Source organism: Streptomyces sp. CNZ287, assembly GCF_007827615.1.
This window is the reverse complement of the sequence record NZ_VISV01000031.1, coordinates 1-51,794: the sequence shown is the minus strand read 5'-3', so window position 1 is coordinate 51,794 and position 51,794 is coordinate 1. Positions and strand designations below refer to the sequence as shown.

General features: G+C 71.8%; 51 protein-coding genes and 1 tRNA gene. 49 read left to right on the top strand and 3 right to left on the bottom strand.

The features are described from left to right. The first annotated feature begins 812 nt into the window (after positions 1-812). From FB457_RS34015 to FB457_RS33905, 24 genes are all read left to right on the top strand, one after another. Complete coding sequence (locus tag FB457_RS34015; protein WP_145784508.1) at positions 813-1,184, top strand: hypothetical protein; 372 nt, start codon at positions 813-815, stop codon at positions 1,182-1,184. A 159-nt stretch (positions 1,185-1,343) separates the two neighbouring features. Continuing rightward, positions 1,344-1,751, top strand: a complete 408-nt coding sequence (locus tag FB457_RS34010) for a hypothetical protein (RefSeq protein WP_145784506.1) — start codon at positions 1,344-1,346, stop codon at positions 1,749-1,751. Positions 1,752-1,824: 73 nt separating this feature from the next. Further along, on the top strand, positions 1,825-2,352 hold the full coding sequence (locus FB457_RS34005) for a hypothetical protein (protein ID WP_145784504.1): 528 nt from the start codon (positions 1,825-1,827) through the stop codon (positions 2,350-2,352). Between the two features lie 121 nt (positions 2,353-2,473). After that, a complete protein-coding gene (locus tag FB457_RS34000) occupies positions 2,474-3,634 on the top strand; it encodes a DUF932 domain-containing protein (RefSeq protein WP_145784502.1) in 1,161 nt (386 codons plus the stop codon). Between the two features lie 280 nt (positions 3,635-3,914). After that, on the top strand, positions 3,915-4,361 hold the full coding sequence (locus tag FB457_RS33995) for a hypothetical protein (protein WP_145784500.1): 447 nt from the start codon (positions 3,915-3,917) through the stop codon (positions 4,359-4,361). 186 nt (positions 4,362-4,547) lie between these two features. Continuing rightward, the gene (locus FB457_RS33990; RefSeq protein ID WP_145784498.1) at positions 4,548-4,973 is read left to right on the top strand and encodes a hypothetical protein; all 426 of its coding nucleotides are present in this window, start codon (positions 4,548-4,550) and stop codon (positions 4,971-4,973) included. A gap of 192 nt (positions 4,974-5,165) precedes the next feature. After that, positions 5,166-7,475, top strand: coding sequence for a hypothetical protein (locus FB457_RS33985; RefSeq protein ID WP_145784497.1), 2,310 nt, complete (start codon positions 5,166-5,168; stop codon positions 7,473-7,475). A gap of 233 nt (positions 7,476-7,708) precedes the next feature. Next, positions 7,709-7,990: a hypothetical protein gene (locus FB457_RS33980; RefSeq protein WP_145784495.1), complete on the top strand. Its 282-nt coding sequence runs from the start codon at positions 7,709-7,711 to the stop codon at positions 7,988-7,990. Positions 7,991-8,419: 429 nt separating this feature from the next. Next, positions 8,420-8,494, top strand: a tRNA-Ile gene (locus FB457_RS33975). Positions 8,495-8,585: 91 nt separating this feature from the next. Then, a complete protein-coding gene (locus tag FB457_RS33970) occupies positions 8,586-10,205 on the top strand; it encodes a ParB/RepB/Spo0J family partition protein (protein ID WP_145784493.1) in 1,620 nt (539 codons plus the stop codon). Positions 10,206-10,428: 223 nt separating this feature from the next. Beyond that, positions 10,429-10,857, top strand: coding sequence for a hypothetical protein (locus tag FB457_RS33965; protein ID WP_145784492.1), 429 nt, complete (start codon positions 10,429-10,431; stop codon positions 10,855-10,857). Between the two features lie 52 nt (positions 10,858-10,909). Then, on the top strand, positions 10,910-11,596 hold the full coding sequence (locus tag FB457_RS33960; protein WP_145784491.1) for a hypothetical protein: 687 nt from the start codon (positions 10,910-10,912) through the stop codon (positions 11,594-11,596). Beyond that, on the top strand, positions 11,593-11,919 hold the full coding sequence (locus FB457_RS33955; protein WP_145784489.1) for a hypothetical protein: 327 nt from the start codon (positions 11,593-11,595) through the stop codon (positions 11,917-11,919). The genes FB457_RS33960 and FB457_RS33955 overlap by 4 nt, the downstream gene beginning before the upstream one ends. Positions 11,920-11,949: 30 nt before the next feature. Next, on the top strand, positions 11,950-12,714 hold the full coding sequence (locus FB457_RS33950) for a hypothetical protein (RefSeq protein ID WP_145784488.1): 765 nt from the start codon (positions 11,950-11,952) through the stop codon (positions 12,712-12,714). Positions 12,715-12,949: 235 nt separating this feature from the next. Further along, positions 12,950-13,300, top strand: coding sequence for a hypothetical protein (locus tag FB457_RS33945; RefSeq protein ID WP_145784487.1), 351 nt, complete (start codon positions 12,950-12,952; stop codon positions 13,298-13,300). Positions 13,301-13,532: 232 nt separating this feature from the next. Next, on the top strand, positions 13,533-14,510 hold the full coding sequence (locus FB457_RS33940; protein ID WP_145784486.1) for an N-6 DNA methylase: 978 nt from the start codon (positions 13,533-13,535) through the stop codon (positions 14,508-14,510). Between the two features lie 173 nt (positions 14,511-14,683). Next, positions 14,684-15,961: a hypothetical protein gene (locus tag FB457_RS33935; protein WP_186462096.1), complete on the top strand. Its 1,278-nt coding sequence runs from the start codon at positions 14,684-14,686 to the stop codon at positions 15,959-15,961. Next, the gene (locus FB457_RS33930; RefSeq protein ID WP_145784484.1) at positions 15,958-16,869 is read left to right on the top strand and encodes a Mom family adenine methylcarbamoylation protein; all 912 of its coding nucleotides are present in this window, start codon (positions 15,958-15,960) and stop codon (positions 16,867-16,869) included. Before FB457_RS33935 ends, FB457_RS33930 begins: the two co-directional genes overlap by 4 nt. A 145-nt stretch (positions 16,870-17,014) precedes the next feature. After that, a complete protein-coding gene (locus FB457_RS33925) occupies positions 17,015-17,917 on the top strand; it encodes a GP88 family protein (RefSeq protein ID WP_145784482.1) in 903 nt (300 codons plus the stop codon). Next, the gene (locus FB457_RS33920; protein ID WP_145784480.1) at positions 17,914-18,990 is read left to right on the top strand and encodes an adenine nucleotide alpha hydrolase family protein; all 1,077 of its coding nucleotides are present in this window, start codon (positions 17,914-17,916) and stop codon (positions 18,988-18,990) included. Before FB457_RS33925 ends, FB457_RS33920 begins: the two co-directional genes overlap by 4 nt. A gap of 79 nt (positions 18,991-19,069) precedes the next feature. Then, positions 19,070-19,408, top strand: coding sequence for a hypothetical protein (locus FB457_RS33915; RefSeq protein ID WP_486589247.1), 339 nt, complete (start codon positions 19,070-19,072; stop codon positions 19,406-19,408). A 223-nt stretch (positions 19,409-19,631) separates the two neighbouring features. Then, complete coding sequence (locus tag FB457_RS33910; protein WP_486589246.1) at positions 19,632-20,321, top strand: hypothetical protein; 690 nt, start codon at positions 19,632-19,634, stop codon at positions 20,319-20,321. Between the two features lie 186 nt (positions 20,322-20,507). Beyond that, a complete protein-coding gene (locus FB457_RS35575) occupies positions 20,508-20,675 on the top strand; it encodes a hypothetical protein (RefSeq protein WP_186462095.1) in 168 nt (55 codons plus the stop codon). Beyond that, complete coding sequence (locus FB457_RS33905; protein ID WP_186462094.1) at positions 20,672-21,181, top strand: single-stranded DNA-binding protein; 510 nt, start codon at positions 20,672-20,674, stop codon at positions 21,179-21,181. Before FB457_RS35575 ends, FB457_RS33905 begins: the two co-directional genes overlap by 4 nt. A 92-nt stretch (positions 21,182-21,273) precedes the next feature. On the opposite strand, the gene FB457_RS33900 is transcribed toward FB457_RS33905, so the two are convergent. Further along, positions 21,274-21,525 carry a hypothetical protein gene (locus tag FB457_RS33900; RefSeq protein ID WP_145784474.1) on the bottom strand — a complete coding sequence of 84 codons (252 nt, stop codon included), beginning with the start codon at positions 21,523-21,525 and terminating at the stop codon, positions 21,274-21,276. Positions 21,526-22,078: 553 nt separating this feature from the next. Between FB457_RS33900 and FB457_RS33895 the strand changes: the two genes are divergently transcribed. From FB457_RS33895 to FB457_RS33775, 25 genes are all read left to right on the top strand, one after another. After that, positions 22,079-23,071, top strand: coding sequence for a conjugal transfer protein (locus FB457_RS33895; RefSeq protein ID WP_145784472.1), 993 nt, complete (start codon positions 22,079-22,081; stop codon positions 23,069-23,071). Next, positions 23,068-23,364 (top strand): hypothetical protein, encoded by a 297-nt coding sequence (locus tag FB457_RS33890; RefSeq protein ID WP_145784470.1) that lies wholly within the window; start codon positions 23,068-23,070, stop codon positions 23,362-23,364. Before FB457_RS33895 ends, FB457_RS33890 begins: the two co-directional genes overlap by 4 nt. Then, entirely contained in the window at positions 23,361-23,879 is a 519-nt protein-coding gene (locus tag FB457_RS33885; protein WP_145784468.1) for a hypothetical protein, read from the top strand. Before FB457_RS33890 ends, FB457_RS33885 begins: the two co-directional genes overlap by 4 nt. Continuing rightward, positions 23,879-26,587 (top strand): ATP-binding protein, encoded by a 2,709-nt coding sequence (locus tag FB457_RS33880; RefSeq protein ID WP_145784466.1) that lies wholly within the window; start codon positions 23,879-23,881, stop codon positions 26,585-26,587. Before FB457_RS33885 ends, FB457_RS33880 begins: the two co-directional genes overlap by 1 nt. A gap of 5 nt (positions 26,588-26,592) precedes the next feature. Continuing rightward, complete coding sequence (locus FB457_RS33875; protein ID WP_145784464.1) at positions 26,593-28,980, top strand: hypothetical protein; 2,388 nt, start codon at positions 26,593-26,595, stop codon at positions 28,978-28,980. Beyond that, on the top strand, positions 28,977-30,053 hold the full coding sequence (locus tag FB457_RS33870) for a C40 family peptidase (RefSeq protein ID WP_486589245.1): 1,077 nt from the start codon (positions 28,977-28,979) through the stop codon (positions 30,051-30,053). Before FB457_RS33875 ends, FB457_RS33870 begins: the two co-directional genes overlap by 4 nt. Positions 30,054-30,316: 263 nt before the next feature. Further along, positions 30,317-30,694, top strand: coding sequence for a hypothetical protein (locus FB457_RS33865; protein ID WP_486589244.1), 378 nt, complete (start codon positions 30,317-30,319; stop codon positions 30,692-30,694). Then, positions 30,676-33,303, top strand: coding sequence for a P-loop NTPase family protein (locus tag FB457_RS33860; protein ID WP_145784462.1), 2,628 nt, complete (start codon positions 30,676-30,678; stop codon positions 33,301-33,303). The genes FB457_RS33865 and FB457_RS33860 overlap by 19 nt, the downstream gene beginning before the upstream one ends. Then, a complete protein-coding gene (locus FB457_RS33855) occupies positions 33,300-34,220 on the top strand; it encodes a replication-relaxation family protein (protein ID WP_145784460.1) in 921 nt (306 codons plus the stop codon). Before FB457_RS33860 ends, FB457_RS33855 begins: the two co-directional genes overlap by 4 nt. Then, entirely contained in the window at positions 34,217-34,525 is a 309-nt protein-coding gene (locus FB457_RS33850) for a hypothetical protein (RefSeq protein ID WP_145784458.1), read from the top strand. Before FB457_RS33855 ends, FB457_RS33850 begins: the two co-directional genes overlap by 4 nt. Beyond that, entirely contained in the window at positions 34,522-35,436 is a 915-nt protein-coding gene (locus tag FB457_RS33845; protein ID WP_486589243.1) for a replication-relaxation family protein, read from the top strand. The genes FB457_RS33850 and FB457_RS33845 overlap by 4 nt, the downstream gene beginning before the upstream one ends. After that, the gene (locus FB457_RS33840; RefSeq protein ID WP_145784456.1) at positions 35,433-36,587 is read left to right on the top strand and encodes a helix-turn-helix domain-containing protein; all 1,155 of its coding nucleotides are present in this window, start codon (positions 35,433-35,435) and stop codon (positions 36,585-36,587) included. Before FB457_RS33845 ends, FB457_RS33840 begins: the two co-directional genes overlap by 4 nt. Positions 36,588-37,315: 728 nt before the next feature. Beyond that, the gene (locus FB457_RS33835; protein ID WP_145784454.1) at positions 37,316-37,849 is read left to right on the top strand and encodes a hypothetical protein; all 534 of its coding nucleotides are present in this window, start codon (positions 37,316-37,318) and stop codon (positions 37,847-37,849) included. Continuing rightward, entirely contained in the window at positions 37,807-38,748 is a 942-nt protein-coding gene (locus tag FB457_RS33830; protein WP_486589242.1) for an ATP/GTP-binding protein, read from the top strand. Before FB457_RS33835 ends, FB457_RS33830 begins: the two co-directional genes overlap by 43 nt. A gap of 18 nt (positions 38,749-38,766) precedes the next feature. Next, positions 38,767-39,465, top strand: a complete 699-nt coding sequence (locus FB457_RS33825) for an SAF domain-containing protein (RefSeq protein WP_486589241.1) — start codon at positions 38,767-38,769, stop codon at positions 39,463-39,465. Next, positions 39,465-40,301 (top strand): hypothetical protein, encoded by an 837-nt coding sequence (locus tag FB457_RS33820; RefSeq protein WP_145784453.1) that lies wholly within the window; start codon positions 39,465-39,467, stop codon positions 40,299-40,301. Before FB457_RS33825 ends, FB457_RS33820 begins: the two co-directional genes overlap by 1 nt. Further along, entirely contained in the window at positions 40,291-41,790 is a 1,500-nt protein-coding gene (locus FB457_RS33815; RefSeq protein WP_145784451.1) for an ATPase, T2SS/T4P/T4SS family, read from the top strand. The genes FB457_RS33820 and FB457_RS33815 overlap by 11 nt, the downstream gene beginning before the upstream one ends. Then, on the top strand, positions 41,787-42,716 hold the full coding sequence (locus tag FB457_RS33810; protein ID WP_145784449.1) for a type II secretion system F family protein: 930 nt from the start codon (positions 41,787-41,789) through the stop codon (positions 42,714-42,716). Before FB457_RS33815 ends, FB457_RS33810 begins: the two co-directional genes overlap by 4 nt. After that, positions 42,713-43,597: a hypothetical protein gene (locus FB457_RS33805; RefSeq protein WP_486589240.1), complete on the top strand. Its 885-nt coding sequence runs from the start codon at positions 42,713-42,715 to the stop codon at positions 43,595-43,597. Before FB457_RS33810 ends, FB457_RS33805 begins: the two co-directional genes overlap by 4 nt. A 21-nt stretch (positions 43,598-43,618) precedes the next feature. Further along, entirely contained in the window at positions 43,619-43,837 is a 219-nt protein-coding gene (locus FB457_RS33800) for a hypothetical protein (RefSeq protein ID WP_186462097.1), read from the top strand. 75 nt (positions 43,838-43,912) lie between these two features. Continuing rightward, positions 43,913-44,266 (top strand): TadE family protein, encoded by a 354-nt coding sequence (locus FB457_RS33795; protein WP_145784445.1) that lies wholly within the window; start codon positions 43,913-43,915, stop codon positions 44,264-44,266. Positions 44,267-44,271: 5 nt separating this feature from the next. Then, positions 44,272-44,709, top strand: coding sequence for a TadE family protein (locus tag FB457_RS33790; protein WP_145784443.1), 438 nt, complete (start codon positions 44,272-44,274; stop codon positions 44,707-44,709). Continuing rightward, positions 44,709-45,176 (top strand): hypothetical protein, encoded by a 468-nt coding sequence (locus tag FB457_RS33785; protein WP_145784441.1) that lies wholly within the window; start codon positions 44,709-44,711, stop codon positions 45,174-45,176. The genes FB457_RS33790 and FB457_RS33785 overlap by 1 nt, the downstream gene beginning before the upstream one ends. 96 nt (positions 45,177-45,272) lie before the next feature. Then, the gene (locus FB457_RS33780; RefSeq protein ID WP_145784439.1) at positions 45,273-48,710 is read left to right on the top strand and encodes a LysM peptidoglycan-binding domain-containing protein; all 3,438 of its coding nucleotides are present in this window, start codon (positions 45,273-45,275) and stop codon (positions 48,708-48,710) included. 29 nt (positions 48,711-48,739) lie between these two features. Further along, entirely contained in the window at positions 48,740-49,729 is a 990-nt protein-coding gene (locus FB457_RS33775; RefSeq protein WP_145784437.1) for a DUF8094 domain-containing protein, read from the top strand. A 39-nt stretch (positions 49,730-49,768) separates the two neighbouring features. Here FB457_RS33775 and FB457_RS33770 read toward each other — a convergent pair whose 3' ends face one another. After that, positions 49,769-50,290, bottom strand: coding sequence for a hypothetical protein (locus tag FB457_RS33770; protein ID WP_145784435.1), 522 nt, complete (start codon positions 50,288-50,290; stop codon positions 49,769-49,771). A gap of 142 nt (positions 50,291-50,432) precedes the next feature. Next, positions 50,433-51,794, bottom strand: a 1,362-nt coding sequence (locus tag FB457_RS36625; RefSeq protein ID WP_486589239.1) for a DUF2637 domain-containing protein, incomplete at its 5' end; no start/stop codon positions are given.

Genomic DNA, 51,794 nt, shown 5'->3' with positions numbered 1-51,794 from the left:
CCCGCGGAGCGGGTTATGGGCTCGCTTCGCGAGCCCATAACGACCGTGATTCGCTTCGCGAATCACGGTTCCCTCGCTCCGCTCGGGAAACACGCTCCGCGTGTTTGGAAATTCGCGCTACGCGCGAATTCAACGGCTCCGCTTCGCTCCACCGAAAAACGATCGGCCGGAGGTCGAGCGAGTGATGCACCATGTAAGATCCCGAGAACTAGGCCACTACCAGGGGGGTCCCGTTTCGCCTGACTGTGAGTCAGCAACTCCGGTGAACTCTGCCCCGGAAGCAGTCGCAGCGTGGCGTCTAGCAATCTGAGTGCCTGGCGCTCACATGCCCAATAAAAGAGACACGCCGTAGGCGCTGCATCAATCATGTCGGCCTATGTGAAACTCCGAAAAGCGTGGTACCACCTGAATACTCGATTCCCCTACCGTGAATCCCTCTGCCTTGCTGAGGGATTCACGGGCCGTACGCGCGCCCGTAGGGCCGCCCTTGCCCGCTCTCGGCTCGACGGGGCGGCTCCGCCTGCCCGCCGCCGTTCGCCCTATCTCAACTCACCTAGGGCGGCGGTAGGCAGGAGGCATCACGGAGGGACGTCAGGGCTTACCGTCGCACCCTTTTCGGGCGTGACCTGCAGCTTTAACTTACCTGTGGAAAGCTGTGGCTTGGGTAGTTGCGGGTATTGTCGCGGGGGTAAAGGTGGGGGTAGTTCGGGGATTTGTCGCGGGGGTTGAGGCCCCAGCCATGTTCCACTATTATGAGTGTTGCCGGTTGGTACCCGGACAAGCCAAAAGCATCAACGAGAAGGGGCAATACGATGGACATTCTTATTTCCGGCGGAATCGTTAGCGCGAAGCCAGCGCCGAATACGCCGCGCGTCATTCTGGCCCGGACCGTCGCGAACTACCTGCCTCTCGCCTGCCAGCGAGCGGGAGCGCGGATCGTACGCAACGAGGACGCGAAGTACATCGGAATTCGGCTGGACACCGTTGCTGGCCCGGTCGTGCTGGAGATCCCCTCCACGCCCGATGCGCCGTTCCGTATCGTTCATGAACTGATCGAGCCGGACGCCAAGGGCCGCGAAGCCATCGAGAAGCTTCGAATCCCCCAGATCTACCAGCCCGCGGGGGTGGCGTTCCACGCCGCCGAATTCCTGCGGTCGAGGGGCTTCCTCGCGCCCGGTACGTGAGGTGAGCCGGTAGTGCCCCGCCCAGGAGGCTCTAGGGCCGCAGGGTGAGGGTGAATGCGCAGGTGAGGGGGTGGGTTCCCATCCCCTCACCTTCCACTATTATGAGTGGTGTCCGGTTGGTAGCCGGGCACGCCGAAGCATCAACGAGGAGGGCCAACCATGGAGACCAGCAGCGCGGTACAGCTTGTCAAGGCGCTGAAGTACAAGCCCGGATGGACGATCGACGCCGAGAGCGCCGAGAGCCGTTTCGAAGGCACGATCTGGGTCCGGTTCACGTTCGACACGTACCGGTCGGAGCGCCACCTGGCCGCACTGGGCTACCCCGAGGTGGTCAAGGACCTGCGGACCAGGTTCCGCGTCATCGTGGCGGACGTCGACGACGACGCCGAGCTGTACGGGCGCGTACTGGACGCCATTGTGCGACTGGAGACGCACGAGGCGCGCGAGTTTCTGCGCGTGGCGCCGACGAATTGGGCGCCCTACCACCCGCACCGCGTGGACGGGATGAAGAGGTGGGCCAAGCGCACCGGAGAGCCCATCGAGGCCGATCTCACGTTTGACGCCTGACGCCGCCGACGTCAGCAGCCGCCCCGGGGGCACTCCCCGGGGCGGTCCCGATCGATCTAGAGGGAGGACGATCATGGAGGGAACCTACATCCCGGCGGCCACGCAGTCGGCCCACGAGATCACCGAGTTCGAGGCCGAACAGGCGGCGGTCACCTGGCGGGACATCGTCCGTGACACCCGGGGACGACTCGGGACGCGGGCACTTCCCGAGCGGGTGCAGGAGATCGGGCGTCTGATCTTCGTTCTGGGTTTCGTCACGGGGGTGCGCAACGGCACCGGGGCGCCCGCGCTCACCGGTACTCCGATCAAGCCGGAGGTCATCGCGAAGGCGCTGCGCAAGCTGCGCCGTTCGGTGCGGGTCGAGGTGGCGGGCGACGATCCGACGATCGGTCAGCAGGTCGAGTATCACGGCAGCGTGCGCGAAGCGCATGGCTGGTACTTCGTGGTGGGGATCTACGAAGTGGTGGACGCTGCAGGTGTCGTGTCCAAGCGGTACGACCTGCGGAAGCTCATCACCGGCGGGTCGGAACTCTTCGAGGCGCGCCGCGCGAGCATCACGCCCATGGCGTACTGGGACGAGGTGCACCGCCGGGGCGAGTAGCGGCCGGCCGGGGCGTTGTGGCTGGTGAGGGGGTGGGTTCCCACTCCCTCACTTTCCACTATTATGAGTGATGTCCGGTTGGTAGCCGGACACGCCGAACACATCAACACGAAGGGGCACCATGACCAAGCAGGCCACCGAGGCAGGCGGCACGACCGCCCGCAACGCGGACTTCACCGATCTCGTCGCCATCCTGGAGAACCAGCAGGGCCGCAAGCTCGACGTTGTCGTCGCCGCTCCCGCGCTCACCGCCGAGAACGCCAACCTGATCATCCGGGGCGTTGACCCCCTGATCGAGAACGACGGCGTGACCGACGTCAACGGCATCTACCGGCCGACCCACGTCGCCGACGAGGGCATCGCCGACAAGCTCGGCATCCCGGTCGCGTACCTGCGCAAGATGCGTGCCCGGGTGCCGGAGCTCTATGACCTGAACGTCCAAGGCTGGCTGGAGCACGACCCGGCCCAGACGTTCCTCGTCCGCGCCTTCCGGGGCGAGCAGGGCCCGGACGGCCAGCCCGGTCCCGGGGTGGCGCGCGCGGTGCTGTCCCGCAGCTACAAGCGCATCGACAACCTGGACCTCCTGACGGCCGCGCTGGACGGCATCCGCGCCTCCGGCCACCCCGTGCAGGTCGCCAGTTGTGACCTGACCGACCGGCGCATGTACGTGCGCGTGAAGTCCGAAGCCGTCGCGGTCGAGGCGCGCGCGCTAATGCGCGGCTACCGGTCGCCGTTCAGCGGCAAGACCGCCGAGGAGTTGCCGCTCGTGTTCGCCGGATTCAAGATCACCAACAGCGAGGTCGGAAGCGGGGCGTTCGCCCTCACGCCGTACGCCGAGTTCGAGGTGTGCAGCAACGGAATGAAGATCGGGAAGGCGCTGCGGGAGGTGCACCTGGGCAGCAAGCAAGACGAAGGCGTAGTGAAGTGGTCGGACACCACCCAGGAGAAGATTCTTGAGGTGATCTCGTCCAAGACCGCCGACGCCGTGAAGACATTCCTGTCTGAGAGCTACCTCACCGACAGGCTCCACTCGCTGGAGGAAGACGCGGCACGCCCGATCAGCGATCCGGCGAAGACCGTCGAGCAGGTGACGAAGCAGCTCAGCATCCCCGAGGCGACGCGGCGCACCGTCCTGGATCACTTCATCAAGGGCGGCCAGAACACCGCCGGGGGTGTCATGCAGGCCGTGACCTCCACGGCCCAGACCCTGGCCGACGCCGACGCGGCACACGACTTGGAGGCACAGGCCCTGCCTGCCCTCGCACTCGCCGCCAAGGCGTAGCCGCACCAGACGCCCGGCGGGGCGCACCGGCCCTCCCCGTCCCGCCGGGCGGTCCGGCACCGGAGTTGGAACCCCTCGGCCCTCCGGTGCCGGACCCGCCCCGGCCCGCGGCCGTCCGCGCGGGCCGGGGCCGCCGGGGGCCGGGCCGGTCGAGCGGTCTTCTGCCCCTTGACCGCTCCCGGTCACGGCCCCCGGCCCTCACCACCGCATCGCCTATCTCCCGAGCAGCACGGCCCCTTTGCACTTCCCGAGCACCCCTCGCACCGAAGGAGACGTACCCATGTCCGGTCCGCTGAGAAGTGAGGCGCTGGCAGAGTTCAGCGTCCGCACCGTGCGTGCGCTGCTGAAGGGCGCGGGAGCCGGACACCACCATGTGGTGTGTGCGGCGCCGGTCGAGCAGGGCCGCCCCGAAACATCGGTGGCGGTCGGCGCCCGCGTCACGCTCCGCGGCCGTCCGCCGGTCGCGCCGAGTGTCCTGGACAGCGCCGAACTGGCCGAGGTCGTCACCGTGCTGATGGGCGCACTCAGCGGCAGCCGGGGCGGCGTGGTGGTGCGCACGGTCGACGACGCCGGCGGCGTGACGGTGCGCGGTTGGCGCGTCGCCGGGCACAAGCTGCAGCCGCTCAGCGAGCAAGAGGTGCGCGCCGCGTACGGAACCTCCGCCGCGACCGGGGAGCCCGTGGCGCTGGAGCCGGGCGTGATCTACGCAGCCGGATTCCCCGTGTAGCTGCATGCGCATCGGCGGGGCCGCACTTCGCGGCCCCGCCGCACCCGCCGTCATCTACGACCCCCGTACCGCCAAGCCCGGCGCCCCGACACCTCAGCCTGCGCCGCCGCAGGACCGCCGACCGAATCTCCGTCACGTGATCTCCCGAGCAGCGCAGCGACCGACCCGAGACGACAGGAGCAGCACATGCAGCGCACTGGATGGGCCTACGGCCTGCTCATCGGAAGCCGGGAGTGGCTGACCATCCCCGGCAGCGCCTACACCACGCCCGCCCTGGCCCCCGCTCCGGACCAGGCCGTCAAGCCTCCCGGCAGGGCTCACGAGCCCTGGGCGCTAGCCCGCGTGGAAGAGGTTGACCACCCTGGCGTCACCCTCGGCTGCGCCTATCGCGTCCTGGAGCTCCGGGACGAGACCGGCCCGACCGCGGGGACCGTTGCCGCCGGCTTCGGCCTCGACCCCGTGCGGGGGGCCAGCCCGTGCGGGAGCGGCGGCGTGATGCCCGATGCCCCGGCCTGTCCGGAACGGGGAACCCTACTGGTCCCCGTCGCCGAGGGCATGGATACCCCGATGTGCGCCGCGTGCGCGGCGGCGTGGCTGGGCGGTGGACGATGAGCCACCAGTTCCTCATGGCGCACGAGTTGCGGCGTGGTGACGACGACGCCGCGGACATCTGCCCGTCGTGCGTTGCACGGCGCCGCCGTCGCTCGTCGGCCTGAGTTGCACCTGCCCGCCCCTCTCCTGACCGGCGTGCCAGCCCGAGCGGGCGCCGCGCTGCTGCCCTTCCGTCTATCAAGGAGCCATGCCATGAACACTCGAAAGGTGTCCGTGCCCACGACCGACACGCGCCCCGAGATCGCCCCGTCTTCACAGACGCCCCGGAACCTCGACGTCCTGGCCCGCCAGGCCGATGCCGACGGGTGGGCGACGAGCATCGAGCACGGCACGGGTTGGGTCGAGTTGCTGCTGGTGGCCCGGGTCATCACGAGCGATCTGGCCACCGCCGAGGCGAAGTTCCGCTGCCTGTGGCGCACGAACTCCGCCGGCCGCTTCCGCTGGGCGGGCGCAAGCCTGTACCGCGACGGCGTCGAAGAGGCCTCCGGCATCGGGTGGCGCGAGCTGCTTGGCCTGGTGGCGCGCGGGACAATGTCGATGGTCGATCCGGACGCCGAAGCGGACGACCGCACCTGTCTGGGCCGTAGCGCCCGCCGGTGGCGAGCGCTGGCGGAGGAGTACGCGCAGGCGGCTGCGGAGGCGTTCGAGCGCGGGCGCAGCGTCCGCGCCGAGCTGGCCCGCCTGACCGCGCAGCGGCGCGGGATGGCGCCGGGGCAGGACGCCGAGTGGGCGGAGCGAGCCGCGGAGGCGACCGCGGTCGCCTTCCGGCTGCTGGATCGCCGCTCGACCCTGGCCCACCGGACGGCCCGCCGGGCCGCGCGTGACATTGCAAGCGCGGTCGAGGACGGTCGGCAGCCAGGCGCGCGGCGCGGGCACGAGCTGGCCATGCGGGTGCGTCGGTTGGCGCAGGCCTGCGCCGGGCACGCGGACGCGATCGAGGGCGGCGCCTTGGACGCCGAGGCGACGGCTGTGTGTGATCCGTACGTGGCAGCGATTGCAGCCGCGGCGGAGCGAGAGGAGGCAGAGTGGCGGGCGGCGCACCCGACAGGCGACGTGCGCGCCTTCGCCAACGACGTGATCCAGACGATCAACAACGCCGATGCGGAGTTCGCCGCGTGGTGGCACACCCACGCTCGCCCCGGCATGAGCTACCACCAGGGCTGGGATGCCTGGCAGGCGGAGCGCGGGCACAGCACCGGAACGGAGGTGACCGCCTCCCTTCGGCTGCGCGATGACACCGACCACGCGCTGTGCGTTCTGGGCATAGACGCTGCGCCGATCCTGCGGCAGCGCGCCATCGACGCCAACGACGCCGTGTTGCTGCTACGCACGGATCAGCTCGCCGAGTTCGCCGCGCGGGGCGTGGCCGCGGCCGAGCCGGGGCCGCACCACCGCCCGCGCGATGCGCACTCGTATGCCCAATCGGTGTGGTCGCTGCTGTGCGGCACCGACTGGGGCGGCATGTCGCTGGACATGGCGAAGAACCTGGCTGAGCTTGAGCGGTGGCGGATGGTGTGCCCGGCCGCGGAGGACGTCCGGCGGCTGCTGCTGATCCGGCACGGACTGGACGTGCGCGACCGCGCACACGCCCAGGTGCGCCAGCAGATCGAGGAGGAGCAGGAGGAGCGCGGCCGGATCGGGCGTGCGGCGTACGACGTCGCGTACGCCGCGGCCATTGCCGCGGGCGAACCGCACGAGGACGCCGAGGAGGCGGCGGTCGACGCCCGGGTGCGGACCGTGGCCGACGCCCAAGGGTGCGCCCCGGACGGTCGGGAGGCCTACCACCGCGGTGATGCGGTCTGGGTGGCTCCCAATCCCGACAGCAAGGACCGGCCTTACGTGGCCACCATCGCCTCGTACACCCCGGCCGGGGTGTTCCTTCTGCGAGACGCCTGCAACCGGCTCGAACGCGCGCACGCCGAGCGGCTGTCGCCCGCCGGCCCGGAGGAGGCGGCGGCCGACCGGGTCCGCCAGGAGCAGCAGCACGCCCAGGAGGAGGCCGAGCGGCAGCGGCGACAAGACGAAGCGCACGCCCGCGCCGTCGAGGCTGAGCGGCAGCGCAAGGCGCGTGAGGAGCGGCTGACAGCTCGCGAGCAGGCCGCGCGGATCGTGGAGCCGCCCACCACCCCGGGTGGGGTGTGGCGGCCGGTCCACGCGGTGCCCGCGTCGGTCGGGCGGCTGTGGCAGGCCGCCGCCCGCAACGGCTGGCGGCTGGCCCGGCACACCCTGGGCGATGAGCGGGCATCGGGCATCGAGGTGCGGATCACGGGCACGACCGACCGCGGCATATGGGACTTCCGCCTGCTGTGGGTCACGGTCCGCGGCCGGTACCGCGTGCAGTCGGCCCAGTCCCGCGCCCGATGGGCGGACGGCCGCACCGGCCCACGCGGCGGCGAGATCCACCCCACCATCGCCGACGTGCTGTACGTGATGAACAGCGAGACCCACGAGGGTGCCGCAGCGCCGCTCGGCGCCCTGGTCGGCATCGACGAGGGGGACTGACCCATGGCGCGTACTCGCACGCCGCTCATCCTGGCGGTATAGGCGCCGCCTGCCGATGGCGCCGATTCAGCGCGTGGCCGCTGAGGCGCATACGGCAGTGTCCGGCGGGGGGATTGACCACTCCCAATGTTCCACTATTATGGACTCATCGAGATTGACCGACCCCGAACAGCCGAAACACCCCGCCTGGGTGCCGGGAGCATTGGCCGGCACCCAGACGGGCGGAGGGCGCCATGACCGACTGCACGTGGATGTTCCACACCATCAACACCGACGGGGAGGTGTACGGCTACAACTATCCGGACCGCAGTCGCGGAGAAACGGAGACGACGCAGGCAGTCGATCCGTGCGCCGTCGTCACCGATGCCGCCAAGGCGGACAGCTTCACGTTCACCCGTGCCGTGGCGGCGATGGTCACCGGGCACTGCGGAGACGCCTACACGCCTGTGTGGCTTGGGCAGGGCTGGACCGTGGAGATCCGTTCCGGCTATCCGCTGTGGCGCACGAACGGGTGAGACGGGCGCCGCACGCCGCATCTGGCTCACCCGCCCCCGGTCGCGCCCTTACCTCACCGGAGCTTGACCGCGCGCTCGCCCTGATCACCGTGGAAGAGGATCCGCCATGCTCACCATCACCATCCCGCTGGGCCGAGTCGCGCAGGACTGACGGGCCGGACGGCGCCGGCGCCGTGCTCATGCGCACGTAGGGGTGCGAGACGGACAGGGCCGTCACCGACGTCCGTTACATCCTGGGCGTTTGGCGGGATGAGTAGGCCGGGCTGCGCCGCCAGGCGCTCCGGGCTCGTACGGGCGCCCTCCCTCGGGCACGCACCGGCGAGATGCCGGGCAGCGCAGCAGCCCTCCCCCCTTTGAGACCAATTCATACAGGTCACAGGGGGGTTCACCGCTTGAGATATGCCACTATTATGAGTGTTACCGAACCCGGCCTGCGTAGCTCAGCGGCAGAGCGGCCCTCTTATAAGGGGTTGGTCGCGCGTTCGAATCGCGCCGCAGGCACCACCTTCCGCAGCTCATCCACTCGCTTGCCCGACACTGCCGCGCCCGTGAGGCGCCGCAGCCACCACCTCTGATCGCGAAAGGGGCTACGCCGATGCCCGCCACGTCCCCCGCCAAGTCGACTTCCCGGACGGTGCCCGAGTGGGACCGGCTCGCCGTCACGGAACTCCTTGCCCACAACACCATCGGCGAGGCAGACCCGGAACTCACCACCACCATCAAGGAGCACGGCATCACCGACCCGCTGTACGTCACCACACTGGACGGTGCCGGTGTCAGGATCCTGGACGGCAAGGCGCGTCTGGCCGCCGCCTCCGCGCTGGACCTGCCCGACGTGCCGGTGACCTACCGGCCCGTCATCCGCACCGATGCCCTCATCGCCAACCCCGGCAACGTGCGCCCGGATCTGGAACTCACCGACGAGTTCCGGACCAGCATCCGCACCGAGGGCGTGCTCGTCCCCGTGCTGATCAAGCGCACGGACAACGGCCTTGAGGTGGACGACGGCGCCCGCCGTCTCGCCGCTGCCGTCGCCGAGGGCCTGACTCACGTGCCCTACGCCTACGACGAGCGCGACGAGGCCAGCCGCGACCTCGACATGATCACCACGGCGGAGCACCGGGCCAAGCTGCCGGAGTCCGCCGTGGCCGCCGCCCTCTTCCGGGCCTCGCAGCACGGCGCCGACATCAAGCGCATGGCCGCCGCCGCCGGGTGGACCCAGAAGAAGACCCGGGAGGCCGCCAAGACCGCAGGCGCCGCGTCCGTCCAGAAGGCCACCAGCGATCCCGCCGCCGCGTACCTGCTCAGCCTGGACGAGCTCGCCGATCTCGCTGAGCTGGAGAAGGCCGACCCCGAGGCCGCCGCGTCGATCGCCGAGCGGATGCAGGCCGACCCGCGCCAGATGTGGCGCTACGAGATCAAGCGCGCGCTCATGACAGTCGAGTACCAGCGCAGCGCGGAAAAGCACCGCGCGGAGCTGGAGGAGGCGGGTGCCCGGATCCGGCCCTTCGGTGAGATCGCCGAGCGGGCCGAGCCGGTCAGCCGTCTGATCGACATCGCCACCGCCGACAAGCACGCCACCTGCCAGGGCGACGTGTGGGCGCTGCAGGACGGCGCCGATCGCTACGAGCGCTACTGCGCCAACGCGCGGTTCTACGGCCACCGCCTGCCGAACTCGGAGGCGCCCAAGCCCAGCACCGCACAGCGCAGGAAGGTCATCGAGGGCAACAAGGACTGGGACGCCGCCGAGGAGGTGCGCAGGGCGTGGCTGGCCGAGGTGTGCGGACGGGCCAGCCACACCAAGGCCCAGAACGAGCAGTTCACCCGGGCCACCGCGCACGCGCTGCTGTCCGCCAGCGACGTGATCGTCAGCAAACTCGCAGGCGCGAAGACCAGGCAGTTGCTCGCCGAGCTGCTCGGCGTCAGCGAGGGCGCCTCATACGCGCGGCTGGCCGAGCGCGCAGACAGCGCGGCCAAGCGCAACCCCGCGCACGCCTTCGCCGTAGTCGCCGCCGCGCATGAGCTGTACCTGCCGCGCAGCACCTGGCGGACCGACAACGGGCACGACCGCCACCCGGCCCGCGCGGCTGCCGCGTGGTGGCTGACGCACCTGAAGGCCATGGGCTACGAGCTGAGCCCGATCGAGGCTGCCACCGCCGCCGGGGAGACCTACGACCCGGACGCCGACAACCCCGACGCCGAACCGCTGTCCTGACCGCGCACGCCCCCTCGGGGCCCGCCACCCCGGGCCCCGGGGGGCCGCTGGATCGAGCGCGCGTGCCTGCGAGGAAGGCCGACCGGCGCCCGCGTTCATCCGGGCACGTAGACCGCGTATGCGCCTCTGGGCGGGCGCACTTGGCGCGTGCTCGCCCGTCCCGACGACCTCACCTGACCGCCGCCACACACGCCGGAGTTCGCCTGTGCCCAGCCAGCCCAGCTTGGACGACGTGATACCCGACGTCGACCTGACCACCTACCCGGTCTCGGCCGTACCGGCCGCCTTCGACCGCGGCCACCTCTTCAGCCCCACCGCCGATCTGACCATGCTCGCACTCGACGACCGCTTCGATTACCGGCCCGGCGATGAGTTCGAGCCCATGCCGCCGCCTCCGCGCGCCAGCGACAAGCAGGCCGGCGGCTTCGGGTTCGGCTGGTGGTTCTACACCACCGCCAAGGTGACCGCCGCCGACTTCCTGGGCCTCACCGCCGGAGCCGAACTGTCGATCCAGTCGGCGACCGGCGTCATTCCCGGCGCCGTCGTGCTGGAGACGTTCCGCTTCGCCGCCCTGGTCCGCTTCCGCAACGGCGCGATCGACGACGCCGAGATGTACGTGCGCCGCCGCAACCATCACGGCCACTGGTACTGACCCCGCCCCGCCTGCCCGAAGACAGGGCTTCCCGACGACTTGGAGACCACCGATGAACAGCCACACCACCAGAGCCAGCAGCAGCGGGCAAGCCGCAGACCGCCGGTACCGGCCCGGCGCCGAGTCCTGGTATGTCAGCACCGGCCGCAAGATCCTGCACCCCCTTACGGATGTGGGGATCCTGCCCCAGCCAGCCGACATCCCCGCCAGCGGCTTCGGCATCCACGTCATGCACGATCAGTTCATCGGGCGCGTCCTGGTCCAGGTCTTCACCGCCACCCCTGCCCATGGGCGCCGGAAGGCCCGCGTGCACGACTGCCGGCCGACCCGTGCCGGTGCGGTAGTCGAGGGCCACTGGGTCGCCGCCCGGAGCCGGGTCTACGACGCGCTTGCGGCGGCCGGGTGCACCGACGTGACCCTCATGCGGTGCGGGGTGCGCGCCCAGATCCCGGAACCGGACGTACGGCCCCGCGTTGAGCTGACGCACCGCAGCGTGTTCAGCGACGGGCTGGAGGCGCTCGGCAAGCACGACGTGCGCGTGCCCGGCCACCCGCAGTTGCACGGCCTGCTGGTCACCCACCACGGCACCGGTCCGGAGGCCGTGACGTACGTCTACGCGCACGTCGACGATGAGCACCCCGTCTGGCCGGACGGCTTCTGCACGCTCGTCGACGCCGCCGAGTCCTGGGCCCGGCACTGCGGCCTGCCGACCCCGGACGTCGGGCAGGTACGGCAGTGACCGGCCGGGCCCGCGCCATCAGGGACGACGAGACCTGGGATGCCGACGAGTTGTTCGACGAGATCCGGCGCCGGTGCGAGCGCCTGTATCCGCGCATGCCGCGCGTGCTGGGCCTGAACCGCGACGGCCGCGAGGACGGCGCCTACGTCGACGACCACTCGACCGGCGGCATGAAGCTCCTCCTGCCGCTTCCCAGCACACACGGCGAGCGCGCCGCCCTGGCCCGCCTGGTGCTCGTCTACGCCGCCCACGACGACCGCGACGAGAACCGCATCACCCGACACCCCAAACACCCTGCCTGCCTGGATCTGTACCTGGGCTGACCAGTACTGCCGACCCGATTGGAGACCCTCGTGTCCACACCTGCCGAACTGCCCACACCTCAGGACTTCTTCACCGTCGCCGCAGCCGTCGCCGACGAGCTCGGCGACGGCTGGAGCAGCCGCCGAGACCTGGACTCCTCCGGCTGGGGCTTCTCCGAGCACGCCCAGGTCCTCACCGAGCACGGCACCGGCCTGCGCCTGCGTCTGGACATCGAGCCGCACCGCAGCGAACCGCGCATCACCGCCCACGGTCTGCAGCCCGACCGCCCCGCCGATCTCGGGCCGGACGACCTGTACAGCGCCGACATCTCCTACGGCGACACCTCCATGCAGTTGGCCAAGCTCCGTGCTCCGGCACGGATCGCCTCGCAGATCCGCACCCGAGTGCTGCCGGTGCTGGCCTCCGGCCACGAGGCCTACCGGGTGGCGGTCGCCGAAGCCCGCACGGCCCGCGACCGCCGCCGCGCCGCCGCCGAGCTGATCGCGGCCGCACACCCGGCCGTCTCGGACCCGCGGCTGGTCCGCGACATCGGTGGCCGCCGGCCGACGCTGCACCTGTCGTGGGCCGGTGAGCCGCACGGCTCGCCCAGCGGTCGCAGCGAGCTGCACCCGGCCATCCACGTCCAGGCCGGCTCTTTGGGCACCGCCCCGCACGTCACCGCAGAGTTCCGGAATCTGCCACCGGAGGCGGTGGCGGCCGCGGTCACCGCCGCCATCGCCACCTGGGAGCGGCTGACGCACCCTGAGCCACGCCCCCGCGCTGACCCGGCGAGCGCATCCACAAGCGAACGCTGACCGTCACGGCTCAGGCTGCATCGTCCGAGGACGCCGGAAGTAGGCCGTCTGCGGCTACGACTCACGGGGCGTTTATGCAGGTCAACAGGGGGGTTCTCCTCAAGGAGTATTCCACTATTATGGTCATATCAACAGCGGCGCGACAGCACTCTGCCCGTCGACCACGGCACCCCCCATCTACACCGCCCGGGCATGGGCGCCCCTCAGTGAGCCGCACGCAGGAAGGACACCGCCGATGAGCCTCACCCTCTCCGAGATCACCGCGTGGATTGCCGCCAACGCCAGCGAACCCGACGTGCAGAGAATCAGGGAGGTCATGAAGCAGCGGACCCAGGCACTGGCTGCGCAGGCAGCTGCCGTAATCACTGTCGGCGCCGAAGTCACAGTGGTCAACATCAGTCCCGCCGCGCTCAAGGGCACAAGCGGCACCGTCGAGAGCATCCAGGGCAAGTTCGCGACCGTGAAGTTCGACGAGGAATCCACCGCACAACTCCTGCTCGCCCGCAGCCGCAGGATCAACGTTCCGCCCGACGTGAAGCAGTACAGCATGCCCGGCATCCCGCTGGTGTGCCTGCGGCTGCGCTGAAACCCCTCTCGCCCCGCCGGGTCCCCAACGCGGCCCGGCGGGCGCCCCCTCCCCCAGGAGGTCGGCCAGAACGCCGCTACTGGAAAGGCGTTCCGCCGCCCGTGCGAGGCCAGACCGGCCCCGACGACGCTTCGAAGCCTCCACCCCGGACCGTCCCGTCACCGCCACGGCGCCCTGCCGCCGCGCCCGCGTGCAGCAGGCCGCTGTGCCCCCTGTCTCCTGGAGTCCTGCCATGACCCAGCTTGACCTGTTCTCCGACCAGATCACCGACCAGCCCGAGCGCGACGCCTCCCTTCGACCGCGGCGACCGGCTCTGCGTGGCCGGGAGCCGGAGGCGACCGCGGCCCGGGTCGCCGAGGCAGCGGCCCGAGCGTGGCACCGCAGCCGCGGCGGCACCGCCCTAGAAGTGCCGCTGGGCGTGGTCGCAGCGCTCGCCCAGCTCGCCGCGCCTGCCGGCCGCCCTGATCCCGCCGCGGCGCTGCTGGCCCTGACGCCTGACCAGTTGTGGCGAACCCTGGAGAGGATCTGGTCGGTGCGGTGGCTGAGCCGGCCCGAGCTTGTCGAGTGGGCCGCCCCGCTGCACATCTGGCTGCGGAACGCCACGCCCGACCCGCACCGCCTCCAGGCGGTCCACGACGTCGCCGCCGAGGCGCTCGGCACCGGTCTGCTGGACCTGACCGGCTCGCCCGACCCGCTGGAACGTTCGCGCGCCGACCTTCTCGGCCGGCTGCTGATGATGCTGCGCAGCGAAGGCACCAAGCGGTACTTGGCCGAGGAGCACACGCCAGCCGAAATGGCCGAGTTGGTGGCCCGCTTGGCCCTGGTGTCTCCCGAGCAACTGAAGCCGGGGAGTTGGCTCGCCGAGCCGACCGCCGGCACCGGCGGGATGTTCCGCGCCGTTGCCGAGGTGCTGCGCGAGGCGGGCCGCAGCCCCAGCGAGATCGGCTGGTTCATGCAGGACGTCGACGAGGCGGCCGCCGCGTGCTGCGCCGTCAACGCAATCGTGTGGGACCTGGGTCCGCGGGTGCTGGTGTACTGCGGCGACATCCTCACCACGCCGGACGGGTGGGAACGGGCCGACGCCGACCGGCGGGAGATCCTCGCGCATCACGCCCGCGTGGTAGGCGCCGCACTGCCGGTGGCGCGGATACAGCGCGCCCTGGCTCCGTTGGACCCGCCGGGAATCCGGGAGAAGCCAGAGGGGGATTGACCAGGAACGATTTCCCACTATTATGAGTGTTGTCGATGGACTGAGTCCACTGAGTCCTACGCCCGGGCGCAGAGCCCGAGCCCGGCGCCCGCGGGGCGGCTTATCCGCCCCGCCCGGTGCGCGCGCACCACCCCACCCCTTGATCAACTTTCGCCTTTGTAAGGAGGCTTGTCGTGTCCGCACGCTCAGATTCGGCCCCCGGCGGGCGCTCGGGCTCCGCCGAGGAGCCGGTAGAGCTGGTCATCAACTGGGGCCTGGGGCGGCACTCCAGCGCCTACCTGGCGCGCATCCTCACCGACCCGGCCGCTCACGGCGTCGACCCCGCCCGCACCGTGGTGCTGCACATGGCCGTCGGCAGCGAGTGGCCCGACACCGTCGCCGACTGCGAGCAGCACCTGCTTCCCGAGCTGCGCCGCCACCAAATGCGCCTGGTGCAGGTGGCGCGGGCCGGTCAGCTGATGCGCGACGGCATCGAGGTCCTGGACGACTCCCGCGACCCGCAGCGGCTCATCACCCGCGGCGGCTGGACGCTCTGGGACGAGCTGGAGCTCAACGGCACCGTGCCCCAGCAAGGCGGGCCGCGGCTGTGCTCGCTGCGCGCCAAGGCCGAGGTCGGCGACCGGTGGATCCAGCAGTCCCTGCCCGATACCCCGTTCCGGCAGGTGATGGGCTTCCACGCGGACGAGGAACGCCGCGCAGCAAGCGATCGCCGACACAGCCGCAATCCGCGGCGGCTGCCCGCCTTCCCGCTGATCGAGTGGGGGTGGGACAACGACCAGTGCGTGGCCTTTCTGCGCGACCGGTTCAGGATCGAGTGGAGGCCCTCGTACTGCTTCTTCTGCTGCTTCCCCGTATCCATGGGTGCCCTCCCGGCGCACCTGCAGCGGATGCGCGCCTACCCGGAAATCGCCGGGCGGGTGCTGCGGCTGGAGTACACCGCGACGCGGCTCAACCCGCGCGCCCGGCTGTTCGGCGATCGCAGCCTGCTCCAGCTCTTCGACCCGGCCGCGGCCGCCGACCGGCCGGTGCTGGAGGCCTTCGCCGCCGAGCTGGCCGATCGCGACTGGGCGGTCTACCGGGTGCGGCGCCTCCTGCCGGTCAGCGAGAAGAACCCGACCAGGCGCGCACCGGCGCTGCGGTCGGTGCGCCGGCAGGACACCGGCGGGCGGGCGCAGATGCGGCGGATCGTCGAGGACGTCGCCAACCGCCGGCGGCTGCGCCTGGAGGTCGACCCGGTGTACGGATCGGCGCGCGCCTGGGTGCGCGAGCGCGGGCCGGTGCTGCCGACGGGCGAGGAGTTCGAAGTCAGCACGCCCGCCGTAGTGCAGGACAAGGAGCAGGACCGGTTCGCGGCCGAGTGGGCCGCGCATCTGCTGATACGGCAGCCGTACCCGCGGCTGGACGAAACGCTCGCGCCGGAGACCTCCGCCGAAATGGAGGAGGACCGGTGACGGCCACCCCAGAGCAACTCGCCCTCACCGAAGCCGTGGGCTGTCGTTGCCACTTCGAGCACCCGCACGGCTGGCGCCGGCGGCGCGACGGCGGCTTCGAGCAGCGCCGCTACCTGGTGCGGCCCATCCCGCACCCGCTCGCGCGCCGCTTCATCCAGGAGAGGCACTACAGCAGGTCCTGGCCGGCCGCGCGGTTGAGCTTCGGCCTGCTCGACGGCACCCGCCCGCGCTGGCCGGAGGAACAGTTGGTCGGTGTGCTGGTACTCGGTGTACCCATGCACCCGCGGGTGCTGACCAGGCCGTTCCCGCGGCTGGAGCCGTACGCCGAGTCGCTTGAGCTGTCGCGGCTGCTGGTATTGGACGAGGTACTGGACAACGCCGAGTCCTTCCTGGTGCGCCGATCGTTCCGGCTCGCCGCGCGGGCGGGGGTGCGGGGAGTGGTGGCGCACAGCGATCCGCACCCGCGGCTGCGTCGCACCGGCGAGGCGACCCATGTGGTCTTCCCGGGCCACACGGGCACGACGTACCAGGCGTCCGGGATGAAGTGCTTCGGCCGTACCAGCGCCCGAAGCGTGGTGCTGCTGCCGGACGCCACGGTGCTCACCGACCGGGCGATCAGCAAGGTTCGCGCTGGGGAACCGGGCGGCCGCGGCGTGGAGCGGCGGCTGCTGGCCTTCCCCGGCGCATGGCCCCGCAGCCATGGCGAACCGGGCGGCCGGTGGCTGGCCGCGGTCCTCGACGCCATCGGCGCCAGCGTGCTCCGCCACGGCGGCAACTACCGCTACGCCTGCGCCATCGGCCCGAACCGCACCCGGGTCGTGATCGACCTGACGCCGTGCCCGTACCCCAAGCGTCACCACGGCGGCCTCGGCGCGCCAGCCGTCATCCGCGGCGGCCACGCCGTGTAGCCGGTCACCTGCTCCGGCAGTTCCCTGCCCGGCCTACGGCCGCGATCACTGCGCGACCCAACGACCGAGCCCGGCCGCGGGCCCAGGGCAGCAGCCCCGGGCCCGCGCCCCTCTCCAGCGCTCCAGACCGGAAGGAGCCGAGCCCATGCCTGCCTCCGAGCAGCTCCCCCTGCCGTCGTTCGATGACACGCCCTCGGACCAGAACGTATCCGGACCTCGGCGGCGCAAGTTCCTGCTCAGTGCGGGAAACGCCGACCTGGCTCGGCACGGCATCTACACCTGGTCCCTGCCCGCACTAGAAGCACGGCTTCCCGACGGACGGCGGATCGTCACCTGTCCCTCCGCCGACGCCTGCGACGAGGTCTGCTACGCCCTGGCCGGCACCTACCGTTGGCGGCCGGTGCTGGCCGCCCACACCCGCAACCTGGCTCTGGTGGTCGACCACCTCGACCGTTTCGAAGAGCTGATGACTCGTGAGCTGCGGCGCTCCCGGCGCTACGCCGTGCGCAGGGACCGTCCGCGGGTGTTCGTCCGCATCCACGACGCCGGGGATTTCTTCAGCGACGCCTACCTCAAGGCGTGGCTGCGAATCATCCGCAACACGCCCGAGCACATCGTCTTCTACGCCTACACCAAGGAAGTCCGGCGCTTTCGCCGCCTGGTGGAGCCGGATCCACCACCGGCCCACCGGTTCCGGTGGATCTACAGCACCGGCGGCAAGCACGATGCGCTGATCAACAGGGAGACCGACCGGCATGCCGAGGTCTTCGCGCACTCCTCCCAGATCAGCGCGGCCGGCTACTACGACCAGGCCGACTCCGACCTGCTGGCCGTGATGGGGCCCAGCAACCGGGTGGGCATGGCGGCGAACAACATCGCGCACCTCAAGGCTCGCCTGAACGGCGGCACCCTCGGCGAGCTCCAGGCCCGCCGTGCCGGCCAACGTGCGGCGACACGCGCTCGAAGGCGCCAGGCAGCCGACCGGGCGAACGCTGCCGTGCACGAACCCGACCCGGCAGAAGCCACCCCCAAGGAGGAATCCCTGTGATCGCCAACCAGCTCGACGGCACCTACCCGAAGCCCAGCCCCGCCGAGATGAGCGCGCCGCCGGCACCGTCCGGCCCTGTGCCAGACCTGAGCTTCTACGATGAGCTCGCGCCGCAGCTCTCCGGCGGCAAGGACAGCGCGCTGATGCTGTGGCTGCTGATGGGTGCCGCCCGCTCGGCTGGCTTGGTGCATCGCGTGCGTACGTATCACGCCTCGCTGGGGCTGCTGGATTGGCCTACGGTTTCCTTCGACGGGCGGCGGTGGCTGGGCGCGGCCGAACTGGCTGCCGCGCAGAGCGCCTTCTTCGGCGTGCCGGAGGGGTTGCACGTCGAGGCCACCCGCACCAAGCGGGGGGCGGACGGGCAGCGCACGCCCCACTGGCTGCTGACCGAGATGGCCGCCTACGGCCGGTTCCCGCGCGGCGGTAGTCGGTATTGCACCAAGTCGGCCAAGGACTCGGTGATCTCGGCGGTGTGGACGCCGACGGTGACCGACCGCAGCCGGGAGCTGGGTCGGCCGTACCGGATCCTCAAGATCATGGGGATGCGGCGGGATGAGAGCCGCTCGCGCAGCTTGCTGCCCGTCTTCCGCACCGTCGTGGACAACCGTGCCCGGCGCGTGGATGAGTGGCTGCCGGCGCTGGAGTGGTCGACTCCGGCGGTCAAGGAGTGGTGCGAGTCGTATCCGATCGCCCGGCACTGGACGTACGACTCGTATCCCGGCGCCGGGGACTGGGCAGGCACCTCCCGCTGCTCGTGCAGCTTCTGCGTGTTCGCCTCTCGTCGCGACCTGCTGCTGTCGGTTGGCCGTCGGCCCCGGCTGGCGGCCCTGTATGCGGAGGTGGAGGCAGTCCGTGGGGACACCTTCACTCCGCGCCTGCGCTTGCACGACCTGATCCACCAGGTCGAGCGGGGCGACGCCCCGGATCCAGGGCTGGTATGCGCCGACGACTCACCGGCCTTTGACGCTCTGGTCCGACAGGTGCGGGCCGCGCTCGTGCTGCCGCCGCGCAAACCGGTGGACCGCTCCCGCGACGCTGCCCTTTCCTGTACGCAGTGCGACGGCTGCATGTGAGCCGTACCTGGTTGGGCGGGCACGGAGGCGGATTGACGACACTGACGCTGTAGAGAACGGATGCGCGATGATGGAAGCCATGACACCTGTCACGGAACGGCTGCTGGAGCTTGCGGCTCTAGCCAAACGCACAGAAGACGGCGGCGAGCTGTACCGGCTGCTGCGGGAGGGACACCTGCTCTACCACCAGGGCCTGGCCGAGACGCGTCACGACGTTGCCCACCGCTACGAGGGCCGCGACGATCTGGCGGCGGCCTGCCGGCGGCAGGGCGTGCCGCGCGGTGCGGACGACACGAGCGGCGAGGCGGTGAACCTGCTGGCGTTCGCCCGGTGGGCGCAGACGCCGGCGGCGCTGGCCTTCGACGACCTCGCCGAGGACGCCGCCCGCCGCGGGGTGTGCCTGCTCCCCGAGAGCTGAGGCTCACCGCGGCGTGCTCCCGGTGCAGCGCATGACGACCGTCGGCGGCCTGGTGAGCTTGCTGTCGTGGACACCGTACGGCCCCGAGTAGCAATCACTTCGAAACCTGGCAGGGTTCTGGACCCCACGCGCCTCCTTCTGCCATTATGAGCCTTCGAGGGTCGAGGGTCGGCCCTCTCACCCCGCTCATGTTGAGGTAGCCATGCCCGCCCGCGCTCAGCTTGTGAACGCTCGCCAGATCGGTGAGGAGTTCGGGCTGAGCACCAAAACGGTCAACCGCCTGCACACCCAACGCTCCGCCACCGGCTTCCCGACGGCGGCGGAGCGGCGCGGCCGAACGCAGTACTGGCACCGCGATCGGGTCGCTGCCTGGTTTGCCGAGCGTGAGATCCCCGGACGCCGACTGCAGCAGCTGGGCACGGCGGTCGCCGACGGTGATCCGGACGAGCTGCTCAACGCCAGTCAGGTGGCCCGGCTGCTGGGCTACAAGAACCCCAACCAGATCACCACCTACCTGAGAGAGCACCCCGGCTACTTCCCGGAGCCCGACGAGGTCGACCTGCTGGGGACCCAGGAGAACCCCCGGCGGCGGCTGCGCTGGCGACGACGGACCATCGCCGCGTGGCTGACCGAACGACCGGGCAAGGGCAAGCGCACGGGCTCCGCCCGGTCCGCGAACCCACTGCCGGCGGTGGCCCGGGACGGGGACCCGGACGAATTGCTCAACGCAACTCAGACCGCGGCCCTGCTTGGATACAAGAGCCTCAACTCGTTCTCCAGCTCCCTCTCGCAAGGCAACCTCCCGCTGCTCCAGGAGGCCGACGAGTTCCAGCACGATCCCAGCGGCCGGCCGCGACGCCGCTGGAAGCGCCGCCGGGTGCTTGAGCAGGACGCCCAGCGCAGACACACGTAACACAACCCCAGGCTGCTTCACCCGCGGTCTGGCACAAACGCGGCTCCGGTCCGGGTTGTTGATGCCCTGGCAGGCCGGATGTCCGCCCGATGGCCGGCATGGAGGGACTACCACCCCCTCCCCGCGGCGGTGGCGTTGCCGCCGCCGCGGACCGGCCATGCGGCCCCGGCGGCGACACCAACGTTGATGCAGTGCCCGGTCGCGGGCGGCGCGGCGGCCGCCAAGCGCACGTGGCGATCGCGCGCGGACCTCAAGGAGACCACCGGCCGACGCCCGGCATCGGCGACGAACTCGCCGCCCGCGACCACGGCCCAGAGCGACAACGACAAGGGCGAGAAGGAGAACTCGACGTGAGTGAACTGAACCTGTTCACCGGCACCGTGCACGGCGACCCCGAGCTGAGGTACACGCCCGATGGTGATGCCGTCGCCCGCTTCCGGCTGCGCTGCGACCCCGTCTTCGACGAGGCGCTCGGCCGGTGGTGCGACATCGAGTCGGGGGAGCTGATCTGCACCACGTGGCGGGCCCTGGCCGAACACGTGACGGAGTGTCTCGTCGACGGCGTTCGCGTGCTCGTCACCGGTGAGCTGTGCGCGATGAAGCTGCACGGTGAGCCGGTGGCGAACATCGAGGCCGTCGACGTCGGGATCAGCCTGACCGACCGCATCGCCTACACCGAGGCGGCCTGGCCCGCCGAGCACCCAGCGCGCGGCCCCGTCGAGGAGCCGGATGCGGCTGCCGCCGCAGCGCGGCCGGATGCCGAGGAGCAGGCCCCTGCCGAGGGCCCCCGGCAGGACAACGTGTTCCTGCTCGCCGCCCGAAAATACCTCGCCGACCCCGCCAACTTCCACGTCGCGTAGTCCGTCATCGTGCCTGCCCGTCGGCCGGACCGGCAGGGCGGGCACGGTGGCCGGCGGGTGTTCAAGGGCCGCGGCCGGCTGCAGGGCGGCGGTCAGTCCTGGATCCGGCTGAGGCGGCCACGCAGGCGGTCAAGCTCGACCTCGATCTGTCCGAGCAGGGTCTCGACGGCGTCCGTTGACGGTGCCGATCCCAGGGCGGTGTGGATGGCGGCGTCGCGGGCGTGGGCGAGAACGGCGCCGAGTTCGGCGATGACCCGCCCCTCGCCCGGGGTCAGGCTCGCGACCAGCTCGCAGGAGAAGCCCCGGCCAGCGGGCTCGGGCTGACGGTCGGCTGCGTGCGGCATGGTGACGCCTCCTTCGGAGCAGTGGGCGTCCCGCGGCGCCGAGGGTCGAGAACAGTCGCCGGGGACGGGTTCGCGGCTGCTATCCCAGCGGACGCTCATGACCGGAATCGTCACCGTGGTGCCTGCGCGTCGATCACGATCCGCTCACAGCACGGGTGCGCACAGCCCGTTGCGTACGCGCGTCCGGGCGGTGCGCAGTGGTGTGGGAGTGCGCAGCCCGGGCTCGGGTGCGCAGCAGTGCGCGGCCGCCCGTTCCTTGGGTCAGGTGGTGCGCAGTTGTCCGGTGCGCACCGCGGGTGCCGCGCCCGGTCGCCGCGGGCTGCGTTGCTTCGGCAGCCGCGCGCCGGCCGGGCGTGGTGAGCGCGTGCTGGAGGTGCTGTGGGCCCGTGGTGAGGAGCGGCGCAGCGTTATTACCACGGTGCTCGGCGTTGTTACCACCGCTGGTCGTAGCGGTTTCGTGATGTCAACGGGGTGACGGTGGCAACGAATCCGGTGACGGTGCGGGGGTTTCCTCAGGTGATCGATGTCCGCGAATTGCCTGATGGGAGCTGTGATGACCACGCTGTCCCGGGGACGCGGCCGCCGCCAGGCGGCCGATGAGCCCTCTGATTCTCCGGCCGCCGAGCCGCGGCGGCTGACGGCCGCGCGGCGCCGTGTGGTGCTGCTGCGCGCGGCCACGTGGACCGCACTCGCCGCGGGTCCGGTGGCGCTGCTGCTGTCGCTGGGAGCCCCTTCGGCTCCGGCCACGGTGGCGGTTCCCGAGCGGGCGGCGCCGGCTGCGCGTCCGGTGGATCCTGCGGGCTACGCCGAGGTGTTCGTCGCGCTGTGGCTGCGCAGTGGCGAGGAAGGTGCGGCTGCGCACGCGGAAGCGGTGGCCGCGATGGCGCCGGATGTGCAGTTGCCGACCGTGAGCGTTGCGCAGCCGGAAATCGAGCGGGTTGCCGCGGTGCGCAGTGTGGCGCTGCGCAGCGGCTGGTGGTCGGTGACCGTGGCCGTGCAGGCACACGGGGCTGGGCTCCGTTACTTCCAGGTGCCGCTGGTCGCCGGCGGGCGTGCGGGTGAGGCCGGTAGCGGGGCGGTGAGCGTCGCGGCGGCGCCGGCCGAGGTCGCGGGCCCGCGCGCGGTGGAGGTGCCCGAGGGTCCGTACGGGGAGGCAGTCCCGGCTTCGTCGCCGGCCGCGGCCAGTGTCGAGGAGTTCCTCGGGGCGTACCTGACGGGGCTGGGTGAGGTGGAGCGGTACCTGGCGCCGGGCACGCGGCTTTCGGCGGTGGGTGCTCGCCCGTACCAGGAGGCGACGGTCGAGTCGATCGCGGCGGACGGTGACGCGGCGGCCGCGGGTCAGGTCCCGGCGGATGGCACCCGGGCGCGGGTGGAGGTGCAGGTCCTCGCCGTCGACGAAGCCGGGCAGTGGCCGCTGACGTATCACCTGGCGCTGTCGGCCCGGGACGGGCGCTGGGAGATCGCCGCCTTGGAGGCCGGGCCGCAGACCACCGCGGCCGGCACCGACGCTGCGGGCACCGCGGTGCTTCCGGGAGGTGCGCGGTGAGGGATGTGGTGCTGGCCGGGCAGCTCAAGGATCTCGGCGACGGGCTGCTGTCGATGTTCACGGGCTGGGCGCCGAAGGCGTTGCTGGCGGCCCTGGTCCTCATCGTCGTCGTGAAGATCATTCAGAAGTTCTCGATGAAGGCGGGCATCGGCGCCCTGCTGGGGCTGGCCCTGTGCCTGGGCATCTACGAGTCCCGTGACGATCTCGCCGACATGTTCAAGGACGAGATCAACAACCCCAACGGTGCCGGGATCGTGCAGCCGAAGTCCGGCGGGGGCGGTGAGCTGGCGTGAGCGAGCCGCGGATGCGCATCGGCCGCTCCTACACCCGCGCGCGGCGCCACCCTTGGGTGCTGGGCAAGCTCGGCGACTGGACGCTGCCGCTGGGCCCCTACACCCCGGCGCAGTTGGTGGTCGCTGGCGGCGGGCTGTTCGTTTTGGTCAAGACGTTCGAGTGGTGGCGGATCTTCGGTCCGATCCCGGTGGCGGTCTGGGCGGCGGCGATCTGGGCGGTGCGCAGTGCACGTATCGGTGGGCGCAGCCCGGGCGCCGCGGTGCTGGGGGCGGCGGTGTATCTGCTGCGGCCTCCGGGGGGCCGGATCGCGGGGCGGGCGGCGAAGGACCGGCGGCCGCGGCTGATGCTCGGAGGGCTGGTGGTGGAGCACACTGCCGCGCCGCACGCCGCTGGCGGGGCGCGCGCCGGCGGCGGTGCCGGGCGGCGTCCCCGCGGCGAAGGGGCGGGGCAGCCGGTTTCGGTGCCCCGGCCGACGGCGTTGCAGCAGTTGCTCGTCGGCGGGGGTGGTCGGTGATGCGGGTGGCGATGCGGCACATCGTCGACAACCTGGTGTGGTCGGTCTCCGGCACGGTGTGGGCGATCTGGCGGCTGGAGCCGGTCGGCGGCCGCTACGTCTCGGTGCGGGAGCGGGAGGAGGTGCTGGCCCGCACGACGTCGCTGGTGCGCTCCCTGACCGGCACGCCGCGGGTCTTCTCGCTGTGCGCGCAGATCGATCCCGGGGAGGTCGTGGCCCGCCAGGTCGACGGGGTGAACCTGGCCGGCTGCCCGCGCTGGGCGCAGACGGCGCACGCCCAGTTGGACATGTTCACCGGGGTGGAGATGCACCAGCGCACCATGTGGCTGGCGGTCCCGCTGGCCTCGCCGGGGCGGAGGGCGGATGTCTCCGCGGCGCTCCACTCCACGTGGGCCGAGCTGTCCACGCTGCTGGGCATGCCGCCGGCGCCGGTGCGCGGTTCGGAGGTCGCCGCGTACCGCAAGCGGGCCCAGCAGTTGGCGGCCGGGCTGGGGTCGTTGCCGCTGCGGGCGGCCACGCCGGCGGAGATCGTGTGGATGCATCAGCACGCGGTACACCGCGGGCTGGAGGAGCCGCTGCTGCTGCGGGCCGAGCGTTCCGTGCAGCGCGGCTCCCGCCTGGCCGGCGGGCAGTTGGTGTCCACGTCGTACGCGGATCTGGGTACGGTGCGCCTCGCCGAGGGCGGGCAGGCCGCGGCGGGCGCCGGTGAAGTTGACGAGGGCGCCGACCGGGATGAGGTTCCGCCCGGGGGGCAGGGCGGCCGGGGCCTGTGGTGGCGGCGCAAGGCGCCTTCTCCGCTGATGCGGCGCTGGCTGCAGGTGGAGTGCGAAGCGGGCACCGGCTACCAGGCGCAGTTGGTGCTGGCGGAGATCCCGGCGGCGGTGCCGGCCACGGCTGCGGATGTGCTGGCGCAGTTGGAGGCGCTGCCGTTCGCCGTCGACGTCGTCATCGACATGCAGTTGGTGCCGGCCGACACCGCGCAGGCCCAGGTGCGTCGCAAGAAGCGCGAGCTGGTCGACCAAGCCGAACAGTACGGCGCGCACACCACCGGGCTGCCGGAGTCGCTGCACGACGCCGCCGGCGAGCTGGGGGAGCTGGGCGCCCGGCTGTCGCGGTCCTCGGTCGAGGTCGAGGTGCAGTCGACGACGGTGCTGACCGTGTGGGGGCCCACGGAGCGGATCTGTGAGGAGCGGGCCCGCACCCTGGCCGCGTGGCTGTCGGGGATGGACTACCGGGCGGTGCGGCCGGTCGGCGCCCAGGAGCAGTTGTTCACCCTCGGGCTGCCGGGCACGGCACCGCCGCTGAGCGTACGGGAGTGGCGCCAGCATCAGCTCTCCGAGGACTGGGCGATGTCCGGCGCATTCACCACCACGACCGTCGGCGATCCCACCGGGGCGATGCTGGGGATCAGCCTGGATGCGGGCACGGTCCGGCCGGTGCTGGTGAATCTGGCGAACGCGCCGAAGCAGCACGCCTCGGCGTCGATGGGGGTGATCGGCGAGCTCGGCGCCGGCAAGAGCGTGGTGCAGAAGATGCTCACCGCGGCCGTGGTGGACCGCGGCGGCCGCGCGATCGTCATCGACCGCACCCCGATCAGGGAGTGGGCGCGGTTCGCTTCCACCGCGGCGGCCGGCGACTGCCAGGTCATCGACGCTGCCCGCGCCGAGCTGAGCATCGACCCGCTGCGGGTGTTCGATCCGGTCGTCGGCGCTCACTACGCCCTGTCGTACCTGACGCTGCAGTTGGGCGTCGGGCCGATGTCCGCGGCCGGCGCGGTCCTCAACCGCGCGGTCAAGCTCGTGGCCGCCGGCCCCCGGCCGTCGATGGCCGCGGTGCTCGCCGAGCTGGCGACGATGGCTGACGGATCCGGCACCACCCGCGCCGACGAGGCCGCGACCATGGGGGATCTGCTGCGGATCGTCGCGGACAACCCGCTCGCGGCGATGGTGTTCGACGACGCGCTGCCGCCGGTGTCGCTGGAGGGAGACCTCAGCTCCGACTTCGTGGTGGTGACCACCGCCGGGCTGACGCTTCCGCCGCGCGAGGCGTTCGGCAACCCGGAGATGCTGCGGCACCAGCCGCTGGAGGCCCTGATCGGCCGCGCGGTGCTGTACCTGATCGCCGCCATCGCCCGGCAGGTCGCCTTCCAGAACCCGGAGCGGTTCTGCGCGATCGCCCTCGATGAGTGCTACTGGCTGACGTCCTCGGCTGAGGGCCTGGCCCTGGTCCACGAGGTCGTCCACGACGGCCGCAAGCACGGCGCCGGCGTGATCCTGGGCAGCCACGACGCCGAAGAACTCGGCGACACCACGGTCCGCGCGCTGCTGGCGTACAAGGCGCTGCTGCGTACCACCGACCCCACGCTGGCCGCCCGCGGGCTGGAGTTCCTCGGGCTGCCCACGGACGACGAGGACCTGATCCGGCTGGTGACCACCGGGCTGTCGCCGGTCGGGAAGGCCGACCGGCTGGGCGAGATGCTGCTGCGTGATCCGCGTACCCAGATCGGCCGGGTCAAGGCGCTGGTGCCGCCGGTCGCGCGGATCCAGGAGGGCATCTTCACCACCCCGGGCGAGACCGCCGCCGCTCCTGCGGCCGGTGGCGCCGGGACGCCGGATGCGGACGGGCAGGAGGGGCCAGGTCCGGTGGAGCTGGACAAGACGGCCGGCACGCCGCGCACCTCCACGTCGCGGGCGCGGGCGCGGGGGTGAGGGGGGTGCGGCGCTGGCGGGTGTGGCTGCGGGTGCGGAACCTGCTGTGGGTCGCGGCGATGACGATGCTGTTCTGGATCGTCTCGGCCGTGACCACCTGGGCCGCCGCCAAGGACAAGCCCAAGGGCCAGTCCGGCGGACTGCTGTCGCCGTTCAACGTGAAGTCCTCCGAGGGCATCCCGCTCGACCACTACACGCTGGTCTCCGACCCCGGCGGGCTGACCGAATTCGAGGACAAGGCGCTGTCCTTCCTGATGGGCGGCATGTTCTCGCTGGTGCGGATCTTCATCGGGCTGATCTGCTGGCTGATCGACTGGGTGTACCGCTTCCCCATCGTCTCTGCGCTCACGGTGCAGGCGCAGAAGCTCGCCGACGCCTACAACACCTACGTCGTCAAGGCGCTGGGCCTGGAAGGGCTGATGCTGGCGTGGGCGTTCGTCTTCGGGCTGATCCTGGTGATGCGCGGCAAGGTCGGCCGCGGCCTCGGTGAGATCGGCCTGACCCTGGTGCTCGCCGCGCTGGCTTCCAGCGCGCTGGTGCGGCCCGACGTCATCTTGGGCCAGGACGGGCCCGTACAGCAGTCGCAGCAGGCGTCGCTGGAGATCGGGGCGATCACCGCGAGCGGCGGCAAGGCACCGCCGGCCAGCCCCGAGCCGGGCGACATCTCCGAGCCGACCCGGGACCTGCTGACGAAGATCTTCGTCGTCCAGCCGTACCAGTTGCTGCAGTACGGCGAACTCCTCGATCACAAGAGCGAGGAGTACGAGGTCCACAAGAAGATCCTCCAGCTCGGCGGCCCGGACTTCGAGGACAAGGGCGACGGGCTGAAGAAACAGTGCGCGACCATGGGGTCCTCCTGCCCGGACGACTTCACCCCGTCGAAGGAGAAGTGCGAAAAGCGCTTCGGCGGAGACGACCCGGTGTGCAAGGACGCCAGCAACCCGACCAGTTGGCAGAACCTGAGGGACCGGCTGGAAGACGCCGACCGTGAGGACCTGGCCGAGTACCTGAAGGACCCGACGTGGGACCGGACGTTCTCGGCGCTGCTGCTGCTCATCGCGGCCGGGACCGCCGGGCTGATGGCCTTGTCCATGGCGTTCGCGCACCTGGGCGTGCAGTTCATCGTGGTGTGCGCCGCGATCATGGTGTATCTGGTGCTCGCCTGGGCGATGCTGCCCGGCCCGAACCGGCAAGCCGTGTGGAAGTGGACCGGGGTGTTCATTTCCGCCGTCGCGGTCATCTTCGTCGTCTCGCTGGCCATTCCGCTGTACGGGCTGGGCACCGAGCAGGTCCTGACCGACACCAACGACGGGGTGCTCGTCACCCGCATGCTGATGGTCGACGCCATCGCGATCGCCGCGCTCGCCTTTCACCGGCGGCTGCGGACCGCGGCGTCCAACGTCGGGCAGCGGTTCGCTGACCGGATGCGGTGGGCGCGGGTCGGCGGCACCCATCTGCACGGTGACGACGCCGCCCGTACCGGGATGGCGATGTCGGCGGCGATGGCTCCGTACCTGCAGCAGGGCGGCGGTGCCGGCACGCGGGGCGGGGGGATGTTCTTCGGGGGCGGGGGCTCGCCGGAGCACGCGTCGTTGATGCGGCGCAACAAGATGGCCGCGCATCTGGGGGCGATGACGGGTGCGGCGGGGATGTCCGCGCACTCAGGCGGTCTGCTGGCCGCGGCCCGGGGGGAAGCGCGGCTGGGGCTGGCGCCGTTCGGGCTGGCGGCCCGCGGGCTGCAGCAGTTGGCGATCGGCAAGCCGCTGTCGCCGGAGAAGCTCGCGCGGATGCAGCGGCCCACGGGACAGGGTGGGCCGATGGTCGTCGACGACCGGGGGGAGATCCTGCGGGATCCGTCCGGCGGCTTCACTCCGATCGGCGACGCGCTGCACAACAGGCTGATCACCACCCGCGCCGGGAGGATGCTCGTGCGCGGCGGTCAGGTCCTGGAGGGGGCCCAGGCGGTGACCGTCGGGCTGCCGAGGACCTGGCACCGGGTGCGGACCGGGCAGACGCAGATGCAGCGGTACTGGGGTGCGCAGCTCGCGCACGGCCGTCAGGCCGACCAGCGGCAGCAGGAGGAGCATGACGCTGGCCGGGAGGACATGGCCCGGGCCGGCAGGTGGATTGCCGATCAAGGGATGCGCGGCTACACCGCCGCGCAGGTCTACGGCGGCGATCTCGCTCGCAACGCCCGCGACACGGCGGTCGCCGCGAGCATCTTCGTCAGCTCGCCAGGCACGTCGAGCACCGGGCCGTCGGCGCCGTCGACGACGCAGTCCGCCGAGGCCGACCGTGAGGCCCGGGCGCAGGCGCAGATCTTCGATGAGCTGATGCGTGCTCAGCGCGCGACCTGGGACGACCCGCCCACCTGGGGCGGTGACGGCTCGTGAGGAAGCTGGGCTGTCTGGGCGTCCTCGTCGTCGCCGGCGTCCTCGCGCTGTTGATCGCGGTGCAGTTCGCCGAGGAGCCGGCGGCGAACACGGAGACGGCGGCGTCCGCCGCCGGGGTCCCGCCGCGGATGATGGCCGCCTACCAGTACGCGGTCGACCAGGTCGCCGAGGCCGTGCCCCGCTGCCGCGGGATGCGCTGGCCGGTGCTGGCCGGGGTGGCGCAGATCGAGTCGAACCAGGCCCAGGGACGGCGCGTCAGCCCCGACGGACAGGTGCGGCCGCGGATCATCGGCCCGGCCCTGGACGGCTCACCCGGGGTGCGCCGTATCAGCGACACCGACGGCGGCCGCTGGGACGGCGACAGCGAACTGGACCGGGCGGTGGGCCCGTTCCAGTTCCTGCCCGCGACGTTCCGCGCCGTCGACGACCGCGCTCCGGTGCGCGATCCGCACGACGTCGACGACGCCGCGCTGGCGGCCGCGGTGTACGTGTGCGGCGACGGGCGGAACCTGGCCGACGACTCGCAGTTGCGCAGCGCGCTGTTCGCGTACAACAACTCCTCGATCTACGTCGATGACGTCATGGGGTGGATCCGCTCCTACGACGCGCTCGCCGACACCCCGCCCGACGGCGCCTCCGAAGGGGCGCAGACGGTGATCGACGCGGCAATGTCCCAGCGCGGCGTGCCGTACTCCTGGGGCGGGGGCACCGCGAGCGGCCCGTCGCACGGCGTGTGCTGCTCCGGCGGAGGGCAGGACGGCTCGAAGGTCTTGGGCTACGACTGCGCGGGGCTGACCGAGTACGCCTACGCCCGCGCCGGGGTCCGGCTGCCGCGGCCCGCGTCGGCGCAGGCCTCCGTGGGACGGCGTATCCCCGCGTCCGCCGGCATGGCCGCCCTGAAGCCGGGCGACTTGGTGTTCTTCGCCTACTCACCGGGCCGTGACGCCTCCATCCACCACGTCGGGATCTACCTGGGCCGCGGCAAGATGATCAACGCGGCGCGGCCTGGCACGCGGGTGCGTGTCGAGCCGGTGTGGGATTCCGGATTCGCCGGAGGGGCCCGAGTGCTATGACCCCAGACCGCTCTGCCCGTTCCGGCCGGCCGCTCCTCGGGCTGCTGACCGCCGTGTGCCTGGCCGCCGGCGGCGGGTACCTGCTGCACTCCGCTGGAGCTGAGGGCCGACCCGCGGCCGCGCCGGGCTCGTCACCGAGCTCAAGCCCGGCGGTGGAGTTGTCTGCCGAGCAGGGCCCCCGCGCGCGCGGGCCGCGGCCGCCGGGCGGAGCCGCGGAGAACGGGCCAGCACCGCGGCCCACGCCGACCGCGATCCGGACCGGGGTGCCGCTGCCCGGCGACGGCCAGGCCGCCGACGAAGAGATCCAGCAGGTGCTGGAGGACTCGTGGCCGGCCGACTTGCCCGCTGCTGACGAGCGGCAGTTGCTCGCCGACGGGCGGCGGCTGTGGCGGGCCGACGTGACCGGCGACGGCCGCGGGGCGTGGCCCGGCTTCTTCTCCGGCACCGCGGCCGCGCCGAGCCGCACCTACACCGGCGTGCGGCTGCAGGCCGCGATCGCACGCCGGGCCGGCGCCGGGACGGCGGTGGTCCACCTGGTCTGGTCCGGCCGCGAGGTCGGCGGTCAGGCACGCGATGGCCGCGTCAGCGACATCTACTTCACCGATGCGGAGGAAGACGGCTCATGGACACCGAAGCGATGACCCAGCAAGCGGCCGGGGCCGCGTCGATGTGGTCGACTCTGGTCGGCTGGTGGCAGGGCACGGCCGCGGCCGGCCGGTGGCTGGAGGACCACCTGGTGTGGCTCACAGTTGCGTCCGTCCTGCTGTGGCTGGTGGTGGAGCTGGTGCGCAGGCGACTGGGGGAGCGGGCCATCAGCCGCCGGGTGCACCTGCGGCTGACTCCCTCACGTCGGTTCAGCCCCGAGCTCGAACACATCCTGCGGTTCGGGTGGCAGGCGACCCGGGCCGCCGGCGCCGGACCGTGGTGGGCCCCGCGCATGGCCCGCACGGTGCGGATCCGGCTCCGTGCCGATGGCCACTCCGCGCTGGAGTACCACGTCGAAGGCCCGGCGCAGGCCAAGCATCTGCTGGCCATCACCCCCTACGGACGGCAGGTCAGCGTAGAGCCGACCCACCCGCGGCGAGATCTGCCACGCACGCACGTGGTGCGTGCCCAGTTCACGCTGCACGGCCACCCTGGGGCGCAGTTGCGGGAGGTGCCGTTGGACCCGGATCCGCTGCAGCCGCTGCTGGATGCGCTCGCGGACATGCAAAGCGAGCTGGGCGATGTAGCGGAGGTGTGTCTGGATCTCTCCCCGGCGCCCCGTTGGCGAGTAGCGGCGTACCGGTGGCGGGTGCTGGCCGGAGCCCGTGCCAAGGCCCGTGAGCAGGCCCGCCGGGATGCCCGCCAGCTCGCCCAGGATGCCGCGCTGCTGGAGGACTCGCTGACCTATCAGCTCGCCCGCCTGGGCCAAAACGGCTCCGGGGCGGCGCACCGGCGGATGCTACTGCCTCCGCTGCCGCGCGTGGATCGCACCAAGGCGCTGGGCAAACTGGTAGAGGACAACACGCTGGTGCGCATCCAACTGCTGGTCCGTTGCGCCTCGAACCGGGCCGGGCGAGCCGAGCGGCGCCTGAGGCAACTGGAGGCGGCGCTTGATGTCTTCGGCGCCCGCGCCCGCTTCGCCCACAGCGCCCTTCGCATTGGGCCGCTGCTGCTGGGGCCCAACTGGGGGCCGCTGCGCCGCGACTTCGACCGTCGCTTTGCCACCGGCCTGATCCGGCCCGGGCGCACTGACTGGGCCAGCATCGATGAACTCGCCGGGCTGCTCAAGCCGCCGACAGCCGCGGCCCATGTGCCGGTGTCCCCGGCCGAGATGCCCCGCTACCGCCTCGGCGCCAAGGACCTGCTGCCCCAGGGCTTCTACCGCGGGCCGGACGGCCGCGATCACCTGTTGGCCACGTGGGAGGCCGAGACATACTTCGAGACCGCCTCCGGCAAATCCCGCTGGGGCAAGACGGAACGGGCCTTGGTGCAGGCGGTCGCGGTGGCGTTGGGCGGCCGGGGCCTGGCCTTCGTCGACCCGCACCGCGACACCTGGGACCGTGCTCTGCCCTTCCTGGCGCATCCCGAGATCGCCGAGCGGCTGTGGCTGGTGGACATGACTGCTCGCGGCCGCCACCCGCGGTTGCCGTCGTGGAATCCACTGGACATGAGAGGCCGGCCGGCGCAGCACGAGGTGGTCGCCGCCGTCCTGGACGCCATCGCCACCACGTTGGGCTGGGACGACTCCAGCCACCCGCGCGCCACCACCATCTTGACCAAGGCCGTTGAGGCGCTGTGCGCCGTCAACGCGGCCGCCGTGGCCGCCGAGCGACCGGATGCCCAGGCCACGCTGATGCAGATCCGGCCGCTGCTGACCTCCGCCGCCTTCCGCGGCCTGGTCCTGGACCGGTTGGAGGATTCCGCGGCGCGCTGGTGGGCGACCACGTTCGACCAGTTGCCCGATGATGCGATGACCCCGGTGCTCAACCCGCTGGATCGCCTGGCAGCCAACCCCGTCACCCGGGCCTTCCTGGGCAGCCCCACCGGCGGCTACAACATCCGCACCGCGATGGATACCTCGCGGGTGGTGTGGATCTGCACCCCCGGCAGCGGGCCGACCGATCGTCTGGTGGTGGCGCTGCTGGTGCGGGATCTGCTGCGCACCGGGCTGGCCCGCCGCGCCGTCCACCCCACCCGGCGCCGCCCGTTCCGCGTGTACCTGGACGAGCTGATCACCCTGGACGGGGCGGCCGCCACCTCCCTGGCGGAGATCACCGAGCAACTGGGCAAGTTCGGGGTGAGGTTGCACGGGATGACGCAGCTGCTGCACCGGCTGTCCGGTCCGGTGCGCGCCGCGCTGATCCAGAACGCGTCCACCCTTTCCACGACTGCGGGAAGCATCGACGCGATCCGGCCGATCACCGCCGAATGGGGTGATCGCGTCGATCCCGGCGAGGTCGCTGAGCTCGACCGCTTCTGCCACTGGGCCAGCTTTACCGTCGGCGGTCGGCGCATCGGCCCGCTGCCGATCCGCGGCCCGGAGCTCACCGAGGTCTACGGCCCGCTGCGCCAACCGACGAGAGCGGTCGCTGAGGCGGAGAAGCAGGCGCACCGCAACGTGCACGCACAGACGCTGCATCAGCTCACCAGGGCTGCCGGCGTCCAGGAGGCCGTGGTGGCCGACTTCCTGAACCCCGGCCGGCCAGTCCGGCTGGCCAAAGGCGGTCCGCACGGCCACGACGGGAAAGGCAGCACCATCCAATGACCACCCCTCACCCGACCGTACCGGCGCCGGCCGCGCCGGTCAGCGAGCCCACCGCCCGCCGACTGATCGCCGTGCTCTACCAGCACCGGATGGCCACCACCGCCCAGTTGCTCGCCCTGCACTCGGTCAGTCGCTGGGTGCTGATGGACACCCTCAACCAGCTCCGTCGCGACGATCTGGTGGATCGAACCGGGCTGCGCCAGCGCGGCCGCACCTGGGTGTGGTTCCTCACCCCCGCTGGGGTCGACGCCGCTGCCGGCTGGCCGGAGGTCGCCGTCCGTGCCCGCTACACACCCGTCACCCCCGCCACTGCCGCCTTGCATAGCGCGCACACCCTGACCGTGCTGCGCTGTCACCTGGCGTTCACGGCCGACGCTGCGGCGCGGGGCGACGAGCACGGGCCGCTGGACTTCATCCCCGAGGTCACCCACCGGCTGCCCGATGTGGGCGATGAGCGGCTGCGCCCCGACGCACTGCTGTACTACACCGTGAACGACGCTGGCGGTGGGCGCAGCCAGATGCGGGCCTTTATCGAGGTCGACCGCGGCACGATGGCCTCCGAGCGGCTGGCCCGCAAACTGATCAGCTATGCGCGGTTTTACCATCATCGGCCCATGCCGCCGCCGGGGCGACGACCCGTCGCGGCCGCGCAGACAGCGCTGCCGACCTGGCAGCACTTCTACCCCCGCTATCCGCGGGTGTTGATGGTCCTCACCGGCACCAGCTCGGTGACCCATCGCAACCGGGTCAACGACCTGATGGCCATGGTCGCCGGCCACCCGCTGGTCGCCGCCTTCGCCAAGGTCGTGCCGCTCGGCGCTGCCCGGCTGGAGGAGCTGGAGACCCACGGCGCCCGCGGTCCGGTGTGGATGCCGCTGGATGGCCGAGGCGAGCCGACGTCTTGGACCGAGCTGTGAGCGGCCTTGACGCCGCGGCGTGTGTGATGCGGCTGAAGCTCAAGACCCCGGCGCACAAGCTGGTCCTGCTCGCGCTGGCGATCCGCGGGCCGGAGCTCAGCGAGTTCTTCGGGTCCATCGCCGAGTCCAAGCAGCGGGCCGCGGGCGCGGAGAAGCAGGCCCGCGGCAACACCCGGGCCCAGACCCTCACGCAGTTGCACAAGACCGCACGCGGCCAGGAGCAGGTGGTGCGCCGTTTCCTCGGCGCCGGCCGGACGCGGTTGAGCAAGACCCCCACGAGCGCGAAAGGCAGCGACTTGAAGTGATCACCTCCCTCACGCATCCTCCCGCTCACCAGGGCGGTAACGGGCTCGCTCACCGGCTGCTCGCCGTGCTCTACCAGCACCGGATGGCCACCACCGAGCAGCTCCACCGGATGCACCCCGATGTCTCGTCCCGGCGCGCCCTGGTGCACGCCCTCGCACGTCTGCGGAGCCAGCAGATGGTCGACCGGGCCACGCTGCCCAAGCCCGGACGCTCGCGGGTGTGGTTCCTCACCGCTCCCGCTGCGGAGTTGGCCGCCGGCTGGCCCGAGGTCACCGAACGTGCCCACTACACCCCGGTCACGGCTGCCGCGGCCGCGTTGCATTCCGCGCACACCCTGACCGTGCTGCGTACGCATCTGGCGTTCGCGGCTGACGCCATCGTGCGCGGCGACGAGCACGGTCCCATGGACTGGCTCCCCGAGGTCACCCACCGGCTGCCGGACACCGGCGACGACCGGCTCGGCCCGGATGCGCTGATGTACTACACCGTCAGCGCCCCGCGGGCCCAGCTCCGCGCGTTCATCGAGGTCGACCGCGGGCTGATGGCCAGCGAGCGGCTGGCGCGCAAACTGATCGCCTACGCCCGCTTCTTCCACCGCTCCCCCGCCCCGCCGCCGGGCCGCCGCACGACCACCGACCAGCAGACGAACCTGCCGACGTGGCAGCACTTCTACCCCCGCTACCCGCGGGTGCTGTTCGTTCTGACCGGCACCGGCCCCGTGGGGTGGCGCAACCGCGTCAACGACCTGAGGGCGATGGTGTCGGGGCATCCGCTGGTCGGCTCCTTCGCCGAGCGGGTGCCCGTGGCCGCCGCCCGGCTGGAGGCGATCGAGGAGTACGGGGCCCGCGCGGCGGTGTGGACCCCGCTGCACGGCTGCGGCGGCGATCCGGTGTCCTGGACGGAGCTGTGAGCGGCGTCGCGGCGACCGCGTACGTGATGCGGCTGCGGCTGAGGACCCCGGCGCACAAGCTGGTTCTGCTCGCGCTCGCTTCCCGCTGCGACGAGGCGTATAGCTGCTACCCGTCGCGCGGGCTGATCGCCGCGGAGGCGCTGATCAGCCCGGAGCGGGCCAAGACCCTGCTGCGGGAGCTGCGCCGGGACGGCTACGTATCGGCCCGCGAGCGCAGGCGCGGTAACCGCTCGAAGACGTCCAACCGCTACTACGTGCACGGCCCGTGGGACGGCTGGGACGGTCGCGGTACCCCGTTCGAGGAGATCGACCGCCCCGGCGGCAAGGAGGACCGCTACGCCGCCGTGCACGACGGCGCCTTCCACCCCGGCGTGCGGGCCGGGGCGGGAGGGGTCGTGGACAACCCCTCCCGCACAACGGGTGATTCGGACATCGCGGCGGCGGGGGCAGGGGTTGCTGGCGACCCCTGGGAGGGGTCGGCGGCAACACCCTCGGTGGGTATCACCGGCGACCCGTCCAGAACCGACCATGAGGAACCCACCAGAAGAACAGGTCGTACGGACGTCCGCAGGACCGCTGCGGATGGCTATAGCACCGGCAGCGGCACGTCGGGCGGCGGCCGGGGCGGGGCGGTGCGCGTACGGCCGCGGCGCCGGCCGCCCGGCTTCGAGGAGGTGGCCGCCGCGCTTCCGTGCGCGGTCAGGCCCGCTCCCGGGCGCCGGCTGGCGCCCGCCCTGGTACGGGCGATCTGCGAGGCGCTCGCCGGCGTGCCCGGTGCTGTGCCGGGCAGCTACCGGCTGCCGCCGCGCACCGCCGAGCAGTTGATCGCCCGGATCAACCGGCGCTGGCACCGGGCTGGCGGCGACGAACGCAGCCGGCCCGACTACCGCGGCGACGACCGGATCCGCCGCCCGGTGGGCTACGTCGCCGAGCTGCTCACCGCCCAGGAGTGCCCCGACCCCTCGTGCGAGGACGGCCAACTCCTCGCCTCCGGCGCGGCGTGCGGTGCCTGCCGCGAGCGGCGCGCCGACCAGCAGGCCGCCAAGCGTGCGTTCAGCGGGCTCGCGGCACGGCTCGACGCATCGCCTACGGCGCCCCCCGAGGAGGGGGCCGCGGCCGGAACGGATCCCGAAGGGAGGGAGGTTGCATGACGGCATCGATTTGTCGCTTTGGATTCTTCGACGCGAATTCCCGAAGCGTCACCACCGAATGGAATTTCAGAACGCGAACGAATATCGGTGCACTACACCCCTATTTGCGCATTCGTCACCGCTGCGCATTGCCTCACCAGGCAAAAGGCCCTTGGGAACCGATCAGACGTCGCGTAGCGTGCTTTCACCAACACGCCGTAGCGACCGCATTACGCCCGCAACGGGTAAGCGCCTGCTGGCCTTTCGCCAGACGCCCCGGGCGCGGAGACAGGAGGGGTCATGAGAACGTCACGCACGCAGCCGTCTCGGGCCTGCCTCCGACGCGCCCGGCCCGCGGGCCGGGGCGTGCCGGTCGCCGCCGGGCGCCCTGCGCATTCTGAACGGAGACGCGGCAGCGGGCAGCGTACGGCTCCTCGACCATCACGATTGACACTGACGGCCACGGTTCTGTCACCATAAGTCATCAACTCGGCCGCTGCGATGACGGTCTGTCACACCGCACGCCGGTCAACGGTCAGAGATTCAAAGGCATGTGCCACAGGCACGTTGCCCCGCCCGCCCACGACTTGACGTCAGCCCTCAGCACGAAGGAACGGCTCACGATGAACCAAACCCCGGTCGATTCGCCGACCCGCGGTCCGATCCGGCCGGCGTCTGTGCCCGGTATCTCGCCGCTGTCTCCAGGCCGCCGCGCGCGCCTTCGCGCACGGTCTGTCCAGGCCGTCTCGATGGCAGCAGCGGCGGCCCTGGCTCTGGGCGGTTGCAGCGACAACGAATCCCACGCCGACGAGGAGCCTAAGGCTCCGGCGTCGACGACCTCCAGTGCGCCGGCGAGCGCGGACCCGGCTGCGGCTGAGGAGAAGCAGGTGCTGGAGACGTACGCCGGCTACTGGGACGCGAAGTACACCGCGTACTCCAAGGCCAGCGCCAAGGGCACGAAGCTCAAGGAGTTCTCCACGGCGGAGGCGTTCTCCAAGCTCAACCTCGTGTTGAGGGCGCTGGACCGCGATGGGCAGGTGGCGGTCGGCGAGCCGGAGCATCAGCCCGAGGTCGCCGATCTTGACCTTGAGGCGAAGATTCCGCAGGCGCGGATCAGCGACTGCCTGGACGTCTCGGACTGGAAGCTGGTCGACCGCACGACGCGAGAGCTCATCGAGCCGCCGGAGGGCCGGCGAACGGAGTTTCTGTCTGTCGTGACTATCGAGAAGTGGGGGAAGAGGTGGCTGGTCATCAAGGACGAACCGCAAGATCGCCCCTGCTAGCGGGGCTCGCCACAGCACTGCTGCTGTCGCTGCTCGCGGTGGGAATGCCCGGGCCGGCGTCCGCGCAGGACGAGCCTGGCGGCGGGGGAAGCGCTGGGAAGTGCACGACGGCCCTCGCGGAGTACTGCGTCGGCGCCTGGGACGACTCCCGGCAGCCCGGAAGCAGCGGGGGCGGCGACAGCGGCGGCAAGCAGCCCGCGGGAGGCAGCGGCGGCTCGGACGACGAGTCCGGGATCTCCACGTGCATCACCAAGCCGATGGACCCGCAGCCCCCGGCCGGCAGCGACTACTGGGACGGTCACGATCCCAGTGACGGCAAGGTCTACATCACCGAGTGCCTGTCCGGCCGGGGCCGGTGGGGCTCACCGGGCACTCTGGACATCTTCTTCTCGGCCCAGGAGCCCGAGGAGGACGAGCCGGCGATCGACCCTGCGGTTCTGGCGCAGCAGGCCATCGACAGCATGCTGCTCAAGGGCCCGGCCATCGGGATCGTGCCGGAGCCCGGCAAGACGGGCCTGTTGGGGATGCCGGTGTGGATGTGGACCGAGACCGGCCCGTCCACGTACGGCCCGACGTCGGCAACGGCATCGGCCGGTGACGTCACGGTGACCGCGACCGCGCGCGTGTCGAAGATCGTGTGGGAGATGGGCGACGGCTCGACCGTCACGTGCGAGTCCGCCGGCACCCCGTACAAGTCCTCGTACGGCAAGCGGAAGTCGCCGGACTGCGGCCACCTGTACGAGGAGAGCTCGGCGGGCGAGCCCGGCGGCGAGTTCACCGTGACCGCCACCTCCACCTGGGCGATCGAGTGGGAAGGCGGCGGCGAGTCCGGCACCGACAGCGAGGTCCGCACCTCTGAGGTGCAGATCCAGGTCGGCGAGGCGCAGGTCGTCGGCTAAGCAGCAAGGGAGCGAGCGTTGAGTAACACCACATCCACCATGACTCCGGGCACAGCGGCGCAGCCCGCGGGAGTGGCGCCGGTGGCCGTGCCGCGAGGTCTGACGGCCCGGCGGCGCAGTCGGGCCGGGATCGCCCTGTCCCTGCTGTTGATCATCGCGGGCGGGAGTGGGGCCACTCTGCTGGGGCTGTCGGCCGGGGATCGCACTCAGGTGGTCACCGTGGTGCGCCAGGTGCCCGTCGGGCAGGAGATCACCGCCCGGGATCTGAGCGAGGCGTCGGTGGGCCTGGACCCGGCGGTAGACGCGGTGCCGGCCGACCAGATGGATCAGGTGGTGGGCAAGCGGGCCGCGGTCGAACTGCGGCCGGGATCGCTGCTGTCCGCCGGGCAGTACACCTCGCACAGTCTGGTGAGGGAGGGCGAGCAACTGGTGCCGCTGGCGCTGAAGCCGTCGCAGTTGCCGGCCACCGACCTCACCCCGGGGCAGGGCGTACTCGTGGTGAGCACCCCGGGCGAGGACGGCGAGCTCGACCCGGAGGCGGCCGCCGAGGAGCCCGAGATCATCGAGGCCCGGGTGGTCAAAGCGGACAAGCCGCTGGCGGCCGCCGAGGAAGTGGTGGTCGACGTCGCAGTGCCGGCGGTAGACGGACCAGCTCTTGCCGCCCGGGCGGCCACCGGCGACATCGCGCTGGTGGTAGACGCGGGGGCCGGATCCTGATGGCCGTGATCGCACTGGCCGGATGCTCCGGAGCCCCGGGGGTGACCACCACGGCGCTGGCGCTGCTGTTCGGCTGGCCGCTGCACCCGGGCCGCAAGGTGATCCTCGCCGAGGCCGATCCGGACGGCGGCAGCATCCTGTACGGCGCGCTGCAGGGCCGGCTGCAGGACCAGTACTCGTTGCGGAACCTGTCGGTGCCGGCCCGCACCGGTCAACTGGAAGAGGCGTTCTGGGCGCAGTTGGTCGACGTCGCCGACGACGGCACGAGCAAGCCGTCGGCGAAGGACCGGCTGGTGCTGCCCGGGATCACAGCACCGACACAGGCAGCCGGGCTGGCACCGGCGTGGGAGCCGCTGGCAGCGCTCTTCACGCAGTTGGAGACCCACCCCAACGGAAGCCACGACGTGCTGGTGGACCTGGGTCGGCGCGGCATCACCGCCGGCAGCGCGGTGCTCGCCCAGCGCGCCGATCTCACGGTGCTGGTGGCCCGCAACACCTTGCGGGGGTTGCAGGCCGCCCAGGGGCGGCTGGAGCAGTTGGCCGATCACCCGGGCCCGGTCGTGCTGCTGCTGATCGAGCAGAGCTCGTACGCCGAGCACGAGGTGGCCAAACACCTGGGCGTGGAGGTGCTGGCCGCGCTGCCGTACACGCCGCGGCAGGCGGAGGTCTTCAGCGACGGCGCGGCGATGCCCGCGAAGTTCGAGCGCGGCGAGCTGATGCGGCACGCCCGCACCGCGGCGACACGGCTGTTCAGCCGGGTCGCCGAGCAACGCCTGAGGCTGGCGCGGCCGCACCAGCCGCAGCCGGGCGGGGAGGTGGCGGCCCATGCGCGGTAGCCCGTTGCAGCCCTCCCAGCCGCCGCAGATCAACGGCTACCGCCCGGCGGCCCCTTCCGCGCCGCCGCAGTCGCCGCCCGCCGCAGCAGGGACGGCGGCCGCCCCGGGCGCGATGGGGCCGCCGCCGGTGCCCCAGGTGACGGTGGACTACGAGGCCGCGGAGCAGATCCGGCGGCGGGTGGCCGACCGCATCGCGCGCCGGCCGGCGGAGAACCGCGAGATCGAAGAGCAGCGCGGCCTGGCGTGGATCAACGAAGAGGTGGCCCGCTGGTCGGACGAGGAAGCCGCCCACCGCGGTGTCTCCCCCACCCCGGCCGACGAAGCGGCGCTGACCAAGGCCGTGTTCGACCTGCAGTTCCGCGCCGGGAAGCTCCAGCCCTACCTGGACGACCCGCGGATCGAGGACATCCACCTCAACGGCCCGGACGCGGTCTGGCTGGACTATGGCCTCGGACAGATGGTGCCGGCCCCGCCGGTGGCCTCCTCCGAGGAAGAGCTGTTGGACATGCTGCGGCGGCTGGCCCGCTCCTCGGAGCAGAGCGAGCGCAGCTTGTCCACCAACGATCCGTTCCTGGCGCTGCGCCTGAACGACGGCTCACGCATGCAGGTCATCAGCGAGGTGTCGGACAAGACGTACGTGACGATCCGCCGTCACGGCGTCAAGACCGCCACGCTGGAGACGATGGTGGGCTTCGGGGCGATCGACACCACCCTGCAGCAGTTCCTGGCCGCCTGCATCCAGGCGGAGAAGAACGTCATGATCGCTGGCACCCAGAAGGCGGGCAAGACCTCGCTGATGCGTGCGATGTTGCGCGAGCTGCCAGCCCAGGAGCGGTTCGCCACCGTCGAGTCGGAGTACGAACTGCTGCTGCATGAGCTCGGCCACCACACCCAGGTCGTGGCGATGGAGGCACGGGAGGCCAACCACGAGGGCGCCGGCGAGATCACCCTGCTGGAGCTGATGCACCACGCGATGCGTATGTCGCTGTCGCGGATCGTGGTCGGCGAGGTCCGCGGCCCGGAGATCGTCGCGATGATGCGGGCGATGACCAACGGCAAGGGCGGCAACCTGTGCACCCTGCACGCCCGTTCCCCCGCCGTGATCTTCGACCGGGTCGCGGAGCTGTACCTGATGGCCGAGGCGAACTTCTCCGAGACCCTCGCCTACCGGCAGGCGGCCAACGCACTGGACTTCATCGTCTTCGTGGAGATGCTCGACGAGCGGCCGATCGGCGGACGGCTCCACCGGTTCGTCTCCCACGTGCTGGAGGTCACCGGCATCGGCGAGGACGGCCGCCCGGCCACCAACCAGATCTTCGCCCCGCGCCCGGAGGCCGGTGAACCGCGGGCGGTGCCGCACATGAACCCCGCCTGCCTGACCGACCTACGCCGCGCCGGCTTCCCGCTGGAGCTGCTGCGTAACCCGCACGGCGCCTGGATGAACGAACTGCCCTTGAAGATCAAGGACTCGCAGGGGGTGGGGGCATGACGCTGCTGACGTGGCTGATCTGCGGTCTCGCCCTCACGTCGGGACTGGTGGGCCTGGTCTGGTCGCTGATCGGTACCACCGCCCCGCCGAAGCCGGGACTGCGGCAGCGGCTGGCCGCCCGGCCGGGTGACGCCGACGAGCGACGCCGGCTGCGCAACCGTGCCGCCATCGGCGCCGTGCTGGGCCTTGCGGTATGGCTGGTCAGCGGGGTGTTCGTCGGCGGAGCGATGACAGCGCTGGCGGTGCCCGGCGTGCCCTGGCTGCTGGCGTCGACGAAGTCGGTCAAGGCCCGCATCGAGAAGCTCGAAGCGCTGGGCGAGTGGCTCCAGCGGCTGGCGGACGTGCTGCGCGGCGGTAAGGGCCTGGAGCAGGCACTGATCGACTCCCGCACCACCGCACCGGCAGCCCTGTCCGAGCAGATCGGTGATCTGGCCGCCCGGTTGCACGCCGGCTGGCCGCCCGAGGAAGCCCTGCGCTCGCTCGCCGATGCCTTCGACGACGTCACCGCGGACAAGGCGATGGCGGTGCTGATCCTGTCCGCGGACGGCAAGCGCGGCCCCGGCCTGGCCCAGGCGCTGGAAGACTTCGCCGACTCCGTCCGCGAGGAGGTCGCCAAGCGACGCTCCATCGAGGCGGACCGGGCCAAGTCGCGCACCACCGTCCGCTGGATGACCCTCATCACCCTCGGCGTGGTGGCCGGCGGCTACCTGGTGCCCGGCTACACCGCGCCGTACGGCACGCTGCTGGGGCAGTTGGTGCTGGGGGCGCTGGCGGCGGCGTTCGCGGCGGTGCTGGTGTGGATGCGGCAACTGGCCGACCACACGCCCGTCCCCCGCTTTTTGATCGTCGATCCGCGCAGCCGGGTCCGCACGCCTGCGGCAGACCCGGCGACGCCGGAGGCGGCCGGTGCGGAGGTGCACTCGTGACCTCCACAGCAATGATCATCAGTGGGTGTGTGTTCGGCAGCGGCCTGGCGCTGCTGGCCCGCTCCCTGGCCCGCCCCCGGCCCGCGCTGAATGCCGCGCTGCGCCGTACCCCGGCCCGCGCCACGGCCGGGCCGACGCGCACGGCCACGCAGGATGAGGCGGCCGGGCGGTGGCTGCTGGAACATCTCGGCGACCTTCCCGGTGTGCGCATCCCCACCCGGGATCTGGCGCTGCTGGGCGAGAGCCCGGAGCGGTTCGTGCTGACCAAGGTGGCGCTGGCCGCCCTCGGCCTGCTGGCCCCGGTGATCGCGATCACGCCGTGGCTGCTGCTGGGCACCAGCGTGCCGTTCTACCTGCCCGGCGTCTTCGGCCTGGTGGCCGCCGCGCTGCTGTTTATGGCGCCGGACTGGCAGACGCGTGATCGCGCCAAGCGGGCGCGCGAGGAGTTCGCCCACGCCATCGCCGCCTACCTGGACCTGGTGGCGCACAACGCGATGGCGGGCGACGCCCCGAGCCAGGCGCTGCAGCAGGCCGCCGACGTTGGCCGCGGCTGGCCGTTCATCCGCATCCGCGGTGCGCTGGCCCGGGCGCGGTGGGAGGGCATCGCGCCGTGGCAGGCGCTGGTCGATCTCACCAGGGAGCTGGAGTTGCCGGTGCTGGAGGACCTGGCGGACATCATGCGGCTCTCCGCCCACGACGGTGCCGCCGTCTACACCAACCTGCGGCAGAGGGCTTGGAGTCTGCGTACCGAGCTGCTCACCGCGCAGGCCGCGGAGGCCAACGCGGACAGCGAGAAGATGACCGCCCCTGGGGCGCTGCTGGCCGTGCTCGTCATGCTGCTGATCGCCTTCCCGGCGGTCGTCGGAATCCTGACCACCTGAATTGAGGAGGAGACAACCATCGTGTTGAGCGAGCTTTCGATCCGCGCCGCCGTCACCACACGCGAGGTGTGGCGCCGGATGTCCGGCTGGTTGGAGGAGGCGCAGCAGCGGCCGGATCGCGGCGATATTTCCATCACCACCGTGATCATTTGGGTGGCGGCGGTGACCGCTGCGGTCGGTATGGCCGGCGCTATCGCCTTCGTGGTCAACAAGTACGCCAACGACCTGCGGGGCACCTGAGCCATGCGGCCGGTGCGACGACGGCGTTCGCCGGGGCGAAGAGCGTGGGGCGATCGGGGGGATGCGTCCATCTCGATGGCCATCATCTTCCCGGTGATCGTCGTGCTGACGCTGATGGTCGTCCAGGGCTCGCTGTGGTGGTACGCCCGCGAGGTGGCGCAGACCGCCGCCCGCGAAGGGGTCACCGCTGGCCGCTCCTACGGCGCCGGGCCGGCCTCCGGCACCGCGCAGGCCCGCGCGTTCCTGGACCGCAACGCGGGCAACAACCTGCGCTCGTCGAGCGTCTCCAGCGCCGGCAGCGACACCGAGACCATCCGCATCACCGTGAGCGGACATGCCCCGTCGCTGGTGCCGGGCCTGGACGGGATCCGCATAGAGCAGCGGGCGTCCGGGCCGGTGGAGCGGTGGACGACCGCCCAAGAGGAGTGAGGGACGTGATCAGCAGGCGCAGGCGGCGGTTCGACGACCGCGGCGGCGTACCGATCGAGGCGGCGATCCTCACCCCGCCGCTGGTGGTGTTCATCGCGCTGGCTATCGGCGCAGGCCGGATCGCCCTGGCCGAAAACAAGATCGGCGAAGCGGCGGAGTCCGCCGCCCGGCAAGCCTCGCTGCACCGAACCCAGGCAGCGGCCGAGGAGGCGGCCTACGCGGCAGCGAACGAGTCGCTGTCCGGGCAGGGCCTGAAGTGCGCCTCGACCGACGTGTCGGTCGACGCCGACGGCCTGACGGTTCCGGTCGGGCAGGTCGCCACCGTCACCGTCACCGTGAAGTGCACCGTCCAACTGACCGACCTGATGTTGCCGGCGCCGGGCAACACCACCCGCGCCTCCACGTTCACCTCCACCGTCGACGCCTACCGGGAGCGAGGCTGATGCGAGCACCTCTGCGCACCGCCGCCCGACGCCGGCTGCGACGGCTGCCGCTGGACGACCGCGGCGGGATCACCGCATGGGTCGCGCCGCTGGTGGTGCCGCTGCTTTTCATCATCGGCCTGGTGCTGGACGGCGGCGGCCGGCTCGCCGCCGCACAGCGCGCCGACGCCGTCGCGATCGAAGCCGCCCGTGCCGGCGGGCAGGCCATCGACGCCGGTCAGGCCATCCCCGGCGACGCGGTGGTCGCCGAGCCGGCTGCAGCCCGGGCGGCAGCATACGCCTACCTGGACAAGGCCGGCGCCAGTGGCAAGGTGTCCGTCTCAGCGGACGGCACCGAGCTGACCGTGACCGTCACCGGTTCCTACGACACGAAGTTCCTGCCCGTGATGGGCATTTCCAGCCTGGCGTACACCGGCAAGGGCACCGCGGCCCTGCTGCACGGCGTCACCGAACCCGAGGCCGAGTAGATGCCCACTCCCCCACCGGCCAGCACGCCGTCCCGCCCGCGTCCGCACGGCGGCTGGCCGCTGCGCCTGCTGCGCGCTCTATCCGCCCTGGCGGCCTTGGCCGCGATCGTCGGCGGAACGCCGGTGCTGCTGTATGCGGCCACCCGCGCGATCTGGGGCCCCGCCAGCCGAGCCATGCCGCAACTGCTGGACCGTCAGGACACCGGCTCGGTGCTGCTGCTGGTGCTCCTCGCAGTCGGCTGGCTTGCCTGGGCGCAGTTCACCATCTGCGTCATCGCGGAGATCCCCGCGCAGCTCCGCGGCCACACAGTGCGGCGCCGGCGAGGCCTGGGCCTGTCCCAGCGCACCGCGGCCACTCTGGTCGGCAGCATCCTGGTGCTGGCGCCCGCCGGCACCGCGTTGGCCACGCCCGGCCCGGCGCTGGCCACTCCGGCCGCCGCCGCAGAACGCACCCCCGGACCGGCATCCTCCCCCGGTGCCAACGTCGCGCCGACCGCGGCCGATACGTCCCGGGCGGTGGAAGGATCGCTGTATACCGTGCGGGATGTCCGCCCGGCCGAGAGCCTGTGGACCATCGCCGAACGACTCCTGGGCGACGGCGCACGCGCGAAGGAGATCGCCGACCTCAACGCCGGACGCACCATGGCCGACGGCAGCACGTTCCGACCCGACGCGGTGCTGCAGCCCGGCTGGCAACTGCGTCTGCCGTCCGACGCCCGTCCATTCGCCTCCGCCGCAACCGGCGAGGCGGCTTCGGCTCCCCCTGCTGACCGCGTACCGCAGGCGGTGAGCAGCAGCTCGCAGACGGCCGACGAGGAGACCCGGCCACAGCCGCGGGGAAACTCGGCGGTGCCCGAGACGAGGACGTCGGCGGGCGAAGGGGTGCAGCGTGAGGAGGCCAGCGCATACGTGGTCGAGCCGGGCGACAGCCTGTGGGAGATCGCGGAGACGGAACTCGGTGACGGCACCGAGTACCAGAAGATTTTCGAGGAGAACCGCGGTGAGCCCCAGCCCGGCGGGGGCACCTTCACCGATCCCGGTCTGATCTTCCCCGGTCAGGAACTCGACGTACCCGCGGCCGACGGCGGCCATCAGGACGCCCCTGGCGGCAGCGGCCGGGAGGAGGTCCAGGCCCCGGCGCCCGGTCAGGATGCGCCCTCGAAGCGGGGTGAGGATGCCGAGAAGCCGGCGCCGGAGGCCGGTCGTGGCGACTTGGCGGAGCCCGACGACCGCTCCCCCGGCCCGCCCACCACGGCGGCGCCAGAGCAGCCCGACGCTGGGCGCGGCGAAGCAGAGGCCCCGGCGCCCCCTTCGAGCACGGAGCCGAGTCCGTCCGCCGAGCGGTCCGCACCGTCGTCCCCACGGCCGTCGAGCCCGGCTGCTGGCTCCCCCTCCGGCGAGGTGTCGCACGACCCGGCAGTGCCGGTGTCGAAGGGAGACGCGGCGATCGAACTTCGCACGGTCGCCGGTATCGCCTCGGTGCTCGCCGCGTGCCTGGTCGCTGCACTCAGCATCCGGCGGATCATCCAGCAGCGGCGGCGCAAGCCGGGCGAGACCATCGCGATGCCGTCCGAGCCGGGCCAGTTGGAGCAGGCGCTGACGGCGAGCTCGACGCCGGCGTCCGTGGACCTGCTGGATCGCGCGCTGCGTACCCTCGCCAGCGCTGTGTCCGAGGCGCAGGGGCGGCTGCCGTCGTTGATCGGCGCGCGGATCCTGGCCCGCGACATTGAGGTGGTCGTCGAGGACGACGCTGACGGTCCGCTGCCTCCGTTCAAGGCGGCTTACGCTCCGGGCCGTTGGCGGCTCGATCCGGGCGCTGTGCTGCTGGAGGATGAGGCGGCTCGGCAGGTGCCCGCCCCCTACCCCGGGTTGGTCACCGTCGGTACCGGCGACGAAGGCGGCGAGCGCAGCATCGTGCTGCTCAACCTGCCGCAGGCTCGCACTCTACTGCTCGACGGAGACGTCGATGATGTCCGTGCGGTGTGCCGGTCGATCGCCATGGAGGCCGCGACGAGCGCGTGGGCGGATCACGCCGAGATCCTGCTGCTCTCCGTTGGTGAGGAACTGCCGACGCTGCTGCCCTCTGCGCGGCTGCGGCACGTTCCCGATGCCGGGGCCGCAGTCCGCGATCTCGGCGAGCGGCTCCTGGAGGAGCACCAGTGGGGGGATCAGGACGCCGCTACGACGCCGTGGATGCTGATCTGCGCGGGCGAGTTGACCGAGGCTGAGGCGTGGGCGTTGGCCGATGCCGCGTCCAAGGCCCACGCCCTGCCGCTGGCGCTGGTGGTGCCCGCCGCGAGCAGTAACCTGTTCCCCCAGGCCGAGCGGCTGGACGCGGCGCGCACCGAGCAGCAGCCGGTGGAGGTCCTCGACGCCGCGGTGACGCTTCAGCGGGTGGATGACGACGCGTACCGGGAACTGGTCGCCACCTTGCAGACCGCGGAGAAGCCGGCGCAGCCGCCGGCCGGCGCCTGGCAGCATGTCCCGGCCGAAGCTCCGCCCCCGCCGCTCTACGCACCGCCGGATCCGGCCGGGAGTCCGGACGGTGCCGGCGGACCGGCCGCAGGTTCCGCGGCGTACCCGGCGCTGCTCCAGGCCGCCGCCCACACCGAGCCGGGTCCCGCGCGGGCCGACGCCGAGTCGGCGCCCCCGGACGGTGGCGCGAGCCCTGCCGCCGCGTCCGCCGCGTCCGCGATCGACCCGTCGAAGGAGAGCGCGGGCCTCCCGGTGGCCGCGGGCGCGCTGGAGAAGGCGGCGCCGGTGAAGGACGCCGCCCCGGCGATGTCGGACCTCCGTGCGCCGGAGTTGCGCGTGCTGGGCCCGGTGACTATCAGCGGTGTCGGCTCCAGCGGGCACGGCCCCAAGCTGGCCGCGCTGGCGGCCCTGCTGTACTTCCGGCCTGACCGGGATGCCGCCGCGGTCGCCGAGGCGATGGACCCGCTCTCCCCCTGGTCTCCTTCCACGCTCCGCTCACGGATGTCCGAGCTGCGCAACGCGTTGGGCAGCGGCGCGGACGGGGAGCTGTACGTGCCCCGGCGCGCCCACCGACTGTCTAAAGCGGTTCGCTGCGACTGGACGACGTTCAAGGAGCTCGCCGAGAGGGGCCTGGCCGCCGGCACTGCTGGGCTGCCCGACCTGGAGGCCGCGCTCGCCCTGGTGCGCGGTCGCCCCCTCGCCGACCGCGACTACCCGTGGGCTCTCACCCTCCAACAGGAGATGATCACGCGGATCGTGGATGTGGCGCACACCGTCGCCACCTTCCATCTCGGCGCCGACCGCCCCGACTTCGATGCCAGCCGCCGCGCGGTCGCTGTCGGCCTGGAGGTCGAGGAGACCGCGGAACTGCTCTACCGGGACTGGATGCGCATCGAGCACGCCTTGGGCAACCGGCCCGCGCTGCACCGGGCCATTTCCGAGCTGCAGCAGATCAACCGCCGCTACAACCTCGATGCCGAGCCCGAAACCGACCGGCTGATCAGCGTGCTGCTCGCCGGAGGTGACCGCCCTGTGCCCGCCCGCCAGGGTGCGTCCTGACGTCTGACCACCATCGGAAGGATCTCGTCATGGTCCGGATTCACCGTCGCTGGCCCGTGCTGGCTGCGGTCGCTGTTCTCGCCGCCGCCTGCGATTCCGGCAGCAGCGAAGACGCGTCCTCGGCGAAGAGCGCTCCGGCGTCGTCGAGGCCGCTCACCGAGGCGCAGGCCGACCGCGTCTTAGACCGGTACGTGGCGGCCAACAACCGGGCGAACAAGGCCCGCGACGCCGAGCAGGCCGCGGCGATCCAGGACGGTGCTCTCCACGAGCGCGTGCTGGCCGCCTACGAGCAGTACCCCCACATGTCCAAGAGCGAGCAGGGCGAATGGGATCGCCCCTACTCCTACATCGATCGCGAGTACTACCGGCCCCGGGGCGCCGACTGGTTCATGGCCGTGGGCACCGTCGCCGATGCCGGCGAGGCCAGGGCCCGCCACGATCAGCCGCTGCGCCGGCTGATGGTCTTCGAGCGGGATGGGTCTGGGCCGTGGCGGCTGGTGCTCGTCACGACGCTGGAGGAGTCCGCATCACGGCTTCTGGCCGGCGCCGACGGTTCGGCGCGGTCCGCTGATCTCCGCGCCGGGGAGTTGGCGCGGCTGGAGGAGGCGGTCCTCGATGTGACGGTCACCGGCGGGGAGAAGGCCGGCCGGACCTTGGACGACAGCACGACCAAGGAGCAGTTGGCGGACCCGGGCGGGCCCTCACACGACTGCCTGAAGCAGGACATCAGCCCCGCGGACGCCGAGCACCGCGGTAGCTACGCGCTGAGGTTCCCCGGCGGCACGCTGATCGCCTTCACCACCGAGGTCACGGTGCAGGAGTACCTCAACGACACCTCCGACTGCGAGGCCGCGCAGATGAGCCTGCCGAGCATCATGCGCACCTACATCAGCGAGCCCCACCCCCGTTCGATCAGCCGGGACCTGCTCCAGGAGAACGCCGTGCTGGTCACCCCCGAGGCCACGCGGCTGATCGGCCACGACTCATCCCTCACTGGAGCGCGCGCCTCCAGCCGCTGAGCATCGCCGTGCCGGGCGGCGGGGTTCGGCGACGGGTTCTCACCGCGGGCGGCCGATCGCGCGGCAGGCGGCGTCGACGAGTTCGGATTGCGCAGCCTGCTCACTGCTCGGGGTGCGCATCCGCCACCGGCCGTGGACGGCGCGCACCGCGGCGGCCACTGCGCAGACCTCGTCCGCCAGGTGCTGCGCAAGCGGCTGCATCCCGCCGCGGTCGTCTTCCGGCCCGGTGACCACGATCGGGCCGTACAGTCCGTACGGCAGCACCTGGCCGCGCCATGCGCACGCCAGCGCCCATCCCGCCGTGTTGAGTGGGAGCACCCCCGAGCCGTCCTCGTGCATGTGCAGCACTGCTTCACGGTGATAGATGCCGTGGTCAGACGGGCCCTGCAGCTCGGTGCGCAGCACTTCGTGCGCGGCTTGCCCGTCGGGGAGGTGCAGTTGCCGAGTGCGGGTGTCGGGGTCGATGCGCGTCGCGCAGCTCAAGGTGTTCTCCTTCTCCTTCGTGGAGGCGTTCCGGTGCCGCTGCGGCCCGAGGTGCCGGGGCGGTACGGCGGTGCGCACGGGGGGGGTGAACCGGGCACTGCCTGGTGCGCATCGCGCTGTTGCGCAGGGTGTGTCGTGCGCACTGCGCAGCGGCTGCGGCCGGTGCGCAATGTGCTGCTGCGCAGCGGTTCCCGCGCGCGATTGCGCAGGGGCGGTCAGCTCACGGGGTGTCGGGTTGTCCGTGGTGGGTGTCCAGCGCAGCGCGGCGTCGACGGAAGTCGGGCATCATCTGGTCCAGGCGCTCAGGGCCGATGCGCGTGTTGTGCTGGCCGGTGATGTCGAGTCGGGTGAGTTCCTGCGCAAGAAGCCGCGCGCTGGGCTCGGAGCCGTTGTGTTCCCCGAGCTCGTACCAGGTTCGGTAGATGCGGAAGTCCAGGAGGTAGCGGCGCAGGTTGGCCGGGCTGATCGGGGAGCCTCCGCGGCCGTTGAGTCCGAGGTCGGCCAGGAACGTCGACAACTGGGGAGCGGTGGGTTCCGCCCCGTGGTTGCCCTGGTAGTCCAGCCACGCCTGGTAGTAGCGGTCGACGGTGGTGAGCCGGCCGCGGGCGACGTCCGGCGCGGGGGCCTCGGCGGGTGGGCTCGGGGAACCGGAGGGGTCGGCGTGCTGGTCTCTGGCGGTTTCGTCGTCGGCTATCTGGGTCGGCGCGTGGTTCGGCGGCGGGGCCTGTGCGGTTCGGGGTGAGGGGACAGGGTGCCGCTGCTGGTCGTATCCGTTGGCGGCGGTGCGGGCTCCGGCCGTCTGTGTGGCGGTGGTTGAGGGCCCGGCAGCCATGTCGGCGAACTGTGGAAGTCGCCCTGTCTCTGGGCCGGTCGATCGTGCGGAGATGCGCGAAGCGGCGGGCCGCGGGGCGCCCGTTCCGGCGTCGTATGGCGGGGCGGTGTGGGAGGGCTGCTGCGGCGCGGTGCGCGGGTGTCCGTTGACGGCGCTCCGCGCCTTCTCGGTGCTGGTGGTGGCCTGCTCCGCGACGGCCGCGGTCTGCGCGGTCCCGGGCCCGCCGGCGAGTGCCGGTGCCGCTGCGCTGTGCTGTCCGGCCGGGATCCCTGCCTCCGCGTGCGCGTATTCCCGGGCCTCGCTCCGTCCCGGGGTCAGCTCCGCCTTCGCCGGCTGCGGCCGCAGCGGCGCGTCGATGCCCGCCGCCGCCAGCCCCGCCTGCGCCGTCTCCGCCAGCGGCACCCCGTACCGCGCCAGCTTCAGCGGCATGACCGCCTCCACCGGCGCCTTCCGCCGCCACGCCCGGCCGTAGCGGGCGCGCAGCCGGGCGCGGTAGACCATGCGGTCCTGTTCGAGGCGGATGACCTCCTCGTACGAGCGCAGCTCCCACAGCTTCATCCGCCGCCAGAGCCGGAACGTGGAGGGGAAGGCCAGCAGCCAGCGCGAGACGCGCACGCCCTCCATGTACTTGTCGGCCGTGATGTCCGCGATCCGCCCGATCGCGTGCCGCGCGGCCTCCACCGCCACCACGAAGAGCACCGGGATGATCGCGTGCATCCCGACGCCCAGCGGGTCGGGCCACGCCGCCGC

Bases quoted from the DNA above. Each gene is read 5' to 3' on its own strand.
- FB457_RS34015 (WP_145784508.1), top strand. From the start codon at position 813: ATGGACATTCTTATTTCCGGCGGAATCGTTAGCGCGAAGCCAGCGCCG.
- FB457_RS34010 (WP_145784506.1), top strand. From the start codon at position 1,344: ATGGAGACCAGCAGCGCGGTACAGCTTGTCAAGGCGCTGAAGTACAAG.
- FB457_RS34005 (WP_145784504.1), top strand. From the start codon at position 1,825: ATGGAGGGAACCTACATCCCGGCGGCCACGCAGTCGGCCCACGAGATC.
- FB457_RS34000 (WP_145784502.1), top strand. From the start codon at position 2,474: ATGACCAAGCAGGCCACCGAGGCAGGCGGCACGACCGCCCGCAACGCG.
- FB457_RS33995 (WP_145784500.1), top strand. From the start codon at position 3,915: ATGTCCGGTCCGCTGAGAAGTGAGGCGCTGGCAGAGTTCAGCGTCCGC.
- FB457_RS33990 (WP_145784498.1), top strand. From the start codon at position 4,548: ATGCAGCGCACTGGATGGGCCTACGGCCTGCTCATCGGAAGCCGGGAG.
- FB457_RS33985 (WP_145784497.1), top strand. From the start codon at position 5,166: ATGAACACTCGAAAGGTGTCCGTGCCCACGACCGACACGCGCCCCGAG.
- FB457_RS33980 (WP_145784495.1), top strand. From the start codon at position 7,709: ATGACCGACTGCACGTGGATGTTCCACACCATCAACACCGACGGGGAG.
- FB457_RS33970 (WP_145784493.1), top strand. From the start codon at position 8,586: ATGCCCGCCACGTCCCCCGCCAAGTCGACTTCCCGGACGGTGCCCGAG.
- FB457_RS33960 (WP_145784491.1), top strand. From the start codon at position 10,910: ATGAACAGCCACACCACCAGAGCCAGCAGCAGCGGGCAAGCCGCAGAC.
- FB457_RS33945 (WP_145784487.1), top strand. From the start codon at position 12,950: ATGAGCCTCACCCTCTCCGAGATCACCGCGTGGATTGCCGCCAACGCC.
- FB457_RS33940 (WP_145784486.1), top strand. From the start codon at position 13,533: ATGACCCAGCTTGACCTGTTCTCCGACCAGATCACCGACCAGCCCGAG.
- FB457_RS33925 (WP_145784482.1), top strand. From the start codon at position 17,015: ATGCCTGCCTCCGAGCAGCTCCCCCTGCCGTCGTTCGATGACACGCCC.
- FB457_RS33915 (WP_486589247.1), top strand. From the start codon at position 19,070: ATGACACCTGTCACGGAACGGCTGCTGGAGCTTGCGGCTCTAGCCAAA.
- FB457_RS35575 (WP_186462095.1), top strand. From the start codon at position 20,508: ATGCAGTGCCCGGTCGCGGGCGGCGCGGCGGCCGCCAAGCGCACGTGG.
- FB457_RS33900 (WP_145784474.1), bottom strand. From the start codon at position 21,525: ATGCCGCACGCAGCCGACCGTCAGCCCGAGCCCGCTGGCCGGGGCTTC.
- FB457_RS33895 (WP_145784472.1), top strand. From the start codon at position 22,079: ATGACCACGCTGTCCCGGGGACGCGGCCGCCGCCAGGCGGCCGATGAG.
- FB457_RS33880 (WP_145784466.1), top strand. From the start codon at position 23,879: ATGCGGGTGGCGATGCGGCACATCGTCGACAACCTGGTGTGGTCGGTC.
- FB457_RS33860 (WP_145784462.1), top strand. From the start codon at position 30,676: ATGGACACCGAAGCGATGACCCAGCAAGCGGCCGGGGCCGCGTCGATG.
- FB457_RS33855 (WP_145784460.1), top strand. From the start codon at position 33,300: ATGACCACCCCTCACCCGACCGTACCGGCGCCGGCCGCGCCGGTCAGC.
- FB457_RS33835 (WP_145784454.1), top strand. From the start codon at position 37,316: ATGGCAGCAGCGGCGGCCCTGGCTCTGGGCGGTTGCAGCGACAACGAA.
- FB457_RS33820 (WP_145784453.1), top strand. From the start codon at position 39,465: ATGGCCGTGATCGCACTGGCCGGATGCTCCGGAGCCCCGGGGGTGACC.
- FB457_RS33815 (WP_145784451.1), top strand. From the start codon at position 40,291: ATGCGCGGTAGCCCGTTGCAGCCCTCCCAGCCGCCGCAGATCAACGGC.
- FB457_RS33810 (WP_145784449.1), top strand. From the start codon at position 41,787: ATGACGCTGCTGACGTGGCTGATCTGCGGTCTCGCCCTCACGTCGGGA.
- FB457_RS33795 (WP_145784445.1), top strand. From the start codon at position 43,913: ATGGCCATCATCTTCCCGGTGATCGTCGTGCTGACGCTGATGGTCGTC.
- FB457_RS33785 (WP_145784441.1), top strand. From the start codon at position 44,709: ATGCGAGCACCTCTGCGCACCGCCGCCCGACGCCGGCTGCGACGGCTG.
- FB457_RS33775 (WP_145784437.1), top strand. From the start codon at position 48,740: ATGGTCCGGATTCACCGTCGCTGGCCCGTGCTGGCTGCGGTCGCTGTT.